The organism is Shewanella sp. GutDb-MelDb (genome assembly GCF_002836075.1).
Lineage (GTDB): Bacteria > Pseudomonadota > Gammaproteobacteria > Enterobacterales > Shewanellaceae > Shewanella.
In genome coordinates this window covers 1-49,725 of sequence record NZ_PJBM01000128.1, presented here as the reverse complement: position 1 = coordinate 49,725, position 49,725 = coordinate 1, and the positions used below count along the sequence as shown (strand labels likewise).

The following is a 49,725-nucleotide window of genomic DNA, read 5'->3' as shown; positions in this document are numbered from 1 at the left end:
TTACTTAGCACATTCTACATTTAGACTTTACACCAATATCGTGGTTTTGTATCATTTCAGGCTAGAAGTCTCATTGTTGTAATACCAAATAACTTATACGAAGAAGGTTGTGTGATTCGTATCTGTTTGACTATAAAAACAGGGCAAAGACTTTCTGGGTGGTTGTTTATTCAAATTTTGAATAATTATTAAAAGATAATGTGCCACAATTAAATGAAGCAAGTTTCCTATATAAAATAAAGCTAAAATGAGTAATGTACTTTCTAATATTATATTTTAATTTTGTTGAACTTATTCTATTACTCCAACAATAATTCTCCTCAATTTATAGCTGCTCAATCTCTGTTTGTGACAGAACCCAAGTTCGCGGGATGGATACAGTATCAGCCCACAGTAGTTAGGCACGTAGAGACCGAAAATCCGCTGAAGGTAAACGAAAATTGGCCGAAATAATTGCTAGCCATTAACACTAACCAATAAAGTAAGAGGTAGAGAGAATAATCAAATTCCAAATAGCATGCATGAAAAACACTAAAAATGCACCTCTTAGCATACTTCCGCTAGAAAAAACAAATTTACTAGAGCAAACCGATAAGTACCAACCAAATAGAAAATAAAAAATATAAAAAACTGCTACGTCAGGGCTATGAGAAAATGAAAAAGCAGATGAGCAAACAATACAGATGTTGAAAGCTTTCATATCAAAAGCATACAAAACATAAGGAAGAACAATAAAAAAAATGATAGTTTCCAATAAGGGAACAATGAAGATAGCAGTCACAATGTTACTAATGTTAAATACAAATGCACCTACATTACTCTCCCCTCCCCATATGAAAACAAATAAAAAAAGGACAAAAAAATTAATTATAAAAGCTTCTAAAATAAGAGCTGGGTAGTTATTCCCAAATTTATAATTCAACAATGAATTTAACGTCATGTCAGATCTCCGCCCCCTTTACTCTATTAGGGTAAAGGGGGGCCCAATTAATATTTAGCGTGCATATTGTTCATATTAGAATAACGTGAACCATATGATGAAGGGTTGCTTTTAAAATCTCCCCAAACTTCGCCGATTATCGTACCTAGTATCAATGCACCAAACCAGCTCCCGCCACCATTTACTTGCTCCACTTCACTCACTGTTAGCTCTTCTATTTTTGAAACTTGCATAATATCTTCCTTAAATTACACTGTTTAACGTTATGTTTGCCTAAGTGCTTGAAGAGTCTATTCGACTATCCCAGCCTTAAGCGATTGACCAAGGGTGTGGCGTCCGTCTAAAATTGTCACATCCTTGTTTTTAACCAATGAAATATCATCGTTACTTTAAACTCAATACTTCACTGTTTAAATTCCTTTTTCGATGCACCTTTTTACTCTCGCATCATCTTTTTTATTCCGTTCCTGTTAATTGCTGCAGCTCTTCAGGCGTGTAGACTTTGCCTTGGTGCATGACTAATACCCGCTGCGCTTGCTTGATGGTTTCAGGTCTGTGGGCAATAATAATTCGCGTCATTTCAAGGTGCTTTATCTGCTCGCTGATTTTTGCTTCGTTTTCGATATCAAGATGACTGGTGGCTTCATCCATAAACAGTAAACTAGGCTGCTGGTATAGGGCTCTTGCCAGTAATAAGCGTTGAACCTGCCCACCAGAGAACTGACTACCCATATCCCCCACAAGCGTGTTGTAACCCATGGTCATTTTACTGATATCACTGTCAATGGCGGCCAATTGGGCACACTGCTGCATGCGCAAGTAATTGGGCTCAGGCTCAAAGAAGGTTAAGTTGTCGGCGATGGAACCGGATAGCAAGGTATCGTCCTGCATGACTGCCGCAATCTGTTGCCGATATTGAGTCAGGCCGATTTGAGTAATATCTTGCCCATCGATCAATATGCGGCCTTGAGTGGGGGTGAATAACCCGAGCATCAGTTTGACTAAGGTCGTTTTACCACAGCCCGACTCTCCCACTATTGCGACTGACTCATGTGCATTAATGGTTAGGCACGCATCGTTGATAATATTCGGCTCATTATCGCCATAACAATAACTGACATGCTCAAGGGTAAGCTGGCCAGTCACCTTGTTAAGCGGCATAATGCTTTCACGATTAGCTTCTTGTTCATGCAATGCAATGTCTGAAATTCGGTCCAGATGCAGGCGCAGCATACGAAACAGAATAAGTTGCTCGATTAAACTCGCGAAACGCTCCGTCAATAGATTTTTATAAGCGATAAATGCCAGTACCATACCGATGGTTAAGTCGCCAGACATGACAATTGTTGCCGCAAGATAGATAACAATGATGTTCTCAAGGCCAAATAGCAGTTTATTAACCGCTTCAAAACTGATTTTTAGTTTACCGAGTCGAATGTCTGCATTGATAACTTCGCTATAACGGTTTTGCCAAATGCTTTGCCTTTGTGGCTCACAGGTAAACAGCTTGATAGTCTGAATACCACGGATATTTTCAAGAAAGTTAGTCTGCTCTTTTGCGCTAGCTTGAATGGACTCTTCAGTCGCACGATGTAAAGGACGATAGAGAGCTAACCGCAGCAAGGCATAAATCAAAATGGCTGCAACAACCACCAATGTCAGCTTGACGCTGTATAAGAGCATCATCACCAATACGGCAATTGACATAACGCCATCAACTACCGTTTCAACGAGTCCAGTTGTGAGCCTTTCACGTACTTGAGCAAGGGATCCAAAGCGTGAAACTAAATCGCCAATGTGGCGTTTTTCAAAATAGCTCATGGGCAGTCTAAGCAAGTGACGCAGTAGATTAACGCCCATCTGCATATTGAGTAGGCTTGATATCCTAAGCACTAACCAACTACGTACACCGGTAGTAATGACATTAATAATGGCAAGCAGGCCAAAGCCTAACGCGAGCACTATTAGCAGTGGTTTGTCCTGACTAATCAGTACCTCATCTACTACCCACTGCATGTAATAGGGCGTCACAAGTGCAAAAACTTGAAGTAATATGGACAGTACGAACAAAGAGATTAAGGTTTTACCTAACCCAGTCATCTTGCTCCAGAGTTGAGATAAACGCATTTGCTGGCGCTCATCTTGCTGCTCAAAGCCCTTGGTTGGGGTCAGTTCCAGTGCTATCCCCGTAAAGTGCTCGGCAAACTCTTTAAGGGATAGCTTTCTCTTACCTAGCCCAGGGTCATTAATACTCACCCCTGATTTTGTGACACCAGTAAGCACTACAAAGTGATTCATGTCCCAATGCAATACACAGGGCAAAGCTAACTTACCAACCTCTTCAATCGGGCATCGCAGCGCACGGCTCGCTAGTCCCATGCTGTCACTTAAGCCAATAAGCTGCTGTAAGTTCATCCCCTTAAGGTCAGCACTATAGCGTTTCCTTAATGCTGCCATATCAAGCTTATGACCATGAAAACTGGCAATCATGGCGACACACGCTAAGCCGCACTCTGCCATTTCAGCCTGCAGGATAAGTGGCACCCGTTTATTGCCTGAAAACTCTAACAATTCAACAGGATTGCTAGGTTGGTTTAATGACGCGTCACGCATTATCCCACTCTCCCTTGTAAGCTGTAGATAGGGTCGAGTAGCCAGTCAAGCAAACTGCGTCTATCGAGTACGATATCAGCCTCAAGTAGCATGCCGCTTTTCAATGGGAACTTATCACCATAGGCCAACATATCTTGTTTTGATAGCTGGGTTCTAATGCGATAAACAGGTTCAGATAAAGTGATGGGCACTCTGGCTTCACCATCAAGTAATAAGGCTTTATCAATTCGTGAAACGTGACTCTCAAGAAAGCCAAAGCGCTGATAAGGGAATGCGTCGAAACGTAATCGGGCCTCATCTCCCGACTTTACAAAGCCAGCACTGCGCGTCGGTAGTAATAGCTCTGCCACCAATTGCGCTCCTTGTGGAATTAAACTCATTAATGGACGACTGTTGACGACAAACTCTCCCTCTACGACTTGTATCGAGGCAACCGTACCGGATTCAGTGGCTCGAATAACATAACGATAATTATTTTCGGTTTCATCAATTTGGCGCTTGAGCTCTGAGCGTCGCCTGGATAGGTCGCCATCTTTAAGTGCATATTGGCTCGGTAATACATCCAGCTCTGCAGACGAAGCATTAAGTTGGCTTTGAGTTTGTATCTTGTTGGAGGCTAAACTTTCTATTTCTTGCCGAACAGCAATGAATTTCTCTTGCTGGGATTGATAATCTAATGTCGATAAGAAGCCATCTTTATATAGCTTATTGTGCTGAACTTGTTGCGCCATCTGTAGTGCTAACTTTTCAACTAACAACTCTTCGAGCTTAGTTAATACCGCCAGCGATGAGCGACTGTCAGTCATGGCAATTTTTAAGCGCGAGGTTTCTTTTACTTCCATGGCATTATTAACGCTCTGCTCAGTTTGAAGCAGGGTAAGTTGCAGTGTTAATTCTTCAATCAGTGACTCACTTAATTCTTCACCAGAGAGCATGCTACGTCGTAATACTATCGTCGCTAAAGGGAAGCCCTTTTTAACAATATCACCTTCAGACACATGTAATATTTCGACATTACCGCTACGGTTGGAAAATGTTTTGATTAGGCCTTTGTCTGGAACTAAATAACCACGGACTGTTTCTTTACGAGCATAATGAGAAAAAGAAAGGAATAGAGCGAGTGCAATAATAATACAGAGCAAAATGAATGCAGTTAAATAAATTGAAATAGGCTGCGCCAATGACACATCACCATGCAACTTCTGTTTTTGTGCCTCAACGGCTTGTTGACGAAATAATGCTGACATACAACTTCCATATTCTCAATGTGTATACCAAATCCTTTTGGTAAAGAGTGATTCTTATTTACATAAATGAACGTTAGATACGTAAATCCAGATTAGCAATCTAGTAGTTATATAATAGCATCTCAATTGTCATCGCAATTTAATTGTACCCATGTTGGTCAGTATTAATACTATTGGCTTACGTAAAACCCTTGCTATATATACTTGGATTTTACGACGGTAATGGTCATTACCGTGCAGGAATACTTGCATGGTTAGAGATGTTTTTCAATATAAGTGACCTTGTAGAACAGCCTGAGAGGACATAAGGCTATGAGATTTAGGCAAGTAAACTATTCCATAGATTGGCAATCTATTTCTGTTATAAAATAAGCGCTTCAAGTGTTGATAATCGCATGTTTTCTTATTTTTACTCAGTATTAGCTGAAGGATCTAAGTTAGCGTTTTTCCTTTGGTGCGAAATGCACAACGGTTTACTGTAGCTATGATAGTTGTTTTTGAATAAGTAGAGGGTTGAGCAAGAGAGAAGCGAGATATCCGCCGTTAGCGAATATCTCTCATTATTTCAGCTAAGGATTAGCTACCGGTGGAGCAGATTGGGCAGTTTGGCTGTTTGGGTAACTTCATTTCACGAAACTCCATGGTCATGGCATCGATCATCAAAATTCGTCCCGCTAAGGTGCGTCCCATATTGGCGATCACTTTTATCGCTTCTACGGCTTGTAAACAACCTATCATGCCGACCACAGGGGCAAGAATGCCCGACTCAACACAGCTAAGCTGTTGCTCACCAAATAGCTGACTGAAGCAGTGATAACAGGGCGTGCTGGCTTGGTAATCAAATACCGTGACCATGCCTTCCATTCTAATCGCGGCGGCAGATACTAAGGGCACTTTATGGGAAAAACAACTTTGATTAAGCTGCTCCCGCACCGCCACATTATCAGTACAATCCATCACGATTGAGTGCTGCTTAACGAGCGCTTCAATCTCATGGTCGTCTAACACGGCATTGATAGTATCAATTTGAATATGCGGATTTAAGCTCGTTAACGTCTCTTTGGCGGAGTCAACTTTGGCTTGTCCTACATTGGCATCTTGATGCAATACTTGGCGCTGCAAGTTAGAGACTTCAACCGTATCAAAGTCGACTAGTGTGATTAAGCCTGCACCCGCTACGGCCAAGTACTGGCTGGCTGCACAGCCCAAACCGCCGGCACCGATAATCAATACTTTGGCTTGTTTGAGCTTTTCCTGTCCTTCAAAGTCCATCGATTTAATGGATATTTGACGGCTATAACGCAATATTTCTGCGTCAGTTAATATCTCGTCCGTGACGGTGTGTTGACTCGGCATTAGTATTTGTCTCTTACGCTAGTACGCTATTGAAGGGCTCAACCGTCACTCGTTCGCCTGCGGCTACGCCATCACAATCTTGCTCTAAGATGATAAAACAGTTGGCTAACGTCATTGAAGTCAACATGCCAGAGCCTTGTCCGCCAGTGACGGCGACTTGTGCTTCACCTTCTTCGTTATAGCTCAGTACCGCCCGTTGGAACTCCATTCGGCCAGGAAACTTGCGAATATCTTGGGTTAGCGTGGCCTTGAATGTGACAGGTTTAACTTGGGGTAGGCCTTGCATTTTTTGCAGTAGTGGCCAAACAAGCTTGTAAAACGTCACCATAGAGGAAACAGGGTTGCCTGGAAGTCCACAGAAAACAGCATCACCTAAGTGACCGAATGCAAACGGTTTGCCGGGCTTAATGGCGAGCTTCCAAAAGGTGATTTCACCCTCTTCGTCAAGAATTTGCTTGGTATAGTCTGCGTCACCGACTGAAACACCGCCTGATGTCAGTACCATATCGGCACTTACTGAAGCTGTTTTAAAGGCTTGGCGAATTGCTTCTTTGTCATCTTCAATGACGCCGAGATCTATCCACTCAACGTTAGCGCGGCTGAGTAGGCCTTGAATACTGTATCGATTTGAGTCGTAAATCTGGCCAGGGCCAAGCTCACTGCCGACGGGGCGCAATTCGTCACCGGTTGAGAAAAAAGCGACTTTGAGTGGACGAAATACACGTAACTGACTTGCGCCTATCGTTGCAAGCACTCCCATCTCGGCTGCCCCGATATGGGTGCCTACTTTAAGAACTTTGGTGCCAATAGTGAGTTCTTCAGCGCGATAGCGGACGTTTGCCCCTTTTTTCTTTGGCGCTTCAATGCTGATGTTTGTACCGTCAGCAGTCACTTTTTCTTGCATCTGAACGGTGTCATAGCCAGCCGGAACCGGTGCCCCAGTCATAATGCGAATGCAGCCGCCTTTAACGCATTGGCCTGTAAACGGGTGCCCGGCAAAAGAGTCGCCGATAAGCGTTAACGGCTTAGCAGGGTCAAGCTCATCAAAATTAAAGGCGTAGCCGTCCATTGCTGAGTTGTCGAAAGGAGGTAGGTCGACATGAGAAGCTAGGTCTTCAGCTAAGACGCGTCCTAGGGCTTGTGTCAGTAACACGACTTCTGAATCGGTGACCGGCTGCACTTGCTCTAGTAATTTTACGATAGCCAGCGTGGGATGCATTAGGCTAGGTTGAGAACACGGGTCTGCATGAGTCTGCATCTATCTATCCTTGAGGCTTAATAAGAGTACGTTAAGTAAAAACGAATATAGCGCATTATGCCATGGTGATTGTAGATGACTATGATCTGCTTGGCAGTTTTAACAGCTGATCGCAGCTTTATGATTATTTTTCTTACCACAGGACAAATAAATCAGCGTTCGGTTATGGCTTACATCGATTACTTTATCTTTTTGCCAGCTCAGGCTAAGGGCTGATTCTTTTGAGTTTTTTAATCATACAGTCGCAATATTAGCAATCACCTCTTTATGTGAATGAAAACCATTATTATTTATTAAACAGTAGCTTAAGTAAATTTCATTGCATTTCTACGCTAGCTTGATAACAATAGCGACCATAAACAGAATAGTCAGAGGAATTAAGATGTTGGCCCAGAAGATGATTGACCAATTAAACGACCAGATCAACATGGAGTTTTTCTCCTCTAACCTGTACTTACAGATGAGTGCATGGTGTGAAGACAAAGGTTTTGAAGGCGCGGCTAAATTTATGCGCACCCATGCTGATGAAGAGATGGGGCATATGCACCGTTTGTTCACTTATGTCAGTGAAACAGGTGGCATGCCACTGTTAGGGACGATTGAAGCGCCACAGGCTGACTTCCCTTCTTTGCTGGCGTTATTCGAATACACTTATGAGCACGAGCAATTGATCACTAAAAAGATTAACGAGCTTGCTCACGCAGCATTCTCTAATCAAGATTACTCTACCTTTAACTTCTTGCAGTGGTATGTTTCAGAGCAGCATGAAGAAGAGAAACTATTCAAATCAATCGTAGATAAAATTCGTTTGGTGGGTGAAGACGGCAAAGCCTTGTTCTTCGTCGATAAAGATTTAGCACAAATGGCGGTTGAAGAGTCTGCCAGCGTGATGTCTAGCACTGCTTAATCGCGGCTAGTACATAAAAAAAGAGCAGCTAGGCTGCTCTTTTTTTATGGGCTTAATTTATGACCGCTAAAGGGTTAAGCTTAATTAACGACATAGCTAAGTGCTTTGCGGTTAATGATACGGTTAATGGCGGTTTCATTTTCAAGAAAGGTAAGCAGTTTTTCACTGGATAATGGTTTAGACATTAAGTAGCCTTGGGCATAGTCGCAGCCGAGCGCTTGTAAAAAATCCCATTGCTCTTCGGTTTCGATTCCTTCGGCCACAAGTGGCATCTCTAAACTTTGCCCCATCATAACAATGGCTTTAACGAGTTTGGCATCAGACTGGTTAACCGTTGCGTTATCGATGAAACTCTTATCAATTTTGATCACTGAAATAGGGAATTGGTTAAGATAGCTTAATGCCGAATAGCCAGTGCCAAAGTCATCGAGGTAGATATCGATACCAAGCTGCCTGATCGAGTTAAGGATCTGTAAGCTATAAGGCTTGTCTTCAATCAGCATGCTTTCTGTTATCTCTACATGCAAGTAATGCGGTGCTATGCAGTGGTGTGCTAACGCTTGCTTGAGTATCTGATAAAAACTGCGACCATTAGAGTTAATGCATTGGCGGCCAGACACGTTAATGGCGACTTTAAGCATATGACCTTGTGAATGCCACAGAGCCAAGTCGGTAAGCGCTTGATTTAAAATCCACTCCCCTAACGATTCAATCAACCCAGCCTCTTCAGCGATGGGAATAAAGAGCGTGGGAGAGATAATGCCAAACTCAGGATCTCGCCAGCGGATCAACGCTTCAACGCTGGCAACTGTGCCGCGCTGCATATCAACAACGGGTTGGTATTCCAAATAAAATTCAGACTGTTTTACTGCTTTTCGTAACCGTTGCTCGAGTCGCATCCGCGCTAACATCTCCACGTTCATCTCTGGTGAGAAGTACTGGAAATGTGCTCGGCCATCTCGCTTGGCTTGGTACATCGCAGTTTCGGAGTTTCTCAGTAGCGTCTCTATGTCTTGGCCATCTTCTGGGTAGAATGAGACCCCGATGCTGGCGGATATATTACTTTCAATCGCATCGAGCTTTATCGGTTGCCCTAACACCTCTGTTAGTTTCTGCGCCAGATGCTCTGCAGTTTCAGTTGTATTATGTTGCGGTGAGATAATGGCGAATTCATCGCCACCGATACGAGCAATAGAATCTTTCGGCCCCAGTACGGCTTCAAGGCGCATGGCTGATTGTTTGAGGATTTTGTTACCAGCGGCATGACCATGCAGTTCATTAATGAATTTGAAACGATCTAAATCGATTAAGAAAACGGCAATCTGAGATTGATGTTGGCTTGCGGTATCAATGGCGTGCTGTAATCGTGATGAAAACAGATGGCGATTAGGCAGCTTAGTCAGTGAATCGTAATTAGTCTTGTACCACAAGTCTTGTTCATACTGCTTATGGTTACTCACATCCAGGAATAAACCTATGTGCTGGCAAATATCACCTTGGGCATTCTTTACTGCAGTGATCGACAGATACTCTGGATAAACGTTGCCATCTTTGCGCTTATTCCAGATCTCGCCTTCCCAATGATTGGTGTCAGCCAGTGATTGCCACAGTTGACGATAAAATTGTGGATGATGATGGTTGGAGCTTAAAATACTCGGTTTATGCCCTTTAACGTCTTCAAGGTTATAACCGGTGATTTTAGTAAAAGCGGGGTTGACCAACTCGATACGATTGTCGGCATCGGTCACCATAATGCCTTCGGCAGAGTGTTCAAATACCGCAGATGCTTGTTGTAATGAGATTTGGGCCAGCGTGCGCTCGCTTAGCATTTGGTTAAGTGCGGTGGATATTTGTGCTAATTCATCGTTGCCTTTAATCTCAATTTTCAGCTGTAGATTTGGGTCTTTTGCCATCTTTTCAACATCACGTACTATGACGGTGATTGAATTGATAAGGCTATTGCCGATGTATTTACCTAAGATAAATATAATATAGAAAAACAATATGCCAGTGAGCAGATTAATATACAGAGAGTACAAAATCTGTTGTTTTTCGATATCGCTTTGACGGGCTATTTTCTCTGTCAGTTGAATGTTCATTTGATGCAACAATTCGATCCCCGCACTGGCCATTGACCACCAATGTGCGCTGCTAATCACTGGGGTTTGGTTTTGTAATCGCTGTAAGGCTTGATGCATTGCCGTGTATTCATCCACAATTGTTGTGGTGCTCAGGAATGGCTGTTGCGTGCTTTTAATCTGCTGTAGGTGCTGAGAGTAACGATCAACAGTGCGTTCAAGAGCGGCAATGAGTTGCAGTTGATGCTCAGTTAAGTTTTGCTTGCGCTTAATCTCTGTAAGGGCTATTCCGAGTTCAGCATAGTGCTGCTCAAAACTCATGTTATCCGTCTGCTTTGCCGATGTGACTGAGCGATAGAAGTCATGCATTAAGCCCTGATGGCCCATGAGATCACTAATGATGCGTGCATGTTTGATGAGGCCAACTTGTTGTTGTAGTTTTTGTCGTAACGCTTGGATCTCTTGTTGTTCAGGGCTATTCAAAAATGCATTCAACTTAGTGCGATTATCTTTTGTCATTAACAATCTAGCGTTGTTAATGGAATTATTAAGCTGGTTGCTGATGCTTAAAATGGCACCGTATGAGTCAAGGTTTATTGTTGGCGCCGCAAGCAGCTGGTTGACTAAGCCGCGCTCTTGCCCTGCTAGCTCTTGGATTTTTAAGGTGTTTACAAGATCGGCTTGAATCATTACTAGGTAGGAATCTTCACTTTTCAAGCGCAGTTGCGAGGCAAAATTGATCAGTTTTTGATTTAGTTGCGAGTAATAATTAAAGTACTGACTATTGTCGAGATTGAGCACTTGGCGACGAAACTGTGTCAAGCGTTTGCGTTCAGCACTGCTGCGGTCAATCCGCTCCTGTAGTGCAATCATTAACGGATAGTCGTCTTGGCTGGTTTGTATTACGTTCTTAAGTGAGCTGTTATGGGCTAAATTTTGTAATGCTTGATCTGTGGTTTGCCACTGCTGCTGTAGCTCAGTGGCAAATTTTTTGCCGCCACTGCTTAAGTAGCCAGCTGATAAACCGCGCTCTTTTTGTAGCTCGAAAATGACGTTCTCAACGCCGAGAGTGACCTGGGTGGTTAACGCATTCGCGGAGGCACTTTGATATTGCTTAAATAGCGATATGGAATGCAGCACAGCAAACACCACCAATATAAACATTGGCAATGAGGCAAATAAGAATAGCTTTTGTTTAAAGCTTAAGCGGTTCAATAGGCTTAACATTCGGCGACAACCCTTTCGCGTAATACTCTAATTATCAACATTGTTGTTTTAATCATTAAAAATAAAAAGATGAGATTAAAAACGCGCCAAATAATAACCATATCAAGATTGTGGTGTCTCAGTTAATTCACCAAAGTCTAATCTAGGTCACGAATTTAGTTGTTAGTGTCAATGCAGTGACTAAAACTTTCTTCTAATTGGTTTTTTTTTGACACTGTCAATTACCTGAAATGCTAATAGATGCGTTGTTGCTAAATTATCTTATCGTTAGCTTGGCTAGAAAAATGCTTTCGCTTAAGCGATTTTATCTTTGAGGGGAATAGATCTAGGCAAAGAAGTAGACCGCATAAAAATGCGGTCTACTGGTATAATTAGAGCGTGGAACAAGAAGTTAGAGCAGCTAATTCAATGGTTATTCAACGGCATTACTGCGAGTTACGAAAAGCCACAATGTCTTCAATCGTCAGTACGGGCATATCATGTTGCTGACCAAAACTGATAATCTCAGGTAAACGCGCCATCGTGCCGTCGGGCAAAGTCACTTCACACAAAACGCCAAAAGGTTTCAATCCAGCAAGCTTCATTAAATCAACGGTGCCTTCGGTATGGCCACGACGCTCCAATACGCCACCAGGTCGAGCACGTAGCGGGTAGACATGCCCTGGGTGCGCAAGATCATCAGGTTTTGCGCCATCAGCGATAGCGGCTTTTACCGTGGTGACTCGATCTGCTGCCGATACGCCAGTGGTGACACCAACTTTAGCTTCGATGCTGACCGTAAAGGCTGTACCGTATTGGCTGTTGTTGTTAGCGACCATGGGGGGCAGCTCAAGTTGCGCAATGCGCTCATCGGTAAGGCAAAGGCATACAATGCCGCTGCATTCACGAATTAATAGCGCCATCTGCTCATTGGTTAGTGTTTCTGCTGCATAGATAAGGTCGCCTTCATTTTCTCTATCTTCATCATCAACAACCAAGACGCCTTTTCCTTGTTGGAGGGCGATAAGTGCTGCATTGACACGTTCGATAGCATTGCCATAAGGCGCGAGTAAAGACTGATTCATGGTTAACATCCTTTAATAAACTACATTGGGTTGCCAGAATCAGGGCGTACAGAAAATGACATGTGACTTTGGTCATATAAAAATGACAAAGGCATATGCTTAATAAGAGCTGTGCGTATTCACCGCAATGCGTAAAAGCACTTTGGATGACTAGCGTATTCTTATATTCTCTTTCATCCGGACTTAGTACATGCAGCGACATAGTGCGCTGTAGTATTCATTACCGTCGGCTCTGGAGTAGGTGCAACCTCAATATGACGTGCGTCATCACTAAGGCGTGTTTACCAGATCTGCTGACCCTACCTGTGGACCTCTTGTCGTATCGGTAGGCGCTCGCGGGCTTTTATGTCGTAATGGCCCACTTCATTCAATGAAATCGGTCATCAGTTAATAACTTACCGCCGGTGGGGAGTTACACCCCGCCCTGAGAATTATGCTTATCTTACGTTTGTTGATTAGATAAGCGCCGCCATGTTGCGTCAATTTGATTAAAATGACAAGCTGGCGAATACAGAAGTGTGGCCATGGTGATGAATTGTCTCGCCGCGATACTTTTGCCCATAAGGATGTGCCACATGAAATTGATTTTCGCTCTTACACTAAGCACCGTAATGCTACTCGGATGTACTAATATGACCGTAAAACCACAAATCGAACCCCCTAAAGCTGACAAAGTTCCGCATATCATGGAGCTGCATGGTGAAACTCGTGTCGATGACTATTACTGGATGCGTGACGATGAGCGTAAAGACCCTAAAATCATTGCTCACCTTAATGCTGAAAATGAATATACCGTGGCGCAATTTAAGCCTTACGACGCACTCAAAAAACAGTTATTTGAAGAGCTGATTGGCAGACTCGATAAAGATGAGTCGAGTGTGCCTTATTTTTGGCATAACCATTGGTATTACCGCTATTACAAAGCAGGTTTTGAATACCCAGTTGTTGCCAGAAAAGTCGAGTTGGCAAGCAGTGAAGAGTTGGTGTTACTCGATGTCAATGAGCGCGCTAAGGGTCATGATTTTTATGGTTTAGGCGGGGTGTCGGTCAGCCCTGATGAAACGACATTGGTGTTTGCTGAAGATCTGCTTAGTCGCCGAATTTACACCCTCTATTTTAAAGATCTTAACAGTGGTGAGCTAATCAAAGATAAGCTCGAAGGCACTGACGGGGACGTGGTATGGGCAAATGACAATCAGCATCTATTCTATATCGCTAAAGATCCACAAACTTTGCTCGGATATCAAGTGTTCCGTCATAAGCTAGGGACGGCTCAAACTGAAGATGTATTGGTGTATGAAGAGAAAGACGACACATTCTACATTGGCCTAGGCAAATCGCTCGATGAAACCTCGATTGCCTTGTACGCTGAAAGTACCGTTACCAGTGAAGTGTTAATGCTCAATGCCAATGCAGCCTTAGGCGAGTTTAAGCCGGTACTGCCTCGCGAAGAGGGGCATGAGTACTCAGTCTCTAAATTGGGTGATAGCTATTACATCTTAACCAACTGGCAGGCGAGTAACTTTAGATTAATGAAAGTGGCGGTTGATCAAGCTGCTGACAAACACGCTTGGCAAGATGTGATTGGCCACGATGAGCAATCGAGAATTGAAGACGTTTTACTGTTAAAGCAATACATGGTGGTGCAAACACGTGAGCGTGGTATCAGTCGGATCCATGTGTACCCAGTAAAAAACCAAAACTTTGATATCACCGCGGGCTTTGAGCTTAAATTCAATGACCCTGCCTATGTTGTCGGCTTTGATGTGAATGCCAACCAACTGAGTGATAAACTTCGAGTGTATTACTCTAGCCCAACCACGCCTGAATCTGTCTATGAGTATGATCTCACCGAACCAAATCAACGCCAACTGCTTAAGCAAGAACAAGTGCTTGGTAGCTTTGATGCAGAGCTTTACCAAGCAGAACGTGTCTTTATTAAAGCCAGAGACGGTAAAGAGGTACCGGTAACCCTGGTCTACCGTAAAGATATGTTCAATAAGGACGGTACTAACCCAATGTATCAGTATGGCTATGGCTCATACGGTTATACGGTTGAACCCGACTTTAGCTCCTCGATTTTAAGCTTGCTCGATCGCGGCTTTGTGTATTCCATCGCGCATGTTCGAGGTTCGGAAATGCTTGGGCGTAGTTGGTATGACGATGGTCGTATGCTCAATAAGCAAAATAGCTTTAATGATTTTGTTGATGTTACCCAAGCATTAACTGCGCAAGGTTATGCCGATAAAAACAAAGTCGTTGCGGCGGGTGGCAGTGCGGGTGGCTTGTTAATGGGCGGAGTGATAAACCAAGCACCACAAAGCTATTTTGCGGTTGCAGCTCACGTGCCGTTTGTGGATGTGGTCACCACTATGTTGGATGAATCTATTCCGCTAACGACCAACGAGTATGACGAATGGGGCAATCCGAACGAGAAAACCTATTTCGATTACATGCTGAGTTACGCGCCTTATGACAATGTAACACCACAAGCCTACCCCCACTTGTTGGTGACGACAGGCTTGCATGACTCACAGGTGCAGTATTTCGAACCTGCGAAGTGGGTTGCGAAGCTGCGTGATATGAAGACGGACGATAATGTGCTGCTGTTTGATACCGATATGGAAGCGGGACATGGGGGTAAGAGTGGTCGTTATCGCCAATATGAAGACAAAGCACAAGAGTACGCCTTCTTCATTGGCTTGCTAGGTTTAGGTAATGGTTTAGATAAGAGTCTGGATAAGGAAACTGCTAAGTAGTGGCAACCGAGTCAGTCTGGTTTTTGTATATGGTGCGCTGTGCAAACGGCCACCTATACACAGGCGTTACCACGGATGTTGCACGGCGCTTTAACGAACACCAGAGTGGTAATGCCAAGTCAGCCAAGTTCTTACGCGGTAAAGGCCCGTTGAGCTTGGTCTACTCTGAAACGGTAGGCGGTCGCAGTGATGCGCTTAAACGAGAAATAGCGTTAAAGAAGTGGCCAAGGTCGAAGAAGTTGGCGTTGATAGCCAACGATGGTTAACCATTGGGCATTCCGACATTCTGTCGAGTGTTTGTGGCTAGCAGTTGGAATCATAGAAGGTAGAGTATCAAGCTGCGCTTGACCAAAGTCGTGGCGCTTCGCCCACACACTGCTCGTCCTTATCCTCCTTGCATCCACCACGACGCCCCGACGAAGTTACATGCGTCGAGTACAGGCCTCATACTTATTCGAAATAGCCTAACGCTTCCGATGGGACATCTGATGTAAATGGATTTACGAATGTCGTGATGGCACGGATGCCAAGGAACGACCTGTCCCGCGAAAGCTATGCCCACATCTGATAGGCAGGATGCCTGAATGTCTTGAAGTGCATGGATGCACGGGAAAGACCATGATGGTTCTACGGCATTTTTATCTCTGTATTTCGGCAACTTCGATGGGGAAGTGGGTGTTATTTGATAGCTTCGGATTTAGAGTTGGATCTAGTTTTTTTAAATTGAAAACACAAATGTTGGACCGTTGTGCTTTTATAAACCAGTGTAGATGCGGCTGAGGTCTTTGATGGCATGGATGCCATCGTAGAGCTTACAGGGCCAATTCTGTTCCATACAGAATTTGGCATTCCCTCCATCCCTGGAGGTCAGACGAACTTGCGGCGAGCCTCAGTAGCGTCTGCACATGCGCTGGCCGCAGTCATTGGAACCACAGATGTATCAAGCTGCTCATTAGCTTCAAGACAAAATACATGTCGTGGCGTTTCATGCATATTAGGCTAAAGCGTGTATCTGGCCATCAGGTTGTTCATTTTGAGTTGATCTATAGCGATATGAGGAGTGTCATTATGATGTAAGGAGCATCACTGATCATGTGTTCACGAATAGTCCCCAACATCACCGCAGACCATTGGAACCAACAATATTGAAGTTAACTTTGGATTACGGAGTGACGATAAAGCTGAAGGAGATTATCGAACCTCAGCTGATAATCCAGCTGAGATCCTGAAAGGGTGGGCAGGACACTGTCGTACTTTAATACGCTTGCGGTCGGCATAACCAACCGAAAGCACATTAACCGACAACAGCACCCGCGCCGTGAAAGTTTGCTCTGTTCAGAGTTAATTTTAGACCAAATTTTAAGAATGAGTTATAAAAGTGAGTTCGAATCACTTATCTGGATGACAAATTTGACTCAATATCGAATTAGCCCATGCTCACGGAGCCGTTGATATTGTCGACGTTGAGGTCGCTTTTAGTTTGGCTATCTTGTGTTTATCAGGTATATGGAGGGGCTTCAATTTTGCGACAACATTAGGTCAGCTCCCTCTCATATTTTCTCTGGGTTATTGAAGACTTTTTTTCATTTCCTCAATGGTATTTTTTAATTTATCAGGGTTAAATCCACTGATTATTTTTATATTCTCTGCGGTTGGGTTAGACGTTGGCATCACAATAAGTGCAGGTGTTCCCTGGAAACCAAGCTGAGAAAAAAGTTGGTAATTATCATCTATACCATCAGTTTTATGTTCAGCGGCTTCAAAATCAGCTATTTGGATACCAGCAAGTTGTGCTTGCTGATTAATATCTGCTTTAGTGAGCTTTCCTTCATTCTTTCCAGTAGCAAAAATACTGTCATGGTAAGTCATATAGGCTTTGCTGCCCTTTTGTTTAAAAATCCATTGACCTACTTTTGCTGCATACATAGAAGGCTTCCAGCGTTGCGCGAATATGGGCGTCTCTTTAAAAATAAATTTCACATCAGGATTATCTTGGATCAATTGCGTAATAATCGGTGATATTTTTGAGCAATATACACATTGATAATCAAAAAACTCAATAACACTTACTTTGCTATCTTGAGGACCTATAAAAGGTGTTTTCTTGTCTTGAGTGAGTTGTTTGGCCATTGAGACCGCAACTTCAACTGCTTTCTGGGCCATTTCAGCTTTTTTCTGTTGGTTTAATTTCTCAGACGCTTTAATTAAGAACTCAGGGTGCTGAACGAGGTAATCACTGACAACCTCACCAAGCTGGTCTTTTTGGGCCTGATTAAGGTCAGTTAGATCTAATTTATTGGTGTCGCAAGCACTAACGCCAAGCGCGATGAATAGAGGAACTAATATCTTTTTCATAGACATTTTTTAATCATTTATAGTGTGGGATATTAAGTCAAAAACAGTAAACCTTTAATTTGTTATGTAAAGTTAACTATTGTCCATCTTTCACTTGATTGGGGTAAAACCTATTTCCTTGTTGTTTGAGATCTTAGATACAACCCTCAGCCGCCAATATTCGATGGGAATATCTGTACTGCCGTTGGCCGCAGGTCATTGGCACCATCAATTTCAATGTTTCGGAGTTAGGCTTTAGATAGGGGATGTCGCTGAGATAAAGCTAAATGGGGTGGGCAGGGCACTGCTGTACTCTAGTGTGCTTTCGGTCAGCATAACTGACCGGTAAGCACATTAATCGACAACAGCACCTGCGCCGGGAAGGTTTACTCATTTAAGAGTTAGTTTTAAAAGCGAGTTTGAATCGCTTATCTGGATGACTAATTCGACTCAATGCCGAATTAGTTCATGCTCACAGAGCCGTTGATATTGTCGACGCTGAGGTCGCCGCTACCTGAATCAACAATGCTAAGGCCTTTGGTGTTGTCGACTTCGATGTCACCAGAGCCGTCGTCAATAACGACATGGCCATTGATGTTGGTGACCGTCATATCTCCAGAACCATCATTAATGTTGGTATCGCCACCGATCCCTTTTACGTTGATAGACCCAGAACCATCTTCTAGGGTGAGCTTGCCTGTGGTGTTGCTAATTGATACTGAGCCAGAGCCGTCGATGATGCTGAGGTTATGTCCGCCTTGAATCCAAAGATCACCTGAGCCATCCTCAAGGTCGATATTTGCTGAGACATCTTTGATCTCAATATCACCAGAGCCATCTTCAAGCTTAAGCATCATAGTGGCGGGTACTTGAATGGTTAAATCAATATAGGGAGAGCGGCTGAAGTTGATATTGCTGTCAAACTCGGCGATCAATTTTGCGTTGCTCCCCTTTCTATTTAAGCTTAAATCGGCTTTAACATCGCCATAGGTGTATATGTCGGCAATGACGGTGATCTGAGTGAGTCCTTCAATGCCTTGGATCTTCAAGTCTCCAGCACCCGTATCGGCGATGAGTGTGTCGATGCCAGCGGCTTCAATCTTAATTGTTTTTTTCTGGTGATCCATAGGACCGGCACTCGCGCCATTAACATTGATGATGCAACCGGAGAGGGTTAGCGTAATCGCTGCGGCAAAAAGGCTAGAGAGTAGTTTCATTAGAAGATGTCCTTGTTATTTTTGTTTTTTATTTTAGTGATCAATATTTAGTCATACTGCTTTGCTTTTTAATGTCTGCAGATAACGTGCCAAGTGGTTATCTAATTGTTTTAATTATGATGTTTTATTGTTACCTTGATTCGCAGTGGTGAATTCTCTCATCAATTTGGCTAAAGTCGACATTATTGGTGATTTTACTCAAGGCGTTGATAGCAAAGAGTCAAATTAATTTGCGTACTTTAGAATGGAAGCAAACTTATGAATTATTTATCAGTAAATCAGCAAGGTTGGGATCGCCGCGTGCAAACCCATGTCACTTCTGATTTTTACGATGTTGCTGGCTTTTTAAAGGGTAATAGCTCTTTACAAGAGATAGAGCTAGCAGCGTTGAATGTAGAAGGCAAAAGCCTATTACACTTGCAATGCCATTTTGGCTTAGACACGTTATCGTGGGCACGACTTGGCGCCAAAGTGACTGGTGTGGACCTCTCTATTGCCGCGATTGAGCAAGCCAATTTACTGGCGGCACAAGCGGGATTAAATGCTGATTTCGTTTGTACCGATGTTTATAACGTGGCTGAGCAGGTCGCGGGGCGATTCGACATCGTGTTTACCTCTTATGGCGCAATCGTGTGGTTACCCGATTTAGACCAGTGGGCACAGACCATTGCGAGTAAACTCAATGCTGGTGGTCAGTTCTATATGGTGGAGTTTCATCCAGCTCAGGCTGTCTTTGAAGGTTATAGCTATTTTCATCAAGATGAACCCGATATCGAAGATGAGGCTACCTACACCGAGAATGCGACAGATGAAACCGATACTTTTGTCAGTTGGGCGCACTCTTTATCAGATGTCATTAATGCGTTGATTGGTGCAGGTATTGAAATTGAGTCATTCAATGAGTTTCCCTTCAGCCCCTATGATTGTTTTGAGGGGCTAACCAAAGAGGCTGTTGAAGTCGAGTTACCGGCAGGTAAAACACAATGCGAGCGTTTTTATGTAGAGCAGCAAGGCCAGCGTTTACCGCTGACCTATGCCATCTCAGGATTCAAGAAAGCTTGAGCTAGATAGGCGTTACTAAAGCAGCGCCTTATGGCGCTGCTTTTAGCTAAGTGAATGTAAAGCTATGCTTATCTAGGTTTAATCTGACAAGCTAGTTACTGCGCAGTACTGGGTACTTTTGGTATTCGTTATCATAGTAAGGGCTACGCTCATAGAACCAACGCAGTCTTGCCTTAGGGTCGGCAGCAAATTCACTGTCTTTTAATGCTTCATTAAACTCAGCTTGCAATGCAGGGTCTTGTTTAAGCATTTTGGCCGCCAGTGGTTCAACCGCGTAGTTTTCAATATATTCGGTGCGAGTGAAAATAGGGTTAAAGAAACCCCACTGAAACAGTGAATCAGGCGATTGTGGTTCAAGCAGCAGTATGGCTAAGTCACCCAAAGGTTGCTCGGTATCGATACGGACTGTACCGACGGGTAACGTTGTGGTGATGTTGCTACTACTGACCTTGGCTTCGACGCGCTGGTGGCCTTCGTAATCAGCAGTGCCAAACTTAGCGCCTGCAAATTGATATTGTTGCAACTTTTGTTTGCTTGGTTTGGTGAGGGTGGTCATGCGGATACCGTGAATACTCAATCGCTCAATTACGTCTGTCCATTGAGGCGGCACAAAATACGCCGTTGGACGATTAACTTTGATATCTGCTTTAGTCCCCCCAATCACTGGTAAGTTCTCGTATAGCTTGGGCTCACCATTCCAACGCACAATCTCGCTACCACTAATGGCACTTTGCTCCATTGAGTAGCCGATGCCTTTGAAGTCCCAACCCTGTTTCTGCTGTTCTTGTTTCCAAGTTAATGTGAGTCGTGGCGAGTAGCGATACTTATCTTGCTGAATAGCAGTCTTTAGCTTGGTTGATTCTTTGCCAATGGTTTTCAACGTGGCTTCGAGCATGACATAAGTGCCAAGTACTCGCTGCTTAAACGGTTTTAAGCTGTGGTTCTCTATCAAGATGGTCGGCAGATGGCGTGCGTCGCCGTAGCCATTAGAAAAACGCGGACTGGCGTTCCACAAAGACATTCCTTTAGTGATGTCTGTATTGTCTAGCGCGAACACTAGTGGCCCGGGGGTATGACCTTCATTAACAAGCGCTGCTTCAATTGCTGGGCGATAACTGTGCTCTAACCACTTATAGCTTGCAGGGCTCTGACCTTGAGCTAAGTTATAGCCAAAGGTAACATCGTACTGATAGTCGATGCCATCGGTAACGTGTATGTCAATATACAGTTCAGGTTGCCAGATATTGATAGCCCGCAGCATATGCTGCATTTCGAGTGTATCAGCTTTAGCGTAGTCACGATTAAGGTTGAGATTATTGGCGGTAGTACGCCAACCCATGTTTAACGGGCCTCTCTGATTGACGCGATTATATTCTGTTGAGCGCTCGTGGGCGTCGACGCTGAAAATAGGCACAAACAGTAAGTTAGCATGGTCAAGCAGCGATGCTTTACCGCCGAAGATGATATCTCGTAGTAACATCATGCCAGCGTCTTTACCGTCGATTTCGCCTGAGTGGATCCCCGCTTGTACTAACACACTTGGTTTACTGTTCTTCAGTAACGTGACGGCATCTTCGGCACCCTCTTTGGACGCGACAATCATCCAAATATCACGCCCTTGCGGGCTTTTACCTATGCTGACTTTTTTAAGCATATCGCTTTGGGCAATGAGCTTATCTAACCAGGCAAATGTTTCGTCGTAACTTGGGCTGGTTTTAAGGCCGTTCTTTTCAAAAGGGGTCGCCCACTCACTGTCAGGAGCCGCTAACAGCGATTCGCTTTTTCCATGCCATTCAATATTAGGCGGTAAAATGGCGTCATTAACGTAAGTTGTTGCCAGTTGAGGCGGGGTGTCGTGTTCAGCTGCAACAGTGCATAAGCTGGTGGCACTTGTCGCAAGCGCAATAAGGCCAGTAAGGGCGACGTTCCTCGTCTGGATGGGTGTTAGGCGCATGATAGGATATCCATCTATTAGATCAATTTAGAATTATTATAAGTCCTTTATATTTCATCAAAATGCCAATGAGTGCAATAGGATAACTGTGTCTAATTATGCTGATTGGTCGAGTTACGGTATGGCATTAAGGACTTTGGTTTATAAGAAGTCTTCAACGTACTCCGGCAACTTTGATGGGGAATGGTTGTTAACCGTTAGTTTGAAGGGAACAATGAGTTTTATCGTTTTCTGTTGTGAACTCAATGGCCGAATGCTTGTACTTTTCTAACCCAGTGAAGATGTGGTCGAGGCCGTCGAAAACAGGGCCAATTTTATTCCCGGCATCATCCATCTCTGGAAGTCAGATGTTTTCGTTGAGCTTACAGTGACCCATTCTTTCATAAAGCATGACAGCGAGCTTCAGTCGCGTCTGCACATACGGTCGCTCATTCACATCTGACCCATAGGGATATGGGAAATGTCGTTATGATGTCGGGAACATCATTGACCATGTGATCAAGACATTCGGAGATCCTGTCCAGCACCACCGCAGGTCATTGGAACCATAAATACATAAAGTCACGCAGATAGTGTCGCTTTGTCCACGAAAAGGGAAAGGTGAGGTATTTGCAGCTATAGAATGAGACATCCATTGCGCCAATGAATAAGTCCTCCCGTAAGGAGGACCTATTTACCTAACCCACTTCTACTTCTGTTTCATCTTCGAAGATAGCTTCAATTGGCATCTCGAATAAACGGGCAACTTTGAAGGCCAGCGGTAAACTGGGATCGTACTTGCCTTTTTCAATCGCATTGATGGTTTGCCGTGAAACTTCGAGTTTGTCAGCCAGATCAGCTTGGGTCCAATCTCGTTCAGCTCTAAGTACTTTGAGACGATTTTTCATCGGTAGGCTAACCTTCCTTTAATAATGCCAACCATATAGGTCAAGGCGATGAGTGCAATGAGATAAGAGCTGTTTAAAGGCGGTAAGGTACCTGCTTTAGCTAAGATTGAATAGCTAGAAAAGCTAATAATGGCAACACCGACAGCTAGCGCTAATGCATCAAGCTGTACTTTACGTTCCAATTCATCGAGTTGGGTGAGAAAGTGTTTGTAAGACAGCAGCATAGCGATACCTATAACGGTATGTATCCCAAAGGCGATAGTAAGAGTGAGTACGCTATCAAGCATATCCGTTTTGGCTAAATAGGTGCTAATCATAAGGGTCAGCGCCCAAAGCAGTGCCAGTAGGTTAACCCGATTGGCATTTTTCAGATCGCGCTTAGGCAGCCCTTTGGCACAGATTGCACTTAGTATGTTCTTCATCGATACAGTTCCTTTTGTTTTGCTGTAATGTAAAGTAAGCTTGACTTAAAGTTAGGCTTGTTTGATATATAAGTCAAGTAGACTTTACTTTAAGTTTGATTCACTTTACTTATTAAGGGCTGAATCTAATCGTTAAACTAACGATTTTAAGTCAAAAAAAATCCCCGTTTAGCTGAGCTAAACGGGGATTTTTAAGCACTTACGCTAATGATTGGCGTTAAGCGTTTGGTCCTGCATTCTTGATTGCATCAGGCACTTGGTATTTTTCAAAGTTAGCTTTAAAGCTGTCAGCTAAGTGCTGTGCAAACTCTGCGTATTGTTGCTTATCTTCCCAAGTGTTGATTGGGTTTAACAAATTACTGTCTACACCTGTGACCGACACTGGTACATGTAGGTTTAGCTTTTCAAGGTGCTCAGTTTCAACATCTTTTAGCTCACCGCTGACTATCGCATCGACAATGGCGCGAGTCGTTGGGATATCAAAACGCTTACCAATCCCGTGTGGACCACCAGTCCAACCTGTATTGACCAAGTACACTTGGCTACCAAATGATTCGATACGCTTCATTAATAGCTCAGCATATACGCCTGCTGGGCGTGGGAAGAAAGGTGCGCCGAAGCAAGTTGAGAACGTTGACTGAATGGCGGCTGTTGAACCCATCTCAGTAGAACCCACTTTAGCGGTATAACCCGACAAGAAGTGATACGCAGCTTGCTCTTTGGTTAGCTTAGAAACCGGTGGTAATACACCCGAAACGTCGCATGTTAGAAATACAACTGCATGAGGCTCTGCACCGCAGTTTTCCTCTTTACGTTGAGCGATGTGCTCAAGTGGATAGGCTGCACGGGTATTTTCTGTCAGTGAAGAGTTTGTGTAATCAGGTACACGGTTCTCATCGGTGACGACGTTTTCAAGTACAGTGCCGAAACGTATAGCATCCCAGATCACAGGCTCGTTCTTCTCACTAAGATCGATACACTTTGCGTAACAACCGCCTTCGATGTTAAATACGCCACCAGGTGCCCAGCCATGTTCATCATCACCGATAAGGAAACGTTTAGGATCAGCTGAAAGGGTTGTTTTGCCCGTTCCTGATAGACCGAAGAACAGTGTGGTGTCGCCGTCAGTACCCACGTTAGCTGAGCAGTGCATTGGTAATACACCTTTCGCTGGAAGTAGGAAATTTTGTACCGAGAACATCGACTTTTTCATCTCGCCAGCATATTTAAGGCCAGCAAGTAGCACTTTGCGTTCTGCGAAATTTAAGATGACAGTCGCATCTGAATGAGTACCGTCACGCTCTGGCACACATTCAAAACCGGGTGCATTGATGATCTGCCAAGTCGGCTTATCAGCCGCATTAAACTCTTCTGGAATGATGAAAAGATTACGGGCGAATAGTTGGTGCCATGCATATTCAGTTGTTACAGTAACAGGCTGGTAATGCTCTTTACTTGCACCGACTTCTAGATTCGATACGAAAGTGTCTTTATCCGCTAAGTATGCTTCAACACGATCCCAAAGGGCGGTAAAAGCGTCAGCTTCAAATGGCTTGTTGACGGGGCCCCATTCAATATCAGCTTCTGAGCTAGACTCTTTCACGATAAAGCGGTCATTGGGTGAACGACCAGAACGTTCGCCGGTTTTTGCAACTAAAGCACCGTTTGCAGTCAATTCACCTTCGCCGCGTGCTAACGCAAGCTCGACTAATTGGCCTGTAGAGAGGTTAAGGTACTCGCGGTTAGATCCATCCGCCATGTGTAAGGTCTCCATCTGTAGGGTCGTTTAAGTTTGCCGGTCTATGGCGCCAGCTATTTTGTCTGAGGCGATTGTAACGTATGCGCAATTGAATATGTGCACTAGTTCAAAAAAAAGCTTAAAAAGTGACTACTGCTACATCATGGTGCCCGATATTCATGTTAGGAGGGCAGATTTTAATCATAAAAAAGGCGCTCAATGAGCGCCTTTAATCGATTTAATTAATTTAATGACTACTGAGTGACATCACTGCTTGGGGCAATAGCATAAATCGCTTCGACATCAATGCTGTCAAATACATACTTACTATTGCAGTACTCACAACCCATCTCGATTTTACCTTCCTCTGCAATAATAGAATCAATCTCTTCTTTAGCGACGGTGCGAATCGCTTGAGCACTACGCTCTTTTGAACATGTACAGCTAAACGTAACCGCAACAGGGTCGAATAAAAGGACCTCTTCTTCATGGTACAAGCGATGCAGTACATCCTCGGCTTCAAGCTCAAATAGCTCTTCTTGCTTAACGGTTTCAGTCAACACTGATAAGTGTTCGAAATCGTCATTATGCTCGCCGTCAGTAGGCAACACTTGCAGGAATATACCGGCCGCTTGCTTAGTGTTTGCAAACAGCTTTATTTTAGTCGGTAGCTGCTCTGACTGTTCAAAATAAGCCTCTAAACATTCGCCCAATGTTTCCTTGTCGAGTGCGACCACACCTTGGTAACGCTCGCCATCATTAGGCGTTAAGGTGATAACCATGTGTCCTTTGCCAAACAGAGCTTGTAGTGGAGCATCATTGGCAATGTCTCCAGTCCAGCGAGAAACGCCGCGCAGCTGCTGTAGGTTATTACCATTTATGACGGCTAATGATACCGGGCCATCACCTTGCAATTGAATGCTAATATCGCCGCTGAATTTTAATGTGGCTGTTACCAGTGATGTCGCAGCCATCAATTCACCCAATAGATGTTGAATGGCCAGTGGGTAGTCATGCGCTGCAATGACTTCTTGGTAGCTCTTTTCTAGTTGTACCAATTCACCACGCACGCTAGCGTTCTCGAACAGGTAACGATATAAATTGTCTTTAGTCATTTCGGTATTCCAATTTTAGCTTTCTTTAAAGCGCATGATTTGACGACGCTGCTTCTTATCCGGCTTCTGCTCTGGAGCGGGATTATGAAGTATATTTAAACGTCTTTGCTCGGCATATGTCTCACGTTTAGCTATGCTTTGCGGTGTTTCTTCATAAAGGGTTTGCGCGATTAACCCTTTTTGGCGATGTTCGGACATTTTTATGATGACGATCTCTTTTTCGTCATACCCTTGCCTTAATCTAATGGTGGCCCCTACCTCGGCATATTTACTCGATTTGGTACGTTGGCCGTTGTAGTGTACTTTACCACCATTAATCATCTCTTTTGCGATGGCGCGAGTCTTATAGAAGCGTGCGGCCCAGAGCCATTTATCTAGCCTGACTTTTTCTGCTTGTTGCTCGTTGTCGTTCATGAGCGACTCCAGTGGTAGATTAACCTTTGTTAAAGTAGGGGTAAGTTCACAAGCTGAGTATTAAGATACAAATGAGTGTGTCCCTACTCGTATAATAGTGGCGTGCTTCACACCCTTTTAAGGCGCGTAAAGTTAGCATGTTTGGCCTATTATCGCCAACATTGCTGCTGTTATGGGCTTGTTGCGGGGTGCAGTGTAGGTTAGCATGAGTCAGGATTGGCTAAATTATCATAATCAGAACAGAGACCTGTGCAGAGGGTCCACATAAATATGGATTTATTAGATAAGTTTTTAACTAAAGCGGCTACAGTGCCTCAAAAACCTGTTAGCTCCGCGATATTTAGTATCGGTGTTGTGCTAATGCTGTTTCTATTAGCGCAGATCACATGGAAGTTAGTTCCTGAAAATTCAGCTGTTTCTCGCTGGACGCCGACACCTGCCTCTTCGACAGTTTCGGGGGCAGTTAACATCTCAGGCTTGCACGATTTAGGGTTATTTGGGCGTACTGACGGTACTTCTACCAAACCTAAAGTTGCTCCAACAGAAGAGGTTATTACCGACGCACCCAAAACATCGCTGTCAATTCAATTGACTGGCGTGGTTGCATCAACAACTGAGCAAAAAGGTTTAGCGGTGATTGCGTCAAGCGGTAGCCAAGATACCTATGGCTTGGGCGACAAAATTAAAGGCACATCAGCGTCGTTAAAAGAGGTCTATGCCGATCGTATTATTATCACTAACAGTGGCAGATACGAAACCTTGATGTTGGATGGACTTGAATACAACACCAACAGCAATGCTAATCAGCAACTGCAACAAGCCAAGAGCTTACCTAAAAGCAGAAAAATAGATCAACGTAAAAACCGTGAAGTGGCCCGTGAGTTAAGTCAGTCACGTGAACAAATCTTGGCTGATCCCAGTAAAATTACCGATTACTTAGCAATCTCACCCGTTAAAAGTGGTGGAGAGCTCGCGGGCTACCGACTCAATCCCGGTAAAGACAGAAAGCTATTTATTGAGGCGGGTTTTAAGCCCAATGATTTGGCAAAATCGATTAATGGTTATGACTTGACCAATATGGGTCAAGCATTGGAAGTAATGGGGCAATTACCAGAAATGACTGAAATTGCCTTAATGGTTGAGCGTGAAGGTCAACTGATCGAAATTATGTTTAGCTTGCCGCAATAAAAGAGCAGCAACCAATAAAAATAAAGGCTGCTGCAATAAATAATTGAGCTTGCCGCAATTAAAGGTTTTAGGGGACGTATTACAATGAATAATAAAAGGATTAGACGCAGACTAATCGCTGGCATAGTCATGGGGGCATCATTACTCGCACCACAACTTGCTTGGTCTGAACAATATGCGGCTAACTTTAAGGGCACTGATATTCAAGAGTTCATCAACATTGTTGGTAAGAACTTGAATCGCACTATTATTGTCGATCCTACCGTACGCGGCAAAATTAATGTTCGAAGTTATGACCTTTTAGATGACGACCAATACTATCAATTTTTTCTCAATGTACTTCAAGTCTACGGTTACGCTGTTGTCGAAATGGATAACAACATCATTAAGGTCATCAAGGATAAAGATGCTAAAACAGCGTCAATTCGAGTTGCTGATGATAATGCGCCTGGAATGGGTGACGAGATGGTCACTCGTATCGTTGCGCTTTATAACACCGAAGCTAAGCAGTTAGCGCCATTGCTACGTCAGTTAAATGATAATGCCGGTGGCGGTAACGTAGTGAACTACGACCCATCAAACGTATTGATGATCTCGGGCCGTGCTGCCGTGGTCAATAAGTTAGTTGAAATTGTGCGCCGCGTTGATAAACAGGGCGACACCGCTGTTGAAGTGGTCAAACTTGAATTTGCCTCAGCGGGTGAAATTGTCCGTATCGTCGATACTCTTTATCGTTCAACGGCTAATCAAGCCAAAATGCCAGGCCAAGCGCCTAAAGTTGTGGCTGATGAACGTACTAACGGCGTTCTGGTCAGTGGTGACGAAAAGAGCCGTCAGCGTGTTGTTAAGTTAATTAGACAATTAGATGCTGAGCAAGCGAGCACGGGCAATACCAAGGTACGTTATCTACATTACGCTAAAGCTGAGGATTTAGTTGAAGTGTTGACTGGTTTCGCTGAACAACTGGTGGACGACAAAGGTGGCGCAGCTCAAGGTACTAAGAAGCGCCGTAACGAAATCAATATTATGGCGCATAACGATACCAATGCGTTGGTTATTAGTGCTGAACCTGACCAAATGCGCACGATTGAAAGCGTAATAAATCAGTTAGATATTCGCCGTGCTCAAGTACTGGTTGAAGCCATTATTGTTGAAGTCGGCGAAGGCGACGATGTTGGTTTTGGTGTGCAGTGGGCAACGGCTGCAGGCGGTGGAACACAGTTTAACAACTTAGGCCCTACCATTGGCGAAATTGGTGCCGGTGTTTGGCAAGCACAACCAGAGAAAGCATCGCAAACATGTACCGGCTCTGGAATTAATCAAACCTGTACTGATAATCCTGATACAAAAGGTGATATCACCTTGCTGGCACAAGCTTTAGGCAAAGTGAATGGTATGGCTTGGGGCGTGGCAATGGGCGACTTTGGCGCGCTAATCCAAGCTGTGTCGAGCGATACCAAGTCAAATGTACTTTCAACGCCTTCTATTACTACACTTGATAACCAAGAAGCAACTTTCATAGTGGGCGATGAAGTACCGATCCTTACCGGTAGCCAGAATTCAAGTAATGGTAACAGTAACCCATTTCAAACCGTTGAACGTAAAGAGGTCGGTGTTAAGCTAAAAGTGCTTCCTCAGATCAACGAAGGTAATGCGGTTAAGCTAACCATTGAGCAAGAAGTCTCTGGCATTAACGGTAAAACTGGTGTCGATGTTACGTTTGCCACTCGCCGTTTAACCACGACTGTCATGGCAGATTCAGGTCAGATAGTGGTGCTGGGTGGTTTAATTAAAGAAGAAGTGCAAGAGTCCGTACAAAAAGTACCATTTTTGGGCGACCTCCCGATTATTGGTTATCTGTTTAAGTCATCTTCTAGCGGCAAGAAAAAGACCAACTTAATGGTGTTTATTAAGCCGACGATTATTCGAGATGGTATTACCATGCAAGGTATCGCAGGTCGCAAGTACAACTATTTCCGTGCGCTGCAACTTGAGCAACAAGAGCGTGGTGTTAACTTGATGCCAGATTCTAATGTGCCAGTTCTGGAAGAATGGGATCAAGAGGCATATCTGCCCGATGAAGTGAACGAAGTGCTGAATCGTTATAAAGACGGTAAAGGGCTAGATACTAAGATGCGCCAAACAGATGCTGCTTTAAAGAGTATTTCTGAGAATAAAAATACTGACGCAGAAAAAGCACAAGCGGCTGAAGATGCTGCTGAGGCCGCAAAGGCAGAAACCGCAACTGATATTGATAAAGATTCAGCTGATGAGTGATAATAAGATCCAAGCAGATGATGAACTAGCACAAGTATCGAATGAGCTTGGGCTAGTGTCTGAAGCAGAAGCTGACGAAGTCTTTCACTCGACGAGCAAAGAGCGGTTGCCCTTTGCATTTGCGCATCGATTCAACGCTGCATTAGATAAAGATGAACATGGCGTTTTATCGCTTTACCATACCAACGGCACCCCGTTATCGGCGCTGCTGGAGGCTCGTCGTTATAGTGGCAAGTCGTTACCACTGGTCAAGCTAGAGGATATTGCGTTTGAAACACGCTTAACCCAAGCGTATCAAGCCAATTCATCAGAAGCGCAGCAAATGATGGAAGATATTGGTAACGAGATGGACTTGTTTACCATCGCAGAAGAGCTACCTCAAACAGAGGATCTGCTTGAGGGTGACGATGATGCGCCGATCATTAAATTGATCAACGCGCTCTTGTCTGAAGCGATTAAAGAAGAAGCTTCCGATATCCATATCGAAACCTATGAAAAGCAACTTGTTGTGCGTTTCCGCGTTGACGGTATCTTAAAAGAAGTCCTAAAGCCTAACCGCAAACTATCGTCACTATTAGTGTCGCGTATTAAGGTAATGGCGCGATTAGATATTGCAGAAAAACGCGTCCCGCAAGATGGTCGTATTTCATTGCGTATTGCTGGTCGAGCCGTTGATGTACGTGTATCGACTATGCCATCAAGCCATGGCGAACGTGTGGTACTGCGTTTACTCGATAAAAATGCTGGCAATTTAGATCTGGTTCAGCTGGGAATGACAGAAGCTGTCCGTGTCAAATTCGATGAGTTAATCCGCAGGCCCCACGGTATTATCTTGGTCACCGGGCCCACTGGTTCTGGTAAAAGTACCACCTTGTATGCAGGCTTAACCGAACTCAATTCAGTTGATACCAATATTCTAACCGTCGAAGATCCTATCGAATATGAGTTAGAGGGTATTGGTCAAACGCAAGTAAACACCAAGGTTGATATGACTTTTGCTCGTGGTCTGCGCGCTATTTTGCGTCAAGATCCTGATGTAGTCATGATTGGTGAAATTCGAGATCTTGAAACGGCGCAAATTGCCGTACAAGCTTCATTAACCGGTCACATGGTGCTATCAACACTGCACACGAATACTGCATCTGGTTCTATTACGCGGTTACAAGATATGGGTGTTGAACCTTTCCTTGTTTCGTCGAGTTTGTTGGGCGTGCTCGCACAGCGATTGATCAGAACCTTATGTAAGCACTGTAAAGAAGAGCATGTACCCGACGAGCGTGAAAGAGAGCTACTGGGTATTGCATTTGATGACCCACGTACAATCTACCGTGCTAAAGGCTGTCAGATCTGTGGCCATAATGGCTACCGTGGCCGTACCGGTATCCATGAGCTGCTCATTGTCGATGATCATGTCCGTGAATTAATCCATACCGGTCGCGGAGAGCTAGCGATAGAGAAACATATTCGCAAAACCGTGCCGAGTATTCGTCATGACGGTATGAGTAAAGTGCTTGCAGGGAAAACCACCCTTGAAGAAGTGCTGCGTGTCACTCGCGAGGAATAATCAGTGCCAGCATTTGAATACAAAGCATTAGATAAAGCCGGCAAGCAACAAAAAGGCGTTGTTGAAGCAGACACTGCAAGGCATGCCCGAGGCCAGCTCAGAGAGCTACGTTTAATGCCACTGGAAATAACCCCAGTGGTCGAAAAAGAGAGTAAAACAAAATCGGCAGGGGTGAGCTTTTTTAAGCGCGGAATATCAGTGTCTGAACTGGCATTGATCACTCGCCAAATTGCAACGTTAGTGGCGGCGGGCTTACCGATTGAAGAGGCCCTTAAAGCCGTCGGTCAACAATGCGAAAAAGATCGCCTCGCCAGTATGATTATGGCGGTTCGTTCACGTGTTGTTGAAGGTTATAGCTTAGCTGACTCGATGGCTGAGTTTCCCCACATTTTTGACGAGCTCTATCGCGCTATGGTGGCATCAGGTGAAAAGTCTGGTCACTTAGAAGTGGTATTGAATCGTCTTGCAGACTATACCGAGCGTCGCCAGCAACTCAAAAGTAAAATGACTCAAGCGATGATCTATCCTGTTGTCCTAACGTGTGTTGCAGTGGGTGTGATTGCTATTTTGCTTGCAGCCGTAGTGCCTGAGGTGGTTGGTCAGTTTGAGCACATGGGCCAAGCATTACCTTGGACTACCGAGTTACTCATCAGCTCTTCTGATTTTATTCGAGACTATGGACTGGTTGTTCTTGGGCTGCTTATCGGACTGTTTGTGTTATTGAAGCGCTTACTCGTGGTGCCAGCCAATAGAATGAAATACGATACGCTGTTATTGCGTGTTCCCGTGGTCAGTAAGGTCAGTAAAAGTTTAAATACCGCTCGTTTTGCTCGTACTTTGAGTATCCTCGCAGCGAGTTCGGTGCCATTGCTTGATGCTATGCGTATTGCTAGCGATGTATTGATTAATGTAAGAGTTAAAGCGGCCGTTGAAGAGGCCACATCGCGTGTGCGTGAGGGCACAAGTTTGGGTGCTGCTTTAGCAAATACTAAACTTTTTCCGCCAATGATGCTCTATATGATTAGCTCTGGTGAAAAAAGTGGTCAACTCGAGCAGATGTTGGAGCGGGCTGCAGATAACCAAGATCGGGAGTTTGAGTCAAATGTCACGATTGCACTTGGTGTATTTGAACCTATGTTGGTTGTGAGTATGGCCGCAGTGGTGTTATTTATTGTGTTAGCGATTCTTCAGCCAATTTTAGCGCTGAATAATCTGATCAGTGGTTAACGAATAGTTTCGATGTTGGCATTGCCATATAGCGAGATATATAAGTCATTCAGTTAAAGGAAGTTTTCAATGCAAATTCGTAGTAAACAAAAAGGTTTTACACTTTTAGAAGTGATGGTCGTTATCGTTATTTTAGGTATCTTAGCCTCGATGGTCGTGCCTAACTTAATGGGTAACAAAGATAAAGCTGATCAACAAAAAGCGGTTTCAGACATTGTCGCGCTAGAAAATGCGTTAGATATGTATCGGTTAGACAACAGTATCTATCCAACGACAGAGCAGGGCTTAGAAGCGTTAGTGCAGAAGCCAACGATGTCGCCAGAGCCACGTAACTACCGCGAAGATGGTTATGTTAAGCGTTTACCACAAGATCCATGGCGCAATGATTACCTGCTTTTAAGCCCAGGTGAAAATGGTAAGTTAGATATCTTCAGTGTCGGGCCTGATGGCCAGGCTGGTACAGAAGATGATATCGGTAACTGGAACCTGCAGAACTTGCAATAAGATGACATTGTCACGAATTGTTCGAGCACGTCAAGCGGGCTTCACCTTAATGGAGGTGTTGCTCGTGGTGTTACTGATGGGATTAGCCGCTTCGGCTGTGACTTTAAGTATGGGCGGCGCAAGCCAAGAGAAAGCGCTCGAACGTCTGGCTGTGCAATTTATGATGTCAGCTGAGATGGTGTTAGATGAAACGGTACTTAGCGGTCAATTCATTGGTATTGTTGTTGAAAAAGACAGTTATGAATATGTCTATTACGACTACGACGACGGTAAATGGAAGCCCTTAGAACAAGACCGGCTGTTATCTGCAAGGCAAATGGAACCTGGATTTGAGTTACACCTTGTTCTAGATGGTTTGCCGCTAGTGCAAGAAGATGAAGAACAAGACAGCTGGTTCGATGAGCCTTTAATTGAGCCATCAGCGGACGACAAAAAGAAATATCCGGAGCCGCAAATCCTGCTATTCCCGAGTGGTGAAATGAGTGCATTTGAACTGTCTTTCGTCACCCGAAATGAAATGAATAAAGAGATTGAAGTGGTTGTGTTTGGCGATGTGCTGGGTAGATTAAAATTGGACCATGAAGATGATATCTAGTTATTTTCCAGCATTTTCAAGCGCAAGCAACAGAGTGAGTGCTTATGTTTATTAAGCAACGCGGTATGACCTTACTCGAAGTGATCGTCGCGCTAGCGGTTTTTTCTATTGCCGCGGTATCGATTACCAAAAGCTTAGGCGAGCAGATGGCTAATATGCCGATATTGGAAGAGCGCACCATGGCACAGTGGGTCGCGCATAACCAAATGGTTGAAGCCCGCTTAGAGTCTAAGTTTCCTGATATTGGTCGTAAAGATGGCCAAGAGCGGTTAGCGAGCAAAGATTGGTACTGGCGCAAAGAGGTTGTTAAGACAACGGATGATAATTTTAGAATGATACGAATAACCATCAGCGACGATGAGCGCTTTGGTCGTGTCATTGCCGAGGTGAGCAGTTATGTCCTCAAGTCTGACTAAATCTAATCGTGGCTTTACGCTGCTTGAGATGTTGATCGCTATTTCGATTTTTGCTTTGTTAGGGCTGGCAGCCAATACGGTACTGCACACAGTGCTACAAAACGACACGGTTACGCGTGAGTTTGCTGGCAAGTTAAAAGCGATGCAACAAGGCTTTGGGATCATTGAGCGTGATCTAAACCAAATGGTGGCTCGCACGCCAAGGCTGCTTGACGGCGGTCGCGGTACCACGGTATTTCAAACCGGTGACAACATGCTCGACTCAGAATCTGAGTCGCTAGTGTTTTTCCGTTTGGGTTGGTTAAACCCTGATGGTCTATTGCCTCGAGGCAGCCTACAGTCGGTAGCCTACGTAGTGATAGAGGGACAGTTACAGCGTTGGTATTACCCCTATCCAGAGCCTGAAATTGGCGCTGAACCGATAAAAACGGTGATAATGGAAAAGGTTATTTCTGTTGAGTATGCTTTCTTTAGCGACGATAAGTGGGAACGAAAAACCGACGCTACCAAATTACCCAAGGCGATAGCCATGGAAATTGAATTTGAAGATTTAGGCAAAGTTCAGCGTAAGTTTCTATTGCCGTTAGGGGCCCCAGCGGGCAGTAACTCGAGCAATAATAACGGCGGTAATAACAATAACGACACAGAAAAAGACAAAGAAAAAGAAGACACGGGTAATGGTTCGGGCAATAACGGTAAAGGGACTTAACGATGCGGACTAAGCAGCGTGGAGTCGCACTCATTGTCGTATTATTGATTGTAGCAATAGTGGCAATAGTGGCGACCAAGATAACCTCTAGAAACCAGATATCCGTTAGGCGCACCATTAATTTGGCGCAATACGATCAAGCTTTTTGGTATGCCATCTCGGCTGAAGAGATCGCGAAGAAGGTCTTAAAACAAGATTTAGAAGACTCTGATACTGTGCATATGCAACAGTACTGGGCGCAAGCCGATGTGATTTTTCCAGCAGAGAATGGGGAGATCGCCGGTAAAATAAGTGATATGCAGTCATGTTTTAACCTGAATGCATTATCACAGACGACTAAGACAGTAGAAAACGGTCAGCCCAAATTACCTTTGCCCGCAGTGCAATTTAAAGGCTTATTAGTGGCATTGGGTATGGATGACTTTGCGGCCGAGCGCTTAGCGCAAACCTTAAAAGATTATATAGATGAGGATACGACTGCAGGGCCTTACGGTGCAGAAGATGCAGACTATGAGGCGCGTAATGTCCCTTATCGTGCAGCTAATACTTTGCTGAGCCATAAGAGTGAACTGCGTGCGGTGATGGGGTTTACCCAAGATATCTATCTGAAAATAGCGCCGTATGTGTGTGCAGTACCGGGCAATAGCACTATGGTGTTAAATGTTAATACGGTCCCTGTTGAGCAAGCGGCACTGATTGCTGGCATGCTCGATAATAAAATTTCGGTGGGTGAAGCTGAAAGCATCATTAACCAACGCCCAGGTGATGGCTACGAAAAAATAGACGAGTTTTGGGAAAACTCCTCTATCGCCGGCCTAGCCAGTGACGCACAGCTTAAATCAAGTTTTGGTGTGACCAGTAGCTATTTCCTACTGCAAGCGGGAGCCAAAGTTGATAACGCCGTCTTTAGGCTTGAAAGTGTGCTCAAAGGCGATAGCAAAACGCTAGAAGTGTTATCCCGGCAGTTTGGCGGACAAAAATAACAACAGTCCTTTAATGAGTTAAAGAGACTTGTGGAGACAGATCAGTGAGTGAAAGATTATTCATCCGTTTAGGGCAATCATTTGAGCAACCATGTTCGTGGATCGTTTGGTCTGAACAGGAGCAAGAAATTATAGGTTCTGGCGAACTGAGTGACGCCAGTGCGCTATCAACTCTGACTGAAAGAGCGGGTAACCGTGCGGTAGACGTTTTAGTCCCGGCCTCTAGCATTACATTGACCGCAGTGGACCTGCCAGAAAAGGGTCAGCGCCAAGCGATTAAAGCGCTACCTTTTATGCTGGAAGAAAATTTAGCTCAAGATGTTGATGAGCTTCATTTTGTGGTGGGCCCCCGCCAAGGTGACGCACTCAGTATTGCCGTTGTGGCACACGAACAGATGCAAAATTGGATTGAATGGCTAGCTGAAGCTGGGCTTAAAGCCAAGTGTATCGTCCCTGATTGTTTGGCACTGCCGCTGGCAGAGTGTGACTGGGCCGCTATTACTTTTGGGCAAGATATTCTGCTTAGAACAGGCGAAAGCAGTGGTGTTAGCCTTAATAAAGACTGGTTAGATGTGGCTTTACCACAATTGTTACCTGATAGCGCAAACACCACCACTGTCGCAGGCTATACCGAATTAACGTTGACGGGTGTTGATATTAAAGAGCAGCCACTCGACCTCCCTATGCTGGTTTTGGCTCGGGGTATACTGAATGCCCCAATGAATTTACTGTCAGGGGTTTATCAGCCTAAACGCGAATATGGTAAACATTTGAGTCTATGGCGCAATGCCGCCGTTGTATTTGCCGTGGTTGTGATATTGGCTCTGGTAAACAAAGGGCTCAACATTCATCAGATGAATGCCAAAGCTGATGCCGTAAAGCTACAAAGTGAACAGATCTATAAGCAAGTGGTTCCGGGCAGTTCTCGAGTCGTTAATTTACGGGCTCAAATGGAAAGCTATGTTCGCAAGATGCAGGGCGGCGGCAGTGGTAGTGAATTTTTTGCGATGCTAGAAGGTACAAAAGTCGCATTTGCTCAAGTCACGGATTTAAAACCCACCTCATTACGCTTCGACAGTAGTCGCAGCGAGATCCGCATGCAGGTTAAGGCCAAAAGCTACGATCAGATTGAAAAGTTTAAAGAGATAATCTCTCGCTCATATAAGCTCGATGGTGGCGCAATGAATAGCGGTGAATCAGAAGTCACTAGCACCTTAACCATCAGGAGCAAATAAGATGGATAACATTAAAGTATGGTGGGCTGGACTGGTTCTGCGTGAAAAGCAGATGGTCAGCGCTTGTGGTGTAGTGTTATTGATTGGTATTTTGTATTGGGGTATTTGGACTCCGATAGCTAATGCTGAAAATGAGGCGCAGCTCAATCTTGAAGGGCAACTTAGTACGCTAAATTATGTAAAGAAGACCGCTAACCGTATAGCGGGCTTGAAACAGACAAGCCAAGGTAGTGCTTTTAAAGGCAGCTTAAGTGCAGCAGTTAATCAAACCGCAGGTCGTTTTGGTTTGACCATTACCCGTATGCAGCCGCAAGGGAATAAAATCCAAGTATGGATGGATGAAGTTCCGTTCGAAACCTTGCTTAGCTACCTTTATGAGTTGGTTCAAAATCAAGGCTTGTCGTTAGAGAGCCTCGATTTGGCAGAATCTGATACGCCTGGTTTTGTAAATGTTCGCCGAATTCAGTTATCCAAGTAGGATGTTGTTGTGAAATTAGTTAAAAAAATAGCGCTCGGTTTTTTCATCTATTTGGTGTTCCTGCTGGTTTTGTTTCCTGCAAGTATGGCCGTTAAATTGGCCCCTATCCCAGCCAATATCGTTCTCAATGGTGTGTCGGGTACTATTTGGTCTGGCAGTATTGATATGCTTAGCGTGCAAAAACGTCAAGTTGAACAGGTGCAATGGGATTTAAGTATTGCTTCATTATTAACCGGAACGGTTAAGGCTGATATAAGTATCGGGACGCGTAGCAGTGCAGTTAATGGCAAAGGCGTTGTGGCTTATTCATTTGGCGGACTCGATGTCAGTGGTTTGCGTTTTGACGCACCAAGTGACTTCTTGCTTGGCAAGACTCGTTTACCGTTTAAGACCAAAATCAATGGTGATATTAGTGCGTTAGTGAATACTTTTGAACAAGGATTGCCTTGGTGTGAGCAGCTAGTCGGTAAGCTATTTTTAAATAAGGTACAAGTCACCAATCAGTTTGGTAATTACCCACTCGGTGACATTGCTTTAGGCTTAAGTTGTCTTGATGGCAACGTGCAATTAGCCACTGATGAAAAGCTAAACGGATTGGGTTTAGATGGCACCATCGTATTGGCCGACAATAAGATGATGCAGGTAAATGCCAAAATTCGTGAAGTGAATACTCAACCGGATGATTTGAAAAAAGCCCTGGGATTTTTAGGTAAAAAAGACAGCCAAGGCTATTACCCTATTACTTATCAAGGCCGATTGCCGATCTAGGCATTACTCACGGTCATTAAAAAAGGGCACTTTATAGTGCCCTTTTTAGATCGACAAGCTCGCTTTAAATCACGCTGTCGCTGGCGAGTAATTCGTCTAGCAGGTGACGATAATCTGCTATTGCAGGAAAATCGGTAAATGGTTTAACTGGCTTCTGACTATCGGGGTTGGTAACACCTAATTGATAGCCCACCCCTGCCAGTTTCGCAGCCGCTAGAATCGCTTCGTTATCATCAATGAATAAGCAGCGAGCTGGGTCTAAATTAAAGCGCTGAAAAAGTTGCTGCCAGAATAACGGATGCTCTTTTGGGTAGCCGGTTTCATGGCTAGAGATCATTTCATCGAGCCCAAGTGCTAAGTCCGTATGCTGCAGTTTTAGGGCTAGGCCTTTCGGGTGTGCATTTGTTACCAGAATACGGCGCTTATCTGCTTGCTTTAACGCATATAAAAACGGCAAGCTGTCTTGGCGTAGCTGGATCTTATCCACGAGCGTTTTATGTAAGGTCATTATATCTAACCCCATCTGCCGTTCCCAATAGTCTAAGCAGTACCAATCGAGGGTACCCTCTACATTTTGGTAACTCGTCTCAACCCACTCCATTGCTGCTTTCTCTGTGATATTACGTTGTTCACTGAGCGCTTTGGGGATTAAATTTAGCCAAAAATGGTTATCGAAATGAAGGTCGAGCAAAGTGCCATCCATATCGAGTAGAACGGTATCAATTTTGCGCCATGGGAACATAGTTTGCTGATCCTCAAAAATTCAGGTTGTAGATTGCAGGTAGAATAGTAAGATTGTAACTGATCTCGTAAATTTATCTGCATCAACACTGGGATGTGTATGACTAACAAGAACGTTAAACCGGAAATATTGCATGCTGAAGTCGTCGCCAAGAGTCGATTATTTCAAATTGAACAAGTGCATTTAAGGTTTTCGAATCAAGTTGAACGCCAATATGAGCGGATGAAAGGCAATAACCGTGGTGCGGTAATGGTTGTGCCAGTACTTGATCAAAAACAGCTACTGTTAGGTCGAGAGTACGCGGCGGGCACGCACAGTTACGAGCTCGGTTTTCCGAAAGGACTGATTGATCCGGGTGAGAACGCTGCAGAGGCTGCCAACCGAGAATTACAGGAAGAGATTGGTTTTGGCTCGAAAAAACTGACTCATTTGATGGAATTAAGCTTAGCACCAGGATATTTTGCGAGTAAAATGCAGATATTTCTAGCTGAAGAGCTTTACCAGAGTGAGCTGGAAGGGGATGAACCAGAGCCGATAGAGTTGGTCAAATGGCCACTTGATCAGTGGCTGAGTTTATTACAAGAGCAGGATTTCTCAGAGTCACGTAGTGTAAGTGCTTTATTTTTAGCGCAAAAGCATCTACAACTTAAGTAGTTCAACAAATATATTCGGGTAGTGAGGCTGTTGGAGTCGTTATGAAGCCAGAGAGTTACATCGATCAAGTCATTGAAATCGCCACTGTGGCGGGTAAAAGAATTCGCGATATTTACCAAAAAGGTGATTATGATCGCGAGATAAAGTCAGATAACACCCCTGTTACCTCGGCTGATATCGCAGCGCATAATATTATTACCAAAGCGTTGAATGAGTTAACCCCCGATATTCCAGTATTATCGGAAGAAGCTGCTGATATCCCTTTCGCACAGCGCAGTGACTGGCAACGGTATTGGTTAGTCGACCCACTGGATGGTACTGGCGAATTTATCGCAGGTAGTGGTGACTTCTCGGTCATCATCGCATTGGTCGAGCATAATCGTCCTATCGTAGGTGTTGTTTATGTGCCGATGACTGAGGTGTGTTATTACGCGATCGCCGGATTAGGTGCTTATAAGCGTGTAAAAGGTAATGATCTACGCATCAGTAGCCGTCAGATTGGCAAAGATGATAATAGCCCGTTGCGATTGGCGGTCAGTCGGCGTCAAGATCCACAATCGGTGATAAAGCTGTTTAATCAGAATAAGCACTGTGAACTCGTCGTTCTCGGGGGAGCTGCATTGAAAAGCTGTTTAGTGGCTGAAGGTCGCGCCGATAGCTATGTGCGCATAGGCCCCACTGGAGAGTGGGACACTGGCGCCGCGCAGATTATTGTCGAAGAGGCAGGCGGGCAGATTATGGATCTTGCACTGCAACCACTGAGCTATAATGAGCGTGAAAGTTTAGAGAACCCAAATTTCATTGTCGTTGGTTCGCCGAATTTAGCCTGGGACGAGATCCTCACAGCTGAGAGCTAAGTCCTCAGCAGATTGAAGCCATCACAGTGTGATGGCTTTTTTATGGGACTTATTTTGTCATTGTCGTGTAGTTGTAGATCTCGTCAGCCATTTCAAAAGGAAAATCATGTTATTTAGTCGCCGCTTTTTGCCCTACTTCATTACCCAGTGCTTAGGGGCATTAAATGACAATGTATTTAAAAACGTGCTGTTACTGATGGTGAGTTACTCGCAAATTGAGGCTTTACCGATAGATGTGCATCTGTTTGTAAACCTTGCCGCAGGTTTGTTTATACTGCCGTTTTTATTGTTTTCCGCCCATGCTGGCCAAATTGCAGATAGTATTGATAAAGCGATACTGATCCGTCGCCTTAAGGTTGTCGAATTTTTGATTATGTCGGCGGCAGTGTTCGCCATACTCTCCCATAGCTATCTTATTATGTTGCTCTTGCTGTTTTTAATGGGAACGCAGTCTGCATACTTTGGTCCTGTTAAATACTCACTACTGCCACGCGTGCTTAAAGAGAATGAACTAGTATCGGGCAATGCTTGGGTAGAGATGGGCACGTTTTTAGCCATCTTAATCGGCACACTATCCGCAGGGCTGATTGTAGCGAGTGACAATGCCACTTATTGGGCGGCTGGCAGTGTCTTGATACTGGCGATGATCGGCTTACTCGCCAGTTGTATGATCCCCAGTGTCCCGACACCTAATCGGATAAAGCCTCAATTTTCGATTATTTCTGCTACGGTTGCGAGTATTCGTAAGGTCCGAAAAACTAAGGATATCTGGTTAGCCATCTTGGCGATTAGTTGGTTTTGGTTTGTGGGTGCAACCTATTTAACCCAGATCCCTAACTTTGCACGGATCACGCTCAATGCCGACCCAACAGTAGTCTCTTTGTTATTGCTACTGTTTTCAGTAGGAATTGGTATTGGCTCTTTTGTTTGTGAACGCTTGTCTTTCAAACAGGTCGAGTTGGGTGTCGCACCGATCGGACTTATGCTACTCGGCGGCTTTGGCATTGATTTGTATGCTGCATTGCCTGTGGTTTTAGCGTCAGAGCCTGTATTTGATATCCGTTCCTTTATCGCTGATGCTAGTCATTATCGCCTCATGTTTGATCTATTCATGATAGGGGTCGGTGGCGGTCTGTTTATCGTGCCGCTATATACCTTTATTCAAGCTCGCGCAGATGAAAGTGAGTGTGCGCAAGCTATCGCCAGTAATAACATCATGAATGCGCTCTTTATGGTGACATCGGCTATTTTCGCCATGTTGGTGCTAAATGGATTGCAGTGGAATATAGAGCAACTGTTTTTACTGCTCGCTTGCGGCAACGTATTGGTGCTTTTACTGCTATTCGTTTTTTGGCCTGAGCTTGTCGTGAGCGCCATGAGTTATGTGGTGCGTAGAGTGCTGAATAGAGTGACGGTGTCTAATAAGACCAAATTGGCTCCCTTACTGCAGGATAAATCGATGCCGCTAATTGTCGAGTTAACCCCGCTTAACTGGCGTACATTGCTGGTTCTTTACGGTATGTTTAATCGACCAGTGTATTTCGTTACAGATCCACTAAAGGCTGCACAAAGAGGTTTGCTGGCATATATCATTAATAAGCGACAATGGCATGGTGTTACGCTATCGCAATCAGCCCCTGTGTTGGTCTGTATCGCTGGCGCTCAAGCTCAGCCAGTAATTGCCAACGCTAAATTACTCAAGTGCCGTATAGAGCAAAGACAAGCGAGTGGGTTCAGAGGGCAAGTTGAGGTAGGATTTTCGATATGAAAAAGTCGGCTACCTCATGCTTGACGAGATAACCGTTTGACGCGTTTTAATGGTTAAATAGCATCTAACCATTGGTGGACTTCAGCGTGGTTGCCTTTAAATAGTATACGCTCCGCTTTTTTATCAATTTGATATTGATACATAGGGTCGTAATACTTGCTTAGCAGGAGTTCAATCCATTCAAGATGCGCTGTCGTGTCGCCACGGCTTTGTTGAATGTTAAGTGCGTTAGTGATGATGGCTTGGAATTCGTCATGCTGTTTTCCGCCAAGACGCTTCTTGATACCGGTGATACTTAACGCAAGGTATTCCGCGAATGCATTATATCCCGCTTCTTCACCTAAACGTTCAATATAGCCGCTATGCATTTTATGCACATACTCATTGAGCAAGCGTGTCAGTCTGGCTTCTAGGGGCTCTTCTAGCACGACGATATTAGCGGCTTGCATCCCGTTATAAAAAGGTTTTGGTAATGCTGAGCGGCCAATGAGAAAGCTTTCATCTTCAAGTAGTAAGTGTTTGGCGTCGCTGTCTTGATGTTTTAGCAGTGCCACAGCGAGTGCGTTTTCAAAGTTAATCTGCGTGGGTTGAGGTTCATGGTAACGGCCAAAGCTTGAACCACGATGATGCGCAATACCTTCTAGATCGACCGCATCATTGCGGGCTAATAAAAAGTCAGTCTTGCCGCTGCCGGTGATCCCACTTAGGATCAGCATTGGCTTTTGGCTTGGTGCATTATCGATAGTTTCAATCAGAAATTGGCGCATCGCTTTGTAGCCCCCTTCAATAAAGGGGACGTCGATGCCAGCCTCTTTTAACCATTGCTGGGTTAATTGAGAGCGTAAGCCGCCACGAAAGCAGTACAAATAAGCATTAGGATTTTCGGTGAAAAAACGCAGCCAAGTATCAACTCTTTGCTGTTTAATCTCTCCGCCCACAAGTGAGTGCCCAAGTGCTATAGCTGCTTCTTGGCCTTTCGCCTTGTAACAGGTGCCGACAAGCTTGCGCTCTTCATCTTCCATTAGTGGATGATTAGTGCTGCCAAGAAAGGCACCTTTGTCAAATTCAACAGGTGCTCGCACATCCATTATAGGGTGATCACTGACGAGTATTCGTCTGTACTCAGTTGCGCTCACAATGTTGAGTGGCATTAGATAAGCTCCACTGTCGTCGCGGCTTTCTCGACGAGTTGGCCGATACAGATAGGTGCTACACCGTTATCGGTAAGCAATTTTTGTAGCGTAGCTTCACCTTCAACCGACACTGATATCAGTAAACCACCACTTGTTTGGGGATCGCAAATAATCGCTTTCTGCTCGTCCGTTAATGGAGGTAACTGCTCTGCATAACTGTCGAAGTTTCTGTGAGTTCCTCCAGGAATGCAGCCCATTTCTAAATAGTGCCGTGCGTTGGGGAGCAAGGGTAACAAGCTAATATCAATTTTTGCCCCTAGATCTGCGCCATGGCACATTTCTAAAAGATGTCCTGCTAAGCCAAATCCAGTGACATCTGTCAGTGCATTTACCTGTGGGATCTTTGCGATATCAGGGCCTAATATGTTGAGTTGGCACATCGCCTCTGCTGCAGTATTAAGATCCGCATCAGCGAGCTTTTTCTGTTTTTGCGCAGTGGTTAAAATACCGATACCGAGTGGTTTAGTCAGATAAAGTTTGTCACCAACTTTTGCAGTACTGTTCTGTTTTAGCTCTTCAAGTGGAATTTGTCCGGTTACGGCCAAACCAAAAATAGGCTCAGGTGAATCGATACTGTGGCCACCTGCAAGCATAATGCCCGCATCTGCACAGGCTTGTCTGCCACCATCAACCACTTGTTGCGCCACTTCAGCGGGTAATTTATTGACTGGCCAGCCCAAAATAGCGATTGCCATCATAGGTGTACCGCCCATCGCATAGATGTCGCTTATTGCATTGGTCGCGGCGATGCGTCCGAATGTAAATGGATCATCAACAATCGGCATAAAGAAGTCGGTGGTGCTGATAATACCAGTGGTATCGTTCAGTTTGTAAACCGCGGCATCATCTCGCGTTTGGTTGCCAACAAGCAACTTAGGGTCGTGAAATACTGGCAGTTGAGTTGCGAGTATAGTGCCAAGCACTTTAGGAGAAATTTTGCAGCCGCAACCAGCGCCGTGGCTGTATTCGGTAAGTTTGATTTGTTGATCTGACATGAGCTTAAAACGCCCTAAAAGAAGCTAATTAGCCGATCATCATAGACCCATCACCTTATGACTTCAATGAAGTCATAAGGTAAGTTGATGCTTAAGGGGGATCTTGCAGATAAGCATAATAAAAAGCCACTCTATTGAGTGGCGTTAATTATGTTAGCTGAAACTGGCCGTCAGACTGTGCCAACTTTTCTGCTGTTGTTTGAATTGAAGTTTTAATTCTTTGACTCGCGTCATAAGGTCTCTATCTGCAAGTTGTTTACGCTTGGCTTCGAGTAATATTTTTTTAGCATCGTAATATTCAACTAAATGCGCTTTCAATGTTTCATATTCAGCTTGCAGCTTTTCGACTATTTCGTCGCTATTGGGTAGATGGGCCACTTTATTTTGAGTGCGTTTTAACTGCATCTGTAAGCGAGCGCTCTCAATACGCTCTTGTGGCACCACACGGCGACTATGAGTCAGGCCAACGAGTGCTAAGCCATCAATTAGCCACTTGGTTGGGTCATACTGCCACCAGTGAATACCGTTGCGATAGTCGTTTTCAAAAATATGATGGTAGTTATGATAACCCTCGCCGTAGGTTAATAAGGCGATGAAACCGTTATCACGCGCGGTATTTTTATCGGTATACGGCTGTGACCCCCAAATATGGGCAAGAGAATTGATAAAGAAAGTACAGTGATGCACAACCACTAAGCGCAGCAGGCCTGCGAGTAGTAACATGCCGAGGATGTCGCCATTTAACCAACCGAGTAAAATTGGCAGGCCAAAATTCATAATAATCAATAAGGGTAGGTAGTATTTATGCTGCCACATCACAATTTTATCATTCTGTAGGTCACGCACATTCTTGTAATCGTGGTAACGCTGAGATTGATACTCACGTAGCATCCAGCCTATATGGCTATACCAAAATCCCATTTTAGCGGAATAGGGGTCTTTGTCGTTGTTATCGACATGCTTATGGTGAACTCGATGATCAGATGACCAATGCAATGCGCTATTTTGTAGCGCTAAAGCACCACCAAGAGCATATAAGAAACGCACTGAAGCATGTGCTTTGTAAGTGCGGTGAGACCAGAGTCTATGGTATCCACCAGTGATCGATAAGCCACTAGCAAAGGCCAGTACGACAAAGGCAACCCATTCAATGGCTTCAAAGCCGTGGGCAATACCGTACCAAGGAACAAATAACACAGCGGAGGCAAATGTGATGGTAAATAGACTCACATTCATCCAAAGAATAGGAGGTTTTTTCATTATTTTTAATAATCTCTAGTTGAGCGTACAGCTGTACGCTAATTTAACTTGGATAAGAACTTGGGTCAAGTTTGTTGATGCTGCGTTTTGTGTAAAAAAGCGTTATTATTCGAAATATAATTTTTGTGAGTAGGTGCAACATGGGCATAAGAGCACAACAAAAAGAGAAGACGCGTCGGGCGCTGGTCGATGCAGCGTTTAATCAGTTGAGTGCTGAGCGTAGCTTTTCTAGCCTAAGTTTGCGCGAAGTTGCGCGTGAGGCCAATATTGCTCCAACCTCATTCTATCGTCATTTCAAAGATATGAATGAGCTGGGCTTGACCATGGTTGATGAAGGTGGACTGACACTACGGCAAATGATGCGTAAAGGGCGTCAACGTGCTGAGGCGGGTGGGAGTGTCATTCGAATCTCAGTTGAAACTTTCATGGAAGTGATGGAGTCGAATCCAAACGTGTTCCGTATTCTATTGCACGAACGATCTGGCACCTCAGCTCCCTTTAGAGCAGCAGTAGCACGTGAGATAGAGCATTTTATCTCTGAACTTGCACATTATACGGAAGCTACAGCTCATAGATCGCCAGACTTAGCTCATGCACAGGCAGAAGCTTTGGTTACCTTGGTGTTTAATGCCGGCGCCGCCGCATTGGATATGAAACGTACTGATCGTAAGGTATTAGCTGACCGCTTAGTGATTCAGTTGCATATGATTGCTAAAGGTGCAGATGCTTTACAAAGTAAAAGAGATCATAAGTAGCTAACTCAATAACAAAAACGGCATCCCTTTGGATGCCGTTTTTGTTTAATAAAGGGTGAGGTTACTTTTTCTCAAGAAAAACACCAGACTCCATATGGTCGGTGTAAGGGAATTGATCAAATAACGCAAATCGAGTGATCTTATGCGTTTTACTTAACTCTTTGAGATTGTCTAATAGTGTATTGGGATTACATGAGATGTAAATGATACGCTCATAGCCTTGGACTAATTTAACCGTGTTGTCATCGAGCCCAGCACGAGGTGGGTCAACGAAAATGGTATTACAGTTGTAGCCGTCGAGATCGATACCTTCTAAACGTCGATAGCTGCGCTTTTTAGCCATCGCATCGGTAAAGTCTTCAGCAGACATGCGAATGATCTGCAAATTATCTACTTGGTTAATTTTAATATTGTATTGAGCTGACTCAACCGATGGTTTAGCCAATTCTGTTGCTAATACTCGTTCAAAATTTTGTGCCAGCGCGATAGAAAAGTTGCCGTTACCGCAATAAAGCTCGAGCAGATCACCGGTACTGTTCTTAGTGACATCAATTGCCCACTCAAGCATCTTGACGGATACTTTGCCGTTTGGCTGCGTAAAGCTGTTTTCAATTTGATGATATTGCAGCTGTTCGCCTGCCACGTTAAGTGATTCGATGACGAAGTCTTTGTCAAAGACAAGCTTTTGCTTGCGCGCACGACCAATTAAGTTGACGTTAAACTGGCTACTGAGTGTTTGCTTTAAAATTTTAGCTTGCTCTTCCCATTCGCTATCGAGTTGCTTGTGATACAGCAGCGATACTAAAATCTCACCACTTAACGTCGATAGAAAGTCAATTTGGAATAAGCGATGACGCAAGATAGTGTTTGGCTTTAATAGTGCAACCAAAGCAGGCATCATTTTATTGATAAGTTCACTTGCTGGCAGGAACTGATCGCAACGTACTTTACTATCAAGTGCTTTATCGAACATATAGTAGTAGAGGTCTTCACCTTCATGCCACATTCTAAATTCAGCACGCATGCGATAATGAGCAGGCTCAGAGCCAAACGATTCAAGTTCTGGAGTATCAAAATCGGTAAATAGCTGCTTTAGCTTGACGCGCTTTGCTTCGAGTTGCACATCATAGGTTGAAGGGTCCATTGCTGCTAAATTCATATTTTGATCACCGTGAGCATTAAATTAGGGGCGGAATATTATACTAGATAGCTGGGATGTCCAGTTTCCCCTCCTTATTAGACCTAGCTTGTAGGAAAATTTTAACGCAAAATAGTCAATTCTGCTGGGAGTTTCCGAACCACGCAGCTGTATGAACGGATTTACATAATAGTGGAGCACGCATTTGTCTGGACCTATTCTCATTTTTGACTCAGGAATTGGTGGTTTATCGATTCTGGATGAGATCAGAACACTGATACCTGACAAGGACTGTTGTTACTTATTTGATAATGCGCGTCTACCTTATGGTGAGTTAGCGGAGTTAGCACTGATCACCGGCTGCGTTTCACTTATCTGCGAACATGCTAAGCGGATTAATGCCGCTATAGTAGTGGTTGCATGCAACTCAGCCAGTACCCTAGTGCTTCCTATACTAAGAAAGCGGCTATCGATTCCGATTGTTGGCGTGGTACCAGCAATTAAACCTGCAGCAAAAATATCAACACAGCGACATATTGGGCTGCTTGCCACTCCAGGTACGATTAAACGGCCTTATACAAAGGAGCTGATTGATGCATTTGCTGAAGATTGTCGAGTCGAGCTATTTGGTTCATCTGAACTGGTTATGTTGGCTGAAGCAAAACTAGCAGGAACCGCTATCGATATGGCCAAGCTTACTTTGCTGCTCACGCCTATCCGAGAATCGGCACTCGATACCTTGGTGCTAGGTTGTACCCACTTTCCAATACTGGCAGCTGAGATACGGCAAGTACTAGGCAATCACATCACTTTGCTTGATTCGGGTAAAGCGGTAGCGGATCGGGTTGCTTATTTACTAGGAAACGATGCGGCGGTGATATCAGATGACAAAAGACGTGTAAATTACAGTGCGGTGTATACGACGGATGATATTGCAGTAGGGTTGAGAGAAAGGTTAGTTGAAGAGGGGTTCACTAAAATAGAACCACACTCCTCAACACACCTTAGCTAGGCTATGCCTGGCTTTCTGCTTTATCAGCATCTGAATCTTGAGACTTAGCCTCACGAACCTTCAATGTTCTTTCTTGAAAATCATATTCGTTTAACTTAGACATTGCTTTCTTTGCGCCAGCTTCAGACATCTCGATAAATCCGAAGCCTTTACGACGACCTGTTTTACGATCTCGTACTAAGCGGACAGAATTGACCGGACCATACTCACCGAATAAAGCTTTCACTTCACCTTCATGAACACGGTATGGCAGGTTACCTACATATAAGGTCATAGTAGGACCAGTGTAAGGTTCGTTACTGGCAACAGCAGACGTTCCTGATTTAGATTGAATAGAAAAGATAACGCTTGCGATGATCGCGCCAGTAAAGAAAGCAATGGCAGCGTTTAGATCTGGAGCGATCTGAAAAATAGCTAATGCACCAATAATGGCAACGGCTAAAACGATAAAGAATGACTTCTGCATATATATAATCTCTGAAGTGTAAATGAATGGATCGATAACTAACTGTTAATAACTTGCTTATGGTAATGAATTATTAGCCAATACACTAGTGTGTTGCTGAAAAAATGAACTTTATCTACATTCTCTTCCTTTATAGGCAGATTTATCGTCGTAAAAAGCGCGATAAATGTGCACAAATAGACATCTTGGTGAAAAGTTAGGCAAGCGGACATTTTCTTGTAAAAAAGCACTTGCGCTTGCTGAGGAATTCCCTATAATTCGCACCCACTGACACGGCACAGCAGGCCAACTACTTAGGTAGTACGGGACTTGCAGCGGTGTTAGAGAGTTAAATCTCCTCGGAAATTTA

42 protein-coding genes, 1 pseudogene and 1 riboswitch are annotated in these 49,725 nt (G+C 44.2%); of the genes and pseudogenes, 21 read left to right on the top strand and 22 right to left on the bottom strand.

Going from position 1 to position 49,725, the window contains the following annotated elements:
* Nucleotides 1-469: 469 nt before the first annotated feature.
* From CXF82_RS04310 to glp, 6 genes are all read right to left on the bottom strand, one after another.
* On the bottom strand, nt 470-940 hold the full coding sequence (locus tag CXF82_RS04310) for a hypothetical protein (protein ID WP_102043723.1): 471 nt from the start codon (nt 938-940) through the stop codon (nt 470-472).
* A 47-nt stretch (nt 941-987) separates the two neighbouring features.
* The gene (locus CXF82_RS04305; RefSeq protein WP_101091948.1) at nt 988-1,173 is read right to left on the bottom strand and encodes a hypothetical protein; all 186 of its coding nucleotides are present in this window, start codon (nt 1,171-1,173) and stop codon (nt 988-990) included.
* Between the two features lie 223 nt (nt 1,174-1,396).
* The gene (locus CXF82_RS04300) at nt 1,397-3,553 is read right to left on the bottom strand and encodes a peptidase domain-containing ABC transporter (protein WP_102043722.1); all 2,157 of its coding nucleotides are present in this window, start codon (nt 3,551-3,553) and stop codon (nt 1,397-1,399) included.
* Nucleotides 3,553-4,800 (bottom strand): HlyD family secretion protein, encoded by a 1,248-nt coding sequence (locus CXF82_RS04295; RefSeq protein WP_102043721.1) that lies wholly within the window; start codon nt 4,798-4,800, stop codon nt 3,553-3,555. Before CXF82_RS04295 ends, CXF82_RS04300 begins: the two co-directional genes overlap by 1 nt.
* A gap of 576 nt (nt 4,801-5,376) precedes the next feature.
* Nucleotides 5,377-6,156 carry a molybdopterin-synthase adenylyltransferase MoeB gene (moeB, locus tag CXF82_RS04290; RefSeq protein WP_101091945.1) on the bottom strand — a complete coding sequence of 260 codons (780 nt, stop codon included), beginning with the start codon at nt 6,154-6,156 and terminating at the stop codon, nt 5,377-5,379.
* 13 nt (nt 6,157-6,169) lie between these two features.
* Nucleotides 6,170-7,414: a molybdopterin molybdotransferase MoeA gene (glp, locus tag CXF82_RS04285; protein WP_101091944.1), complete on the bottom strand. Its 1,245-nt coding sequence runs from the start codon at nt 7,412-7,414 to the stop codon at nt 6,170-6,172.
* Nucleotides 7,415-7,796: 382 nt separating this feature from the next.
* On the opposite strand from glp, the gene ftnA reads away from it, so the two are divergent.
* The gene (gene ftnA, locus CXF82_RS04280) at nt 7,797-8,321 is read left to right on the top strand and encodes a non-heme ferritin (RefSeq protein ID WP_101091943.1); all 525 of its coding nucleotides are present in this window, start codon (nt 7,797-7,799) and stop codon (nt 8,319-8,321) included.
* Between the two features lie 80 nt (nt 8,322-8,401).
* On the opposite strand, the gene CXF82_RS04275 is transcribed toward ftnA, so the two are convergent.
* Together CXF82_RS04275 and ribB are read right to left on the bottom strand one after the other, a co-directional pair.
* The gene (locus CXF82_RS04275; protein WP_101091942.1) at nt 8,402-11,626 is read right to left on the bottom strand and encodes an EAL domain-containing protein; all 3,225 of its coding nucleotides are present in this window, start codon (nt 11,624-11,626) and stop codon (nt 8,402-8,404) included.
* Nucleotides 11,627-12,051: 425 nt separating this feature from the next.
* Nucleotides 12,052-12,690: a 3,4-dihydroxy-2-butanone-4-phosphate synthase gene (gene ribB, locus CXF82_RS04270; RefSeq protein ID WP_101091941.1), complete on the bottom strand. Its 639-nt coding sequence runs from the start codon at nt 12,688-12,690 to the stop codon at nt 12,052-12,054.
* Nucleotides 12,691-12,851: 161 nt separating this feature from the next.
* Nucleotides 12,852-13,126, bottom strand: a riboswitch (FMN riboswitch).
* A gap of 139 nt (nt 13,127-13,265) precedes the next feature.
* Between ribB and CXF82_RS04265 the strand changes: the two genes are divergently transcribed.
* Both CXF82_RS04265 and CXF82_RS04260 read left to right on the top strand, forming a co-directional pair.
* The gene (locus CXF82_RS04265; RefSeq protein ID WP_101091940.1) at nt 13,266-15,449 is read left to right on the top strand and encodes a S9 family peptidase; all 2,184 of its coding nucleotides are present in this window, start codon (nt 13,266-13,268) and stop codon (nt 15,447-15,449) included.
* Between the two features lie 11 nt (nt 15,450-15,460).
* Nucleotides 15,461-15,715: pseudogene (locus tag CXF82_RS04260) on the top strand (GIY-YIG nuclease family protein); the annotation flags it as partial.
* A 1,300-nt stretch (nt 15,716-17,015) separates the two neighbouring features.
* Here the strand turns inward: CXF82_RS04260 and CXF82_RS04255 are convergent.
* Entirely contained in the window at nt 17,016-17,810 is a 795-nt protein-coding gene (locus tag CXF82_RS04255; RefSeq protein WP_232774994.1) for a DsbA family protein, read from the bottom strand.
* A gap of 434 nt (nt 17,811-18,244) precedes the next feature.
* Nucleotides 18,245-19,000: a DUF4097 family beta strand repeat-containing protein gene (locus CXF82_RS04250; RefSeq protein WP_101091939.1), complete on the bottom strand. Its 756-nt coding sequence runs from the start codon at nt 18,998-19,000 to the stop codon at nt 18,245-18,247.
* Nucleotides 19,001-19,258: 258 nt separating this feature from the next.
* Here CXF82_RS04250 and CXF82_RS04245 point away from each other — a divergent pair, with 258 nt between their 5' ends.
* A complete protein-coding gene (locus CXF82_RS04245; protein WP_102043720.1) occupies nt 19,259-20,062 on the top strand; it encodes a class I SAM-dependent methyltransferase in 804 nt (267 codons plus the stop codon).
* 91 nt (nt 20,063-20,153) lie between these two features.
* On the opposite strand, the gene CXF82_RS04240 is transcribed toward CXF82_RS04245, so the two are convergent.
* The 6 genes from CXF82_RS04240 to hslR form a co-directional block, all read right to left on the bottom strand.
* On the bottom strand, nt 20,154-22,016 hold the full coding sequence (locus tag CXF82_RS04240) for a M14 family metallopeptidase (RefSeq protein ID WP_102043719.1): 1,863 nt from the start codon (nt 22,014-22,016) through the stop codon (nt 20,154-20,156).
* Between the two features lie 677 nt (nt 22,017-22,693).
* Complete coding sequence (locus tag CXF82_RS04235) at nt 22,694-22,903, bottom strand: helix-turn-helix transcriptional regulator (RefSeq protein ID WP_101091937.1); 210 nt, start codon at nt 22,901-22,903, stop codon at nt 22,694-22,696.
* Nucleotides 22,900-23,325, bottom strand: a complete 426-nt coding sequence (locus CXF82_RS04230) for a hypothetical protein (protein ID WP_101091936.1) — start codon at nt 23,323-23,325, stop codon at nt 22,900-22,902. The genes CXF82_RS04235 and CXF82_RS04230 overlap by 4 nt, the downstream gene beginning before the upstream one ends.
* Before the next feature lie 217 nt (nt 23,326-23,542).
* Nucleotides 23,543-25,084, bottom strand: a complete 1,542-nt coding sequence (locus CXF82_RS04225) for a phosphoenolpyruvate carboxykinase (RefSeq protein WP_101091935.1) — start codon at nt 25,082-25,084, stop codon at nt 23,543-23,545.
* A gap of 233 nt (nt 25,085-25,317) precedes the next feature.
* Nucleotides 25,318-26,178, bottom strand: coding sequence for an Hsp33 family molecular chaperone HslO (gene hslO, locus CXF82_RS04220; RefSeq protein WP_101091934.1), 861 nt, complete (start codon nt 26,176-26,178; stop codon nt 25,318-25,320).
* Between the two features lie 15 nt (nt 26,179-26,193).
* Nucleotides 26,194-26,592: a ribosome-associated heat shock protein Hsp15 gene (hslR, locus tag CXF82_RS04215; protein WP_101091933.1), complete on the bottom strand. Its 399-nt coding sequence runs from the start codon at nt 26,590-26,592 to the stop codon at nt 26,194-26,196.
* 270 nt (nt 26,593-26,862) lie between these two features.
* On the opposite strand from hslR, the gene gspC reads away from it, so the two are divergent.
* The 12 genes from gspC to CXF82_RS04155 all read left to right on the top strand — a co-directional run bounded on the left by gspC (nt 26,863) and on the right by CXF82_RS04155 (nt 38,536).
* A complete protein-coding gene (gspC, locus tag CXF82_RS04210) occupies nt 26,863-27,780 on the top strand; it encodes a type II secretion system protein GspC (RefSeq protein WP_102039020.1) in 918 nt (305 codons plus the stop codon).
* A gap of 84 nt (nt 27,781-27,864) precedes the next feature.
* Nucleotides 27,865-30,057 (top strand): type II secretion system secretin GspD, encoded by a 2,193-nt coding sequence (gspD, locus tag CXF82_RS04205; protein WP_101091931.1) that lies wholly within the window; start codon nt 27,865-27,867, stop codon nt 30,055-30,057.
* Nucleotides 30,050-31,621 carry a type II secretion system ATPase GspE gene (gspE, locus tag CXF82_RS04200; protein ID WP_101091930.1) on the top strand — a complete coding sequence of 524 codons (1,572 nt, stop codon included), beginning with the start codon at nt 30,050-30,052 and terminating at the stop codon, nt 31,619-31,621. Before gspD ends, gspE begins: the two co-directional genes overlap by 8 nt.
* Nucleotides 31,622-31,624: 3 nt before the next feature.
* Complete coding sequence (gene gspF, locus CXF82_RS04195) at nt 31,625-32,848, top strand: type II secretion system inner membrane protein GspF (protein WP_101091929.1); 1,224 nt, start codon at nt 31,625-31,627, stop codon at nt 32,846-32,848.
* A 69-nt stretch (nt 32,849-32,917) separates the two neighbouring features.
* Nucleotides 32,918-33,352: a type II secretion system major pseudopilin GspG gene (gspG, locus tag CXF82_RS04190; protein ID WP_101091928.1), complete on the top strand. Its 435-nt coding sequence runs from the start codon at nt 32,918-32,920 to the stop codon at nt 33,350-33,352.
* Nucleotides 33,315-33,947 carry a type II secretion system minor pseudopilin GspH gene (gene gspH, locus CXF82_RS04185; protein WP_101091927.1) on the top strand — a complete coding sequence of 211 codons (633 nt, stop codon included), beginning with the start codon at nt 33,315-33,317 and terminating at the stop codon, nt 33,945-33,947. Before gspG ends, gspH begins: the two co-directional genes overlap by 38 nt.
* A 44-nt stretch (nt 33,948-33,991) precedes the next feature.
* Nucleotides 33,992-34,363, top strand: coding sequence for a type II secretion system minor pseudopilin GspI (gene gspI / locus CXF82_RS04180; protein WP_101091926.1), 372 nt, complete (start codon nt 33,992-33,994; stop codon nt 34,361-34,363).
* Complete coding sequence (gene gspJ / locus CXF82_RS04175) at nt 34,344-35,072, top strand: type II secretion system minor pseudopilin GspJ (RefSeq protein WP_101091925.1); 729 nt, start codon at nt 34,344-34,346, stop codon at nt 35,070-35,072. The genes gspI and gspJ overlap by 20 nt, the downstream gene beginning before the upstream one ends.
* Nucleotides 35,073-35,074: 2 nt before the next feature.
* Nucleotides 35,075-36,055: a type II secretion system minor pseudopilin GspK gene (gspK, locus tag CXF82_RS04170; protein WP_101091924.1), complete on the top strand. Its 981-nt coding sequence runs from the start codon at nt 35,075-35,077 to the stop codon at nt 36,053-36,055.
* A gap of 44 nt (nt 36,056-36,099) precedes the next feature.
* Complete coding sequence (gene gspL / locus CXF82_RS04165) at nt 36,100-37,290, top strand: type II secretion system protein GspL (RefSeq protein ID WP_102043718.1); 1,191 nt, start codon at nt 36,100-36,102, stop codon at nt 37,288-37,290.
* A gap of 1 nt (nt 37,291) precedes the next feature.
* Complete coding sequence (locus tag CXF82_RS04160; RefSeq protein WP_102039017.1) at nt 37,292-37,768, top strand: type II secretion system protein M; 477 nt, start codon at nt 37,292-37,294, stop codon at nt 37,766-37,768.
* Between the two features lie 9 nt (nt 37,769-37,777).
* Nucleotides 37,778-38,536, top strand: a complete 759-nt coding sequence (locus CXF82_RS04155) for a type II secretion system protein N (protein ID WP_101091921.1) — start codon at nt 37,778-37,780, stop codon at nt 38,534-38,536.
* A gap of 64 nt (nt 38,537-38,600) precedes the next feature.
* Here CXF82_RS04155 and yrfG read toward each other — a convergent pair whose 3' ends face one another.
* A complete protein-coding gene (gene yrfG, locus CXF82_RS04150; RefSeq protein WP_102043717.1) occupies nt 38,601-39,278 on the bottom strand; it encodes a GMP/IMP nucleotidase in 678 nt (225 codons plus the stop codon).
* Nucleotides 39,279-39,377: 99 nt separating this feature from the next.
* Between yrfG and nudE the strand changes: the two genes are divergently transcribed.
* The 3 genes from nudE (at nt 39,378) to CXF82_RS04135 (ending at nt 42,557) form a co-directional block, all read left to right on the top strand.
* Nucleotides 39,378-39,932 (top strand): ADP compounds hydrolase NudE, encoded by a 555-nt coding sequence (nudE, locus tag CXF82_RS04145; RefSeq protein WP_101091919.1) that lies wholly within the window; start codon nt 39,378-39,380, stop codon nt 39,930-39,932.
* Nucleotides 39,933-39,973: 41 nt separating this feature from the next.
* Nucleotides 39,974-40,789, top strand: a complete 816-nt coding sequence (gene cysQ / locus CXF82_RS04140) for a 3'(2'),5'-bisphosphate nucleotidase CysQ (protein WP_102039015.1) — start codon at nt 39,974-39,976, stop codon at nt 40,787-40,789.
* Between the two features lie 106 nt (nt 40,790-40,895).
* Complete coding sequence (locus CXF82_RS04135) at nt 40,896-42,557, top strand: MFS transporter (protein ID WP_102039014.1); 1,662 nt, start codon at nt 40,896-40,898, stop codon at nt 42,555-42,557.
* A 53-nt stretch (nt 42,558-42,610) separates the two neighbouring features.
* Here CXF82_RS04135 and mnmH read toward each other — a convergent pair whose 3' ends face one another.
* From mnmH to CXF82_RS04120, 3 genes are all read right to left on the bottom strand, one after another.
* Complete coding sequence (mnmH, locus tag CXF82_RS04130; protein WP_101091916.1) at nt 42,611-43,708, bottom strand: tRNA 2-selenouridine(34) synthase MnmH; 1,098 nt, start codon at nt 43,706-43,708, stop codon at nt 42,611-42,613.
* Complete coding sequence (selD, locus tag CXF82_RS04125) at nt 43,708-44,745, bottom strand: selenide, water dikinase SelD (RefSeq protein ID WP_101091915.1); 1,038 nt, start codon at nt 44,743-44,745, stop codon at nt 43,708-43,710. The genes mnmH and selD overlap by 1 nt, the downstream gene beginning before the upstream one ends.
* Before the next feature lie 153 nt (nt 44,746-44,898).
* Nucleotides 44,899-46,005 carry an acyl-CoA desaturase gene (locus CXF82_RS04120; protein ID WP_101091914.1) on the bottom strand — a complete coding sequence of 369 codons (1,107 nt, stop codon included), beginning with the start codon at nt 46,003-46,005 and terminating at the stop codon, nt 44,899-44,901.
* Nucleotides 46,006-46,145: 140 nt separating this feature from the next.
* Here CXF82_RS04120 and fabR point away from each other — a divergent pair, with 140 nt between their 5' ends.
* Nucleotides 46,146-46,760 carry an HTH-type transcriptional repressor FabR gene (gene fabR, locus CXF82_RS04115; protein ID WP_101091913.1) on the top strand — a complete coding sequence of 205 codons (615 nt, stop codon included), beginning with the start codon at nt 46,146-46,148 and terminating at the stop codon, nt 46,758-46,760.
* A 61-nt stretch (nt 46,761-46,821) separates the two neighbouring features.
* On the opposite strand, the gene trmA is transcribed toward fabR, so the two are convergent.
* Entirely contained in the window at nt 46,822-47,919 is a 1,098-nt protein-coding gene (trmA, locus tag CXF82_RS04110) for a tRNA (uridine(54)-C5)-methyltransferase TrmA (protein WP_101091912.1), read from the bottom strand.
* Nucleotides 47,920-48,103: 184 nt separating this feature from the next.
* On the opposite strand from trmA, the gene murI reads away from it, so the two are divergent.
* A complete protein-coding gene (gene murI, locus CXF82_RS04105; RefSeq protein WP_101091911.1) occupies nt 48,104-48,910 on the top strand; it encodes a glutamate racemase in 807 nt (268 codons plus the stop codon).
* Nucleotide 48,911: 1 nt separating this feature from the next.
* On the opposite strand, the gene CXF82_RS04100 is transcribed toward murI, so the two are convergent.
* Nucleotides 48,912-49,376, bottom strand: a complete 465-nt coding sequence (locus CXF82_RS04100) for an RNA recognition motif domain-containing protein (RefSeq protein WP_101091910.1) — start codon at nt 49,374-49,376, stop codon at nt 48,912-48,914.
* Nucleotides 49,377-49,725: the final 349 nt, after the last annotated feature.

Bases quoted from the DNA above. Each gene is read 5' to 3' on its own strand.
- CXF82_RS04310 (WP_102043723.1), bottom strand. From the start codon at position 940: ATGACGTTAAATTCATTGTTGAATTATAAATTTGGGAATAACTACCCA.
- CXF82_RS04305 (WP_101091948.1), bottom strand. From the start codon at position 1,173: ATGCAAGTTTCAAAAATAGAAGAGCTAACAGTGAGTGAAGTGGAGCAA.
- CXF82_RS04300 (WP_102043722.1), bottom strand. From the start codon at position 3,553: ATGCGTGACGCGTCATTAAACCAACCTAGCAATCCTGTTGAATTGTTA.
- CXF82_RS04295 (WP_102043721.1), bottom strand. From the start codon at position 4,800: ATGTCAGCATTATTTCGTCAACAAGCCGTTGAGGCACAAAAACAGAAG.
- moeB (WP_101091945.1), bottom strand. From the start codon at position 6,156: ATGCCGAGTCAACACACCGTCACGGACGAGATATTAACTGACGCAGAA.
- glp (WP_101091944.1), bottom strand. From the start codon at position 7,414: ATGCAGACTCATGCAGACCCGTGTTCTCAACCTAGCCTAATGCATCCC.
- ftnA (WP_101091943.1), top strand. From the start codon at position 7,797: ATGTTGGCCCAGAAGATGATTGACCAATTAAACGACCAGATCAACATG.
- CXF82_RS04275 (WP_101091942.1), bottom strand. From the start codon at position 11,626: ATGTTAAGCCTATTGAACCGCTTAAGCTTTAAACAAAAGCTATTCTTA.
- ribB (WP_101091941.1), bottom strand. From the start codon at position 12,690: ATGAATCAGTCTTTACTCGCGCCTTATGGCAATGCTATCGAACGTGTC.
- CXF82_RS04265 (WP_101091940.1), top strand. From the start codon at position 13,266: ATGAAATTGATTTTCGCTCTTACACTAAGCACCGTAATGCTACTCGGA.
- CXF82_RS04255 (WP_232774994.1), bottom strand. From the start codon at position 17,810: ATGTCTATGAAAAAGATATTAGTTCCTCTATTCATCGCGCTTGGCGTT.
- CXF82_RS04250 (WP_101091939.1), bottom strand. From the start codon at position 19,000: ATGAAACTACTCTCTAGCCTTTTTGCCGCAGCGATTACGCTAACCCTC.
- CXF82_RS04245 (WP_102043720.1), top strand. From the start codon at position 19,259: ATGAATTATTTATCAGTAAATCAGCAAGGTTGGGATCGCCGCGTGCAA.
- CXF82_RS04240 (WP_102043719.1), bottom strand. From the start codon at position 22,016: ATGCGCCTAACACCCATCCAGACGAGGAACGTCGCCCTTACTGGCCTT.
- CXF82_RS04235 (WP_101091937.1), bottom strand. From the start codon at position 22,903: ATGAAAAATCGTCTCAAAGTACTTAGAGCTGAACGAGATTGGACCCAA.
- CXF82_RS04230 (WP_101091936.1), bottom strand. From the start codon at position 23,325: ATGAAGAACATACTAAGTGCAATCTGTGCCAAAGGGCTGCCTAAGCGC.
- CXF82_RS04225 (WP_101091935.1), bottom strand. From the start codon at position 25,084: ATGGCGGATGGATCTAACCGCGAGTACCTTAACCTCTCTACAGGCCAA.
- hslO (WP_101091934.1), bottom strand. From the start codon at position 26,178: ATGACTAAAGACAATTTATATCGTTACCTGTTCGAGAACGCTAGCGTG.
- hslR (WP_101091933.1), bottom strand. From the start codon at position 26,592: ATGAACGACAACGAGCAACAAGCAGAAAAAGTCAGGCTAGATAAATGG.
- gspC (WP_102039020.1), top strand. From the start codon at position 26,863: ATGGATTTATTAGATAAGTTTTTAACTAAAGCGGCTACAGTGCCTCAA.
- gspD (WP_101091931.1), top strand. From the start codon at position 27,865: ATGAATAATAAAAGGATTAGACGCAGACTAATCGCTGGCATAGTCATG.
- gspE (WP_101091930.1), top strand. From the start codon at position 30,050: ATGAGTGATAATAAGATCCAAGCAGATGATGAACTAGCACAAGTATCG.
- gspG (WP_101091928.1), top strand. From the start codon at position 32,918: ATGCAAATTCGTAGTAAACAAAAAGGTTTTACACTTTTAGAAGTGATG.
- gspH (WP_101091927.1), top strand. From the start codon at position 33,315: ATGATATCGGTAACTGGAACCTGCAGAACTTGCAATAAGATGACATTG.
- gspI (WP_101091926.1), top strand. From the start codon at position 33,992: ATGTTTATTAAGCAACGCGGTATGACCTTACTCGAAGTGATCGTCGCG.
- gspJ (WP_101091925.1), top strand. From the start codon at position 34,344: ATGTCCTCAAGTCTGACTAAATCTAATCGTGGCTTTACGCTGCTTGAG.
- gspK (WP_101091924.1), top strand. From the start codon at position 35,075: ATGCGGACTAAGCAGCGTGGAGTCGCACTCATTGTCGTATTATTGATT.
- CXF82_RS04160 (WP_102039017.1), top strand. From the start codon at position 37,292: ATGGATAACATTAAAGTATGGTGGGCTGGACTGGTTCTGCGTGAAAAG.
- yrfG (WP_102043717.1), bottom strand. From the start codon at position 39,278: ATGTTCCCATGGCGCAAAATTGATACCGTTCTACTCGATATGGATGGC.
- nudE (WP_101091919.1), top strand. From the start codon at position 39,378: ATGACTAACAAGAACGTTAAACCGGAAATATTGCATGCTGAAGTCGTC.
- cysQ (WP_102039015.1), top strand. From the start codon at position 39,974: ATGAAGCCAGAGAGTTACATCGATCAAGTCATTGAAATCGCCACTGTG.
- CXF82_RS04135 (WP_102039014.1), top strand. From the start codon at position 40,896: ATGTTATTTAGTCGCCGCTTTTTGCCCTACTTCATTACCCAGTGCTTA.
- mnmH (WP_101091916.1), bottom strand. From the start codon at position 43,708: ATGCCACTCAACATTGTGAGCGCAACTGAGTACAGACGAATACTCGTC.
- selD (WP_101091915.1), bottom strand. From the start codon at position 44,745: ATGTCAGATCAACAAATCAAACTTACCGAATACAGCCACGGCGCTGGT.
- CXF82_RS04120 (WP_101091914.1), bottom strand. From the start codon at position 46,005: ATGAAAAAACCTCCTATTCTTTGGATGAATGTGAGTCTATTTACCATC.
- fabR (WP_101091913.1), top strand. From the start codon at position 46,146: ATGGGCATAAGAGCACAACAAAAAGAGAAGACGCGTCGGGCGCTGGTC.
- trmA (WP_101091912.1), bottom strand. From the start codon at position 47,919: ATGAATTTAGCAGCAATGGACCCTTCAACCTATGATGTGCAACTCGAA.
- CXF82_RS04100 (WP_101091910.1), bottom strand. From the start codon at position 49,376: ATGCAGAAGTCATTCTTTATCGTTTTAGCCGTTGCCATTATTGGTGCA.